The sequence below is a fragment of the Gemmatimonadota bacterium genome, from assembly GCA_009838845.1.
Taxonomy (GTDB): Bacteria; Latescibacterota; UBA2968; order UBA2968; family UBA2968; genus VXRD01.
Map to the genome: position 1 here is coordinate 42235 of VXRD01000170.1, position 57671 is coordinate 99905.

Here is a 57671-nt window from a genome sequence, read left to right on the forward strand (position 1 = left end):
CACAACAATGGGGATGGGACCTTTACAGATGTGACCGCTTCCACCGCCGTTGTCGAACAGGTCGGAAAGGGGCATGGTGTGACCCTTGCAGATTATGATAGTGACGGTGATTTGGATATTTACGTCCCTGTTGGGGGGGCGTTCATAGGGGATCAATGGGTGAATCGCTTATACCGCAACGAAGGGAATTCCAACACCTGGCTGGTGGTTAAAACGGTTGGAACTCGGAGCAACCGGGATGGAATCGGGGCAGCGGTGACCGTGCGTGTGGGGTCACTATTATTGTACGCGGAGGTCAGCGGGGGATGCGGCTTCGGATCTACGAATAGCCTTCCGCTGGAGTTCGGGTTGGGGTCCAACAAGCGCGTGGACCTTCTGGAGATTCGATGGCCGAGCGGTGTGGTTCAACGATTTGAGAATCTCCAGGTAAATCAGGTCCTCACGGTGACGGAAGGAGAGGAATTGTGAATGCCGGCTTAAAAAAATGGAAAAGAGGTTGGATATACGCTGTACTCCTCCTGTTGATCGGGCTTATCATCTACTTCTGGCCGTATCCCGAAAAGGAGAAGGGCATGTCCAGGGGGGAGATAAGGTATCATTTAGGGATGGTTCACTTAAACCAGGGCGACCGCGACAAGGCAATGGAGGTCTTCCAAAAAGCAGTCGAATTGGACTCGGATTCTCCGATGCCCTACTTTGGTTTGGGCCTTGTTCACACATCCCATGGCAAATACGATGAGGCGGTGGAGGCCTTCCGCAAGGTAATCGCTCTGCGACCAGATTTTGTGGAGGCCTACTATAACCTCGGCCGGGTTCTTGCACAGCAGGGCGAGTATACGGAGGCAATTCGAGCCTATGAAAAGGTGGTCGCGATCAACCCGGATCTGACCCAGGTATATTACAATCTGGGGGAAATCTACATGGAAGGAAAGGAGTATGCCCGGGCCATAGCGAAATACAAGAAGGCGATACAGCGCGATCCCGACTATCGAGATGCCCACTACGCGCTGGGAAACGCGTATTCAAAACAGCGCAAGTATCCGGAGGCCATTCAGGCGTACGAACGGACTCTGAAGATCGATCCGGAACACGCGAAGTCCCACTACGGTTTGGGTATGGCCTACATGAGACAGGGAAAAACCGACGAGGGAGAGCGGGAGTTGGAGATATTCAAACGGCTGTATGCGTATCTGGAAGAGATAGAACAGGCGGAAGCCGTCCTTCGACAAAGTCCCAATGATCCTTCTGTTTACGTTGAGTTGGGAGTGATTCACGCGCGCTACGAAAGGTTTGAGCGGGCTGCCAGGGCGTTTCAACGGGCGATTGCGCTGGACTCAGTTTCGGTAGATGCACATCACAATTTGGGGTTGGTCTATGCACAGCAAGGCATGTATCGGGAGGCCGAAACGGCATTTCAACGGGCGATTGCGCTGGACTCAGTTTCGGTAGATGCACATCACAATCTGGGCCTGGTCTATGCACAGCAGGACAAATATCGGGAGGCTGAAACGGCATTTCAGAAGGCGATCGGGCTGGACGCCAAGTTTGCGCCAGCGCATGTTGAGTTGGGTGCGGTACATCAGCAACAGGGTGTGCTGGATAAGGCGATGGCCGAATATCAACGGGCGATTGCGCTGGATCCCCATCTTTTGAAGGCCCATAACAACCTCGGGGTCATCTACGCAGCGCAAGGGCGATTACTGGAAGCAGTGGCGGCCTGGAAGGCGGCGCTTGCGATCGATCCGACCGATCCCGAAACGAAAAGAAATTTGGAAGAGGCAGAAGAGATCGCACGCAAAGCGCCCTAAAGGTGGCGTTACGGATGTGTTGGGACCTGCAAGGTGGATAGAAAGGATCGTTCAGGATGTTCTGGTTTCACTCAGCACGAGTGTGGACAACCCGTTTCATGATTCTCGTCGCGTTATTTGGCCTGACCTGTGGTCCAAAACGGGATCCAGGCGATGCACAGGGCGTTCGATTTGTGGATATCACGGTTCAGGCGGAAGTCGAATTCCGCCACGTCCACGGAGGGAGTGGGCAAAAGTATTTCGTGGAGACGATGGGAGCAGGCTGCGCCTTTTTTGACTGCGATGGCGATGGTGACCTGGACCTGTATGCTGTCAACGGTGCCCCACTTCCGGAGTTTGTAGGAAATGAGATGCCGACGAACAGGCTTTATCGGAACAATGGGGATGGAACATTCACCGATGTGACGGAGCGCGCCGCCGTGGGCGACACGGGATACGGAACGGGATGCACCACCGGCGACTATGACAACGACGGAGATCTGGACCTCTATGTGACCAACTACGGTTCCAACATCCTCTATCGAAACAACGGGGATGGGACGTTCACCGACGTGACGGAGCGCGCCGCCGTGGGCGACAGCCACTGGGGATCTGGGTGCTCGTTTCTGGACTACGATAACGACGGGGATCTGGACCTCTACGTGGCCAACTACCTCGATTACGCTCTGGACGATCCGCGAATTGATCTGATCCCCTATATCGTCGATTATCAGGGCACCGGTGCCTCGGATCTGAAGACATATCCCCATCCGCACAACTTCAATGGTGCGCCCGACCGACTCTATCGGAACAACGGGGATGGGACATTCACCGATGTAGCCGATGCAGCCGGTGTAGCCAATACCGAAGGGAAAAGCCTGGGCGTAGTCGTCACAGACTACGACGACGATGGAGATCCCGATCTGTATGTGGCTAACGATATGGTCGGGAATTTCCTCTATCGGAACAACGGAGACGGGACATTCACCGATGTGGGATTGATCTCCGGGGTCGGTTACAACGAGAACGGCCAGGAGGAGGGAGGCATGGGCGTGGATGCTGGCGATTACGACAACGACGGGTGGATGGATCTGATTGTGACCAATTTCCAGCATGAGACTTATACCCTCTACCGCAACAACGGGGATGGGACATTCACCGATGTGTCGTTTGCCTCCGGTACGGGCAGAGTCACCCGGCCTTACCTCGGATGGGGGGTCGGTTTTTTCGACTATAACAACGACGGGTACAGCGATCTTTTCGCGGCCAACGGTCACGTGCAGGACAACATCGAAAAGCTGGACGGATCAACCTCTTATCCACAGCGCAATCTCCTTTTTCACAATAACGGGGATGGGACGTTCGCCGACACTTCCCTGAAGTCCGGAGATGGGATGCGCCTTGTGAAAGCCAGTCGTGGAACGGCGTTCGGGGATTATGACAACGACGGAGATGTCGATCTGTTTGTCCTCAACTCCAACGAGCGGGCGGACCTGCTGCGCAACGACGGGGGAAATCAGAACAACTATCTGACAGTCCGAACTGTGGGGACGGTGAGCAACCGGGATGGAATTGGTGCCAGGGTGAGGGTAGTCTCTGGAAGGCTGAGACAGGTGAAGGAGGTGCGGAGCGGATCCAGCTATCTCTCTCAGAACGATCTCCGGGTTCACTTCGGGTTGGGCAGTCGTTCAACAGTGGATACCCTGATGATTCGGTGGCCCAGCGGAACGGTGCAGGTGCTGACGGATATACCCGCCAATCGAGTTTGGACAGTGACTGAACAGACGGGCCCATAAGGGATAAAAAGATGAAAATTACCGATATCAAGCCGATGGCGATTAAAATTCCCCGGGAAGATACCTTTGGCGGAAAGGGAGTGGAAGAAGAGCAGGCGAAGGAGCGGACCTACGATGTGCAGCCGGGATGGCGCGGACTCTATTCCCGCCAGACCGAGACGACGCTGGTCAAAGTGGAGACCGACAGTGGCATTGTGGGATGGGGAGAGGGACAGGCACCAATCGGCCCGGAGGTGACGGCGATGGTAATCGACAAGGTGCTAAGGCCGATTCTGATCGGAAGAGACCCGGCCGAGTGGGGAGTATTGAAACACGAGATGTATCACGCGATGAACCTGAGGGGACACTACTCCGGGTTTATGGTACACGGCCTTGCGGCAGTAGATTCCGCCCTGTGGGATATCCAGGGGCAGAAGCTGGGTGCGCCGGTAGTAGAACTTCTCGGCGGGGCTTTTCGAGATCGAGTACCGGTTTATGTTTCGGGGGTGCGGGGAAACTCAATTGAGGAAATGGCAGAGACGGCACGCGGGCATATATCGGAGGGTTTCCGGGCGCTCAAGATGTTTTTGGGCTTCGGAATTGAAAGAGATTTAAAACACGTCGAGGGAATTCGAGATGCTGTGGGGCCAAATGTCCGGCTGATGGTGGATGCACTGTGGAATTATGACACACCGACGGCCCTGCAATTGGGACGGCACCTGGAGCGGCTGGGGGTGTTCTGGTTTGAAACGCCGACCAGCCCGGAGGATATCGAGGGCCACGCGGAGATTGCCCGGGAACTGGATATGTTCGTTGCGGCCGGAGAGACCGAGACAACGCGGTACCAATTTCTCAACTGGTTTCAGGCGCGGGGGCTGGATATCGCACAGCCCGATGTGGGGCGTTGCGGAATTACGGAAACCAGGAAAATTGCCGATCTGGCCGAAACATTCAATATCCCCATTGCGCTGCATGCAGGGATCTGTCTGCCGCCCAGTATCGCGGCTTCAATCCATGTGGCATTGGCCATTCCGAATTTGATTTTCCAGGAGTATCAACCGCTGATGCTCGGTCTTTCCAACCAGTTTTTGAAACGACCCATCGTGTGTGAGGAGGGCCATTTCCGCCTGCCTGAGGGGTCGGGGCTGGGAATTGAGATGGACGAAGATGCCCTATCTCAATATGTGGTTTATCCGTGACAGGTAATATCCGTTGAGATCGTCAATCAATGAGCGATCAATAGCCGGACTTAAACGAGGTGGCGGGTATGATTTTTTCTCAGGACGACGCAACTGGTCAGGTGACGCTTTCACCAGAGGGTCCCTTTGTCACCGGCTCATATGTGACCTTGACGTTAACGTTTACAACAGGCGAGGACGGCCTGGCTGAAGGTGCGCGGTTGCGTGTTGGGATGCCCAATACCGGGTGGGAGCCTGTCGTGGTGCCCCAACTCCGATACTGGGACGAACTGGTGCGGGGAAAAGATCGAAAGTACGCACCCTTTTATGCGGTCAACACGACAGCAGAGATAGTCACCCAGGGAGACGCTGTGCTGCACCTGGAGACGATGGAGCGTATGCTGATTCCCGATGAAGACCCTGCAGAGGCTTATTGGCGATGGTGGATCACGGCGACGGTAGAGGATGGGCCTCTGGCCGGAGGAGACCAGATAGTGTTGACTTACGGTGACCCTCGATTTGTGAGACGCGGTGTAAGGGTTCAGACCTTTCCGGAAGACGAACTGACGATTTCGGTATATGTGGACTCGGGCGATGGGAATTGGATGCGCCCCAAAGGCGCGCCGGTTGAACTGGACGTGGTGTCAGGCGCTCCTGCACGGGCCAATGTAGTAGTCCCGTCTGTGATTACGGGACCCGTCCCTCCGGTGCGGATTGCTCTGACAGACGCCTGTCACTGCCGTCCGAACGACGATCCGCCCAGGTCCCTGATCCTGCGCGACGAGCGCTGGCGCCGGGTGGGCAATGTCCGATTCTCCGGATTGCAGCCGGTTAAAGTGGAACTGGAAAATTCGGGAGCCATTTTTGAGAGGGTGACGCTGACCGATTCGGGGGGAGAACAGATCTGGGGGACTTCCAATCCGTGCATTCACTCGGATGAGGACAATTTGCAGCTTTTCTGGGGGGACCTGCACGCCCAGAGTGAATATCACGTGATGCACTCGCAAAAAAAGGACGCCCGCCAACCCGGCTGGTCCAAGGGCATTTCCTGCGGCACGCCGGACGATGTGTATCAGTACGCCCGGGATGTATCGCTGCTCGATTTTGTGTCCATTACTGATCAGGGCGCGATTACAGGCGTGGGCTGGGAGCTTCTCCAGCAGAAGGCCATTGAGTATTATCGACCGGGAGAATTTGTAACGTTCAAGTCCTATGAGGCTGGCTCTCCAGTGGGCCATCGGAATGTGTATTTTCGGGACGTTGCGGTTGAGCCGCCTCAGGATGCCGGGACGTTCAGCTATATGCCCGATTTTCTGTACGAGTACTATCGAGGACGCAGGGATGTAATGTTGATCCCGCATCACGTCAAGACGTGGACAGATTGGTCACTTCACGATCCGGACCTGGAACCTTTAATGGAGATCTATTCGTGCTGGGGACAATCTGAAAATCCCTCAATGGACCGGTGGGACAAGGGGGTGACGCCGGGGGCTGGGGCATGGGAAGCACTGAGACGGGGTTACCGACTGGGTATGATCGCCAGCAGCGACAACCATGTGGGCATGCCGGGACGGAGCTATCAGCACGACCGACAGGCCCATACGCCTTTTCCAGGAGGACTTGCAGCGGTCTGGGCGCCAGAGCTGACACGGGAGACGCTCTTCGATGCGCTCAAAAGCCGTCGCTGTTACGGCACTACGGGTGCTCGCATTATCCTGGACTTCACACTCAACGATCAGCCTATGGGGAGCATTTTGGAGGTCGAGAGAGGCGAGGTGCCGAGAGAAATCTATGCCTATATTCGGGGCACAGACGCAATCGATCGCGTTGAGGTCGTGCAGAACGGAAAGGTCGTTGAGACTGGAACGCCTCCCCACCGGGATAGACAGGATATCTATCGTTTGCAGTGGCGGGACACCACGGCGCTTGAGGCGAATACCCATTACTACATCCGCGTAATCCAGACCGATGGCGAGATGGGCTGGTCGTCTCCGATCTGGGTGGATCGGGTATAGAGAAGTCGCCCTGGCACCGCATCCGATGTCTCCTCCACACAAACAGTGATTGCCTACCATGTAAAGATTGTGCATAATAACAAAGTAAACGACCTCAAACACATATCCTTTGAACTGCACAAATACCATGCGCGCTGTACGCAAACTAAAACCCGGTCCTGGACACATCGCCTTATGCAACACACCAGAACCGGATATCGAACATCCCGACGACATCAAAATCGCCGTTCAGAGCGGCGGACTCTGCGGCACCGATCTCCACATCCGCCACGGCGGTTATGGCTCTCGCCCACCTGTCACGCTTTGCCATGAACTCTCAGGTGAAGTCGTCAAAGTCGGCACCAATGTCACCCGCATCAAAACAGGTGACCGCGTCACGATCCTTCCCACGGCAAATGGCGCATGTGGGCACTGTCGCCATTGTCGGGCCAGCGAATTTTTCTTTTGTCCCCAGCGCAAATCCGTTGGCAGCATGCGCGACGGCGGATTTGCCGAATACTGCGTCATCCCCCAAAACCTCGCCTTCCCGCTTCCCGAATCCGTCTCCTATGACACCGCCGCGCTTGTTGAACCCCTCGCCTGCTGCATCAAAGCCGTTCTTTTTTACACAAAAATCGTACCCGGCGACCTGGTACTCATTTCTGGTCCCGGTCCCATTGGCCTGATGTGTGCCGACCTCGCCAGACTTGCAGGTGGGCGCGTTATTGTCTGCGGAACAGACCGCGACGCCCATCGCCTCGCTATGGCTAAAGGCGCAGAACACACCGTAGATGTCACGCGCGAAAATATATCCGAATGTGTCCGCTCGCTCAACAGCGACGGTGCCGATATTGTCATCGAATGTGCTGGTGCTGCCGCCTCCATCGATCAATGCCTCGACGCCGTGCGTCCCCTCGGCACATTCACACAGGTGGCACTGGTCGAACACCCCGTTGAAGTGAATTGGGGCAAAATCATCTACAAACAGCTCTCCATAAACAGTTCTATTGCCCAGAACTGGCCCAGTTGGCAACGCGCCCTCGAAATGGTCATCGCCAAAACAATAGATCCCTCGGCATACATATCCCACAGGCTGCCACTCGAAAATTGGGAACAAGCATTTGATGGCGCAGAGCGACAGGAGGGATTAAAATACGTCCTGTACCCTTAACCCACCGGCACAGTCACCAGGATGTGTTCAATCCAATCGTCGCTGTCATTGATCAACTGGTGATACGTATAAGGCGGTAAATGTACGGCATCGCCCGGCTCCACGGGATAAATCTCGTCATCGATCTTCATCTTGCCATGGCCGCGCGTAAAATAATAAATCTGTTCTTTGTCATCGTGCATGTGGTAATCGCCCGCCTTGCGGCTCTGCATCATGTGCAGGGTAAATCCCGATGCTGCCAACATCGGTGCTTCTTCCTCGCTCAAACCAGCAGACCCCTTCTGCCTGAAAATCGACCAGATCAACGCCGTTTCATGGCCCACTGTGGGCGTGGCATCTTGCCAATTGCGAATCACCATCTGTCTTTCCTCCATTTTAAGTGTTGATGTTCAACGCCGCATCGATCTCTGCCTGATATTCATACAACTCGCCGCTTTCGATCTCTGCGGCCGTCACAGTGCGACCTGCGCGAGCAGACTCGCAAATCGCATAAATTGCCGCAACATCCTTCATTCCCTCAAGGCCATCGACCTCAATCGGGTCATCATTCAGGACAGCACAGGCGAGTTCGTATTGTTCATAAGCGATCAATTTCCAATCCACTGCCTGATCGCCCACACTGTTTTTGGTGGGGAAAAAATGATCTAAGAGAGGATGCAATTCAAAATCGTCAACAGCACTCAGAATCGCATTCTGGTCTCTCACCTCCCCATCTCCCGACTGCCATATCGCCTGACTCCCGCGACTTCCGTAGCTCTGCAAACACCCTTTATCGCCCAAAATCAACTGACTGCGGCATGCGCCGTGCCCCCCAATGCCCACAATAAAACTCACCATCACGCCGCTTTCCATCTTCATCATCGCCATCGCCGTATCTTCTGCCGTAGCGGGAACTTCGTCGGGCATCGCGCGAAAACGCTGCTGATAAAATTCATACCGATCGCCAATGGACTGTTGTTTTTTGCGCACCGGCTCCACCAGACGCGTATCGCCATATACCTCAACCACATTACCGAGTTGATACCGAATCAGATCCGCATAGTGTACCCCCATATCGATCAACGGTCCCCCGCGGTCTTTTAAATGCCGCCAGGGCGTGATAAAAATTTCATTGCCGCCGCGCAAGGCGTGGAGCGTCGCCATATAAGGCGTTCCGATTCGCCCGGTATCCAGCAAATGGCGCGTCAGCCGCGCCGAAGGATCGCGCCGATAATTTTCAGCAACCGACAGTTTTCGCCCGTTGCGCTCCGCCGCCTCATTCATAGCATGGCATGCTTTTACAGAAATAGCCATAGGTTTTTCAACCAGCACGTGCAACCCCAGATCCAATGCCTCACACACCACCGTGTGATGCACCGACGGATCGGTGACCACATCGACAGCCATCAAATCGGGAATCGCTTGCGCCATCTCTTCTATAGACGTAAATACGGGAGGTTTTGAACCGAGCAACTGCTCGGCCTCTCTCGCAGCCATTTCTGCATTGTCTCGATTGAGGTCGCACAAAGCGCACAATTCAATATTATTAAACGGCGTCTTCGCCAGTTCGCGCAACCCATACAAATGGCGCGTCCCCATACCGCCACAACCGATCAGGGCGAGTTTGAGTTTGTCCATATCTTCTCCTTTGAATCGTGTAAAAAAGCAGGTGCAAGGTGCAAAGTCTGAAGAGCAAAGTCAAATACTCCCTCAGCCCCTCTGCCTTAAGCAATATGTAAAATTTTTATCCTTCTAAAAAATGCCCTCTTGCATTTTGAAACAAAATTGGGTAACTCTATCACTAATATAAAAAAGTAATGGGAGATTTCTGGCTATACGCTATTCAACCCGCAATCGCGGAGTGCATTATGGTTATCGCAAAAAACATTGTCAAAACCTTCAAATTATCGCGGCAGCAAAAACGCGAAATGGGAGATGGTTTTGAGGGCAATACCATTGACGCAGTGTGCGACATCAGCTTCACCTGTCAGCCAGGTCGCGTCTTCGCGCTATTGGGTCCCAATGGCGCAGGAAAAACCACTGCATTGCGCATGATTGCCACCATGCTCAAACCCACTTCGGGCAGCATATCTGTCGCGGAATACGACACTGTAACACAAAGTCAAGCCGTACGCGAAAATCTCGGCTTTCTCACCGGCAACACGGGTTTGTACGATCGCCTGACACCCAATGAAATGGTGCGCTACTTTGCCGACCTGCACGGCATGAACAGCGCCGATTACAACACGCGGCGCGACCACCTCTTTGCCCTCCTCGACATGGAAGCCTTTGCAAACCGCCGCATTGGCAAACTCTCCACGGGCATGAAACAAAAAGTCTCCATTGTACGCACGATCATACACGACCCCGATGTCATTGTATTCGACGAACCCACCGATGGTCTCGATGTCGTCACCTCGCGCAATATCGTACACCTCATCCGCGACTGCCGGGACGCGGGAAAAACCGTCATCTTTTCCACGCACCGCATGGGTGAAGTCAGCCTGCTCAGCGACGACCTCGCCATCATTCACAAAGGCCAATTGCAGTTTAACGGCACCTTAGAAGACTTTCAAAACCAGATGCAAACCCCCACGCTGGAAGACGAATTTATTCGCATCGTTGAAAACGAATAGACGAACCCAGCCCAACCACCCAAAACCTCTGGATTGCGGCTAACACCATGCCGCAATGACACCTACCGTTCGTCACGCCTGCAGGCCTTAAGCAGGCGTCCAGTGGATTTAGGCACGAAACTTATTTGACCGACCAATAAGAGGTCCCCATGAAAACAATCCTCACCATCTTCAAAAAAGAATTTAAGGACATCACGCGCGACCGGCGTTCGATGATGATGATGTTCATCATACCAATGCTGTTATTCCCGCTGTTATTCACAATTGCGGCTGTCTTTACTGCTCGTCAGACCCAAAAAGTCAGGACCAAAACACTTGAAGTTGCTCTGATCACCAATGGCAATGCAGAGGCATTCCGCGAAACCCTGCTCAAGCGCGACGACCTGAAGATTCGAGAAGACATCACAGAAGACATAATCCCTCAGCTCATCCGATCAGACAGCATAGATGCAGCCATTCGCGTTGACGAGCAATTCGATGCCCAAATCACCGACTTACAACGCGGTCAAATCCATCTCTATTTCAAATCCTCCAGAGATATGGACGCATCCCGCAATCGCCTGACAAGTCTAATTCGAGACTACGAAAACCAGATCGTCAATGATCGATTTCAACGGCTTGCCCTCGACCGCACAATTGTGGATCCCGTGCAGGTCAGACGCCACGACATTGCTTCTCAACGGGAAAGAATCGGAAAAAGCGTGGGTGGTTTTTTGCCTTATATTTTTGTCTTAATGTGTTTTATGGGCTGTATGTATCCAGCCCTGGACCTGGGCGCAGGCGAAAAAGAACGCGCCACCCTCGAAACACTGCTCGTTGCTCCCGTCAGCAAAATTCAGATCTTGCTGGGCAAATGTGGCGTGATTGTCCTATCGGGATTTGCGTCAATCGCCAACAGTTTTATCGGTTTTTTTATCGCTGTTATGTTACAACGAGAAATTGTCGCAAGAATCCTCGACGCGCTACAGGGCATGTTCGAAATATCGTCCATCCTCCTGGTACTTTCTCTGTGCCTGCCCTTAACCATCTTTTTTGCCGCCGCCTTAATGTCCGTCTCCATCTTTGCCAAATCTTTCAAAGAAGCGCAGAGCATTATGGCGCCCCTCAACATCATCATTATTATTCCCGTGTTTATCGGCCTCTTACCGGGCATTGAACTCAATGCCATCACATCGCTCATACCGGTCTTAAATGTCTCGCTTGCATCAAAAGAAATTTTTGCAGGAACCATCAAACTGCCCCTATTGTTCGAAGTCTATGCCTCGCTCATCGCCCTTGCGGCTCTCAGCCTTTACGGTTGCGCCAGATGGTTTGAACGCGAAAGTACGATCTTTCGGGAGACTTAAATGGAACATCTCATAGGTGTCGCCATCTTTACACTTATCCTGATCCTTGTCATCGGCTATGCAATTTACGCACTTGTGAAAGGTGGTCGCAAAGGTGCAGGCGGATCGGCTACCACAATGCTCGGCGCAACAGACCTCATGCTCAACGAGGACAAAAAACGCGCAGCACAAGAAGTTGTACAGCAACGCGCTGGAGAAATCCGACATATTTCAGAGGATGATCGTGGTGAGGTTTCAAAGGATGAGACTGAGCGATAAGCTCTATTCTTCACATGCAAAACTTTAGGGAACAATGCATGGATACTTTTACAATTTATCTGGACACAGAAGACCCTCGACAGACAAAATTATTTGCCGTTCTCAGTATTGTAGTCGTAATCAATAGTATGTACCAGGGCTGGCGAACACTATCGCACGCGCACAATACCTTTGATTGGGTAGCAGGCACGATGCTACTGCTCGGCGGCATTGCATTGAGTATCATTTTAGGCATTGCCTCATACGCCCCAGAAAAATTTGGACGACCGCGTGTGGTATTCAGCAATGAGGGACTGGATATTAAAACAAAACGACGCGGACACGCTAAAAAAATATCCTGGGATGAAATCCAGACGATGCACCTCAAAATCAACGGCGTGGAAATCATTCCGAAAGCCCAACCCACACATCCCATTGAAATTCCAGCGGGCACATGTTCATACACGCAATTTCAGCAAATTAAAAAGAACCTGAAAGAGTACTCTGCCGAATATCACGTAGAGTCAAATTTCTGAGTGTCCGCCAAAAGGGCCAAAAAAGTAAAAGCCGACGTTTATGTGTCGGCTTTTGTGTTTTATGATGAGATTGATAAGCGGGCTACACAGGGACTGATTCCTTTGCTTGAACAGAGAGTTTCAAGCCAAGTTGCCTCAGGATGGAAATCAGGCTGGTAAACTGCGGATTGCCCTTCTCTGATAACATGCGATACATAGATTCACGGTTCAACTGTGCATCCTCAGCGAGCCGAGTCATACCATAAGCTTCTGCAACATTTCGGAGTGCCAATAGAAATAACTCATTCATATCTTCTTCCAGAGCCGCGTTCAAATATTCTGCGGCTTCTATAGGGTCTTGAAGTGCTTTAAGCAGTTCCGGCTTATATGGTCTCGATGTCTTGCTCATAACTCTCGCCTCCTGAAATCGGTCCAGAAGTTTTTAGCCAGCTCGATTGGCTGAAGGGGACTCGGCCTTCAGCAGTGATATATTCCTCAATCTGTCGGGGGATTGCTTCCTGCATATACTGAATGTAGCTTAAAAGCGACATTCTTGCAAGTGTCTTCTTGTAGATTCACCAGTGCGTCTTTTACTTTTGCCCACCGCTGTATATCTACTTATATTGACCAAAACGATCCGCCCAAAATTTGACCTACTTCTGAGAGATCACCTATGCGTCTATCTACATACCTGCTATCTGTACTCTTGAGTATATCTCCACTCGTCTTTGCCCAGCAGAAAAAGCCGCTGGATCACGATGTGTACGACATATGGAATCGCACGCATGCCAGCAATATTTCCGACAACGGACAATGGGCTTTTCTCTCTATCGGCCCGGACGAAAAAGACACCGAACTCCGCATCGCAAGCCTCACAGGTGACCGCTCCTATGCGATACCGCGCGGAGAAGCCATTCGATTCACCAGAGATTCGCGTTATATCGTCACCCTCATCAAAGCCTTCAAAGACTCGGTACAACAGGCAAAACGCGACAAGAAAAAACCCGAAGAATCGCCCAAAGACTCACTTGGCATCATCACCCTCGCCACGGGAGATATCTTTAAAGCCACCCGCGTCAAATCCTTCAAACTACCCAAAGAAAACGGAGGATGGGTCGCTTATTTGCTGGAAAAAGAAATCGCCAAAAAAGACAGTACTGTGAAAAAAAAGAAAAAAGCACACCAAACAGAAAAAAATGAAGAACAAACATCCAAACCCGAAAAACAGCCCGAGCAAAAGCCAGGACCTGAAGAAGCCAAAAAAGAAGAACCGAAAGATCCCAAAAAGAAAAAACGCAAAAAAGCCGAAGGCACCACACTCGTTCTCCGCAACCTCCAGACCAGTGCTGAAACGCGATATAACCACGTAATCTCCTACGCCTTCACAGAAAGCGGTTCGTATCTCATTTTTGCCGCCGCCAACAAAGACAGCACAGCCGATGGCATCTACGCCATTCGCACCAGCACGGGCGACACCACAGCCATACTCACGGGCGCGGGCGATTACAAAAAAATCACCACCGACGAATCCAGTCTCCATCTCGCATTTATTGCCAACCGCGACAGCTTTAACGCAGAGCAACAGGAATACGCCCTCTATTACTGGCCCGTTGGCTCGCGCAATAAGGCAAAAGAAATCGCCCGATCTGGAACGAAGGGCATACCCCCAAACTGGTGGGTCAGCGAACACGCCAACCTCTCCTTTTCCAAAAATGGCAAGCGCCTCTTTTTTGGCACCGCCTCCAGACCAGAAGTGGAAGCAGAGGACGACACGCCCGACGACGAAAAAGTCGCAGTCGATATCTGGAACTGGAAAGACCCCTATCTCCAACCCATGCAACTCAAAGATGCCAAAGAGGAACGCGAACGCACATATCGCGCCGTCTTTCACCTCAACAATGGCAAAATCGTTCAACTCGCCACAGAAACCATTCCCAATATTCGTCTGGGAAGCGAGGGCAATGCCGATGTCGCGATAGGCTATTCGATTCTCCCCTATCGACAACTCATTTCGTGGGATTCGCCGGCTTATTACGACAGCTATTTGATCGACATAAAAACCGGTGAAGCAATGCGCGTACTCACCAAAATGCAGACGCGTCCCACCCTTTCACCCGAGTCCAAATACATCTACTGGTGGGATCGCATCCACAAAAACTGGTATGTTCAGCATGTCAAAAATATGATCCGCGTCAGAGTCAGCAAAAATATCCCCCATCCCATTCACAACGAATTGCACGACTGGCCGTATCCACCCAGCGCACATGGCAATGCCGGGTGGACAAAAGGCGACAAAGAATTTCTCATTTACGACCGCTACGACATCTGGCTCACCGATCCCAACGGGCGCAAAGCACCCGTCAATATCACTGAAGGAATTGGACGCGAGACCGAAACGCGCTTTCGATATGTACGCCTCGACCCCGAAGAACGGGCACGCGATCCCAAAGCCGATTTGCTCTTATCGGGTTTCAATCTCAAAACCAAAGCCATGGGCTACTATCGGGATCGCATCGAAAGCACGGACAAACCCGCTGAACTCATCGCGCGCAACAAACGGTTTTCCAACCTCCAAAAAGCCAAAGACACCGACGTATTCCTCTTCAGACAATCCTCTTTTGAAGAATATCCCGACCTGTGGACCTCTGACCTCAATTTTCAGAATGCGCGAAAAATAAGCGAAGTCAATCCGCAACAAAAAGACTACCTGTGGGGCACTGCCGAACTCGTCGAATGGGTATCACTCGACGGCAAACCCCTGCAGGGCATTCTCTACAAACCCGAAAATTTCGATCCCGCCCAGAAATATCCCATGCTGGTCTATTTCTATGAAAAAATGTCCCATCAACTACACGCCCACCGGGCGCCAAGAGCCTCTGGCGGCTCCATAAATTTCCCATTTTACGTCAGCCGCGGATATCTGATCTTTATCCCGGACATCCCCTACAAAGTCGGCTTCCCCGGAGAAAGTGCCGTCAACGCCGTTGTCTCTGGCGTGACGCACCTCATAAATCGGGGATTTGTCGCTCCCGACCGAATTGGCGTACAGGGCCACAGTTGGGGCGGCTATCAAATCGCCTATATGATCACCCGAACCAATATATTTCGGGCAGCCGAAGCCGGCGCACCCGTCTCAAATATGATCAGTGCATACGGCGGCATTCGCTGGGCTTCGGGACTGAGTCGCATGATGCAATACGAAAAAAGCCAGAGTCGCATCGGCGGTTCGCTCTGGGAAGCACCCACGCGATTTATCGAAAACTCCCCCATCTTCTGGGCAGACAAAATTCAAACGCCATTGCTCATCTTGCACAACGACGACGACGGCGCAGTACCCTGGTATCAGGGCATTGAACTCTTTGTCGCCCTGCGCCGCCTGGGCAAACCCGCATGGCTCGTCAATTACAACGGAGAAGCCCACGGCATTCGCAAACACCACAACCGCAAAGACTGGAGCATCCGTCTGCAACAATTCTTTGACCACTATCTCAAAGACGCCCCCGCACCTGTATGGATGAGCGCGGGCATTCCCGCCGTGCAAAAAGGAAAAACACTCGGATTGGAATTAGAAAAGGAACAACCGTGAGTCTGGAATTACAAAATCGAGTTGCACTCATAACAGGTGCTGCGCGGGGCATTGGAGCAGCCATCGCACAACACCTATCGGATGCGGGTGCTAAAATCGCCATTACTGATCTGGATGGCGATGGTGCGAAAAAAACCGCAAAAACGCTCAAAACGCCTGCAATAGGTCTATCAGCCGATGCATCCGATGAAACCGCCATGCACGCGGCAACAGATCGAATTATTACAGAACTCGGCTCACTCGACATCCTCGTCAACAACGCGGGCATTGGAGGACCGGATACAAACGCGGCCAGAGCATCGCTGGAAATCCCACTGACGGAATTATCCGTTGACGATTGGGACGCGCATCTACACACCAATCTCCGGACCGCCTTTGTCTCCGCCAGAGCAGCCATTCCACATCTCGGCCGCGGATCCAGCATCATCAACATCGCATCTATCGCCGCGCTAATGCCCAGCGTTTCCATGCCCGCTTACGGTGCGGCCAAAGCCGGAGTCATTCATTTGACCAGAACTTTAGCCAGCCAACTTGCAGGGCGTGGGATTAGAGTCAACGCAATATGCCCCGGCTACCTATGGACGCGCGCCTGGGAAATGATCGCATCTCAAATCAAAAACAACAACCCGGCATACAAGGGATTTACCGCAAGAGAAATTTTTGAAGATGTGATACGCAACAGCGTGCCCTTAGGAACCGAACAAACCCCCGAAGATGTGGGTCACATGGTCGTCTTTTTGGCGAGCGACAAAGGGAAAAATATCACCGGACAAGCACTGACCATCGATGGTGGCGCCACGTTAGGGGGTCGAAAACAGCGGTCAGATTCTCCGTGAGAATCAATCGAAACATCCACATTCACAAGGAGTTGAGAACATGAACCTCGAAGAACTTTATACCCAGATTGACACGGCCAACCGCATGGCCGATGCTGCCACGGCATTTTTAGCATCTCTACGTCCCGATCAGGCGGCGACTGCGCAACTGGGCTTTGGCGATGAAAACGCACGACAGGACTGGCACTACATCCCGCGCGACCGATTGGGCCTCGCGCTCAAAGACATGGAAGCGCATCAGCGAGACAAAGCATTTGCTCTGCTCGATACCGGACTGAGCGAACAGGCGCGCACCAAAGCCAGAACAATCATCAACCTGGAACCCATACTCGCCGAAGTAGAAGGTCCCAGACGCCGATTCCCGCGCGATCCAGATCTCTACAACCTCGTAGTCTTTGGCACGCCCAATGGTGAAACCACCTGGAGCTGGCGTTTTGAAGGCCATCACGTCTCGGTCAATTACACCATTGTCAACGGCACACTCGTCGCGCCTACGCCCGTCTTCTTCGGCTCCAATCCCGCACAGGTTCGACACGGTGAACACGAGGGATTGCGCGCCCTCAAAGAAGAAGAAGACCTCGCCCGCGACTTACTCGCCTCTCTGGACAGCGACCAAAAAAGAGTGGCAATCATCAGTGACGAAGCACCCGCCGACATCCTCACCCGCAATGTCCCCCAGGTAAATGAAGAAGTCCAAATTGAGGGTCTGCAACTCAAGGACATGACCGCATCACAACGCGAGGTTGTCACTGCACTCATCGATGTATATATCACCCGCTTGCCCAACAGAATAGCAGCAGCCCAGCGTGCGAACCTCACCTCACTCGATACAGCCGCATTCGCCTGGGCTGGCGGCACAAATCGCGGCGAAGGCCACTACTATCGCGTACTCGGATCCACCTTCCTCGCCGAATACGACTGCACCCAGGACGAGGCCAATCACATCCACGCTGTCTGGCGCGACCTGACCAATGACTTTGGCAGTGATATACTCAAGCAACACTATCGGGACAGTCATTGAGAGCATCAGTAGTCAGGAGACTTTATGCAAGCAGTTGTGCTGTTAGCCGGCAAGGGAACGCGGATGGCGATGGATTATGAGGGACCGAAGCACTTATTGCCGATAGCGGGAAAGCCCGTCGTGGAGCACGCACTGGATCGATTGCCGTGCGAGGTACGCGAACTCGTATTCATTGTAGGAGGACCGCACGAGGAGGCGATTCGCCAGCACTTTTCTGATGGCATGTATGGGGGGCGGCGCATTGTATTTCTCGTTCAGGAAGAGCCATTGGGTATCGCCCATGCATTTCGGGTCGCTGCACCTGTAATCACCGGGCGGTGGCTGGGCATGGTTGGCGATGATATTTTTGGACCGCGTGGCCTTCAGAAACTCGTCCAACAGCAGGACCTTTCTCTCATTAGCTCGCGAGTGACGCATCCTCAACATTTTGGAGTTCTGGTGACAGATGACAACGGATACCTCCTTCGGTCAGTCGAAAAGCCCCAAACGTTTATTTCAGATTTGGTTTGGAACGGCGCGATGGTCATGGACAGAGATTTCTTTGACGCGGAAATCGCACCATCCGCACGCGGCGAATACGAAACGCCCGATGTATGGATGAAACTGATTGCATCTGGCCGAAAAATTAAAGTGATCGAAGCTGATTTTTGGCTGCCAATTAACGATAAGCAACAACTTGAAGAAGCCGAAAAATTACTCGGCGGTTGGGAATCAGACAACCCGGGGAAATAGCATGGCCAATGAGCCAAACAAAATCATCTATTCGATGGTGCGCGTGAGCAAATACATCGACAAAAAGCCCCTCATCGAAAACATTTCTCTTTCCTATTTCTACGGCGCAAAAATCGGTGTACTCGGCCTGAATGGCGCGGGCAAAAGCACGCTGTTGCGTATCCTTGCTGGTGTAGATGAAAAATTCAACGGCGAAACCCATCTCGCCCCCGGCCACACCATTGGGTATTTGGAACAAGAACCCCGCCTTGAACCGGGCAAAACCGTGCGCGAAATTGTCGAACAGGGCGTACAGGAGCACGTTGACCTCATGAACGAATACAATGCGCTCAGTGCCAAATTTGCCGACCCCATGTCCGACGAGGAAATGAATCGGCTAATCGAACAGCAGGGCGAACTTCAGGAAAAAATCGACGCAGAGAACATTTGGGACCTCGATGCGCGTATCGAACAGGCGATGGATGCTCTGCGTTGTCCACCGGGAGATGCGCGTGTCGATCACCTATCGGGTGGCGAATGCCGCCGTGTGGCACTTTGCCGACTGCTCCTTTCCAAACCAGATATACTCTTGCTCGACGAACCGACCAACCACCTCGACGCCGAAACCGTTGGCTGGCTCGAACAGCATTTACATCGTTATGCGGGCACCGTCATAGCCGTCACACACGACCGTTATTTCCTCGACAATGTCGCCGGATGGATACTCGAACTCGACCGAGGCAAAGGCATACCCTACAAAGGCAACTACTCTTCGTGGCTCGACCAAAAAGAAAAACGGCTGGCGAGTGAAGCAAATCGGGAAAGCCAGCGTCTGAAAACCCTTGCGCGCGAGCGCGAATGGATCAACATGAACCCACGCGGGCGACACGCAAAATCCAGAGCGAGGATTACCGCATATAATCAGTTGCTCGATCAGAGTGTGGAAAAAGAACGCGACCTCGAAATTTATATTCCGCCCGGTCCGCGCCTCGGCGATATTGTCATCGAAGCCCAGGGCGTTTCCAAAGGATATGGCGATACACTCCTCTTTGAAAATCTCTCCTTTTCCCTGCCGCCCGGCGGCATTGTCGGCGTTATCGGACCCAATGGTGCGGGAAAAACCACCCTCTTTCGCCTCATTACCGGCGAAGAACAGCCCGATGCGGGAACATTCCGCATCGGCGAAACAGTTAGCCTCGCCTATGTGGAACAAACACGCGATGTCCTCGCCCCCAATCACAATGTGTGGCAGGCCATCTCAGACGGAGAAGACCTCATTACTCTGGGCAATCGAGACATCAACTCGCGTGCCTATCTCGCGCGCTTCAACTTTACAGGAGCAGATCAGCAAAAACCCGTTGGTCAACTCTCTGGCGGCGAACGCAACCGCGTTCACCTTGCGCGCATCCTCAAAGAAGGTGCCAATGTCATATTGCTGGACGAACCGACAAATGACCTCGACGTAAACACAATGCGCGCCCTGGAAGACGCCCTTGAAAATTTTGGCGGATGCGCTGTGATCATCTCACACGACCGCTGGTTCCTCGACCGTATTGCCACGCATATCCTGGCCTTTGAAGGGAATAGCGAAGTCATCTACTTTGACGGAAATTATTCGCAGTACGAAGCAGACCGCAAACGCCGCTTCGGCGCCGACGCCGACCAACCCCATCGGATTAAATATCGAAAATTTACGCGATAGAAGGGACATCAGCCATGCAACGCATATATAAAACTACCCCACAGGGCGAACTCGCCATTCACATCTTTGAACCCGACACTAACGAACAGACAGCCGCTATTGTATTCTTCTTTGGCGGTGGCTGGACGGGGGGCAATCCGCAACAGTTTTTTCCGCACTGCCAGTATCTCGCAAAACGCGGAATGCTCGCTACATCGGCTGAATACCGCATCAAAAGCAAACACAACACCTCGCCTTATGAATGTGTAGAAGACGGCAAATCAGCGGTTCGCTGGCTGAGGACACATGCCGATGAACTCAACATTGCCCCCAACCGCATCGCTTCGGGTGGTGGATCAGCCGGAGGTCACGTCGGCGCGTGTACCGGTACTGTTCCTGGCCAGGATGCGCCCGATGAGGATATGGCGATATCTTCCCTGCCCAATGCCATGGTACTCTTTAACCCCGTCGTCGATGTCGCTGGCCTAAAACGCCTCGCCGAACGTTTTCCCAGAGACCCGCGGGAAATCTCGCCTTTTCAACACGTCTGTTCCAACCTGCCGCCCACCATAATTTTTCACGGCACGGATGACACAACCGTCCCTTATGAACAGGCTCAACGCTTCACAAAAGCCATGCACAAAGCGGGCAACACCTGTGAACTCTGCGCGTACGAAGGCAAAGGACACGGATTTTTCAACTATGGCCGCGACGATGGCTCAGCCTATGAACAAACCGTCGCGCAAATGGACGATTTTCTCGTGCAATTGGGATATCTGGATCCAAAATGACCTGCGACTACGACATCATCGTGATAGGCACTGGCCCCGGCGGAGAAGGCGCGGCGATGAAATCCACCAAGGAAGGCAAGCGCGTTGCCGTCATCGACAATTTCAAAAATGTGGGCGGCAACAGCACGCACAGAGCCACAATACCGAGCAAAGCACTGCGCCACTATGTCCAACAACTCATCGATACCAATACACATAGCACAACGAGTTTTCCCGAATTGCTCGACCGGGCCGCCGACCTCATCGAGGATCAGGTTGACCTTCGCACGGGCTATTACGAACGCAATGATGTCGATATTATCCTGGGGCGCGCATCTTTTGTCGATGAACACACCGTCGAAGTCGCATTGCTCAACGGAGGAATCGAACGCTACACAGCCCAGGGATTTATCATCGCCACGGGATCTCGTCCCTATCAACCGCCCGACATCGACTTTTCCCATCCGCGGATTCGCGATAGCGACTCCATCCTGGACCTCACAGAAACACCGCGCATCATCACCATCTATGGCGCGGGGGTAATCGGCTGCGAATACGCATCCATATTTCGCGGCCTGCGCATAAAAGTCAATCTCATCAACAGCCGCAGCCAATTGCTCTCCTATCTCGACGACGAAATCATCGACGCCCTCAGTTATCATCTCAGCCAAAACGGAGTGCGTATTCGCCACAACGAAGAATACGACCGCGTTGAAGCCAATGACAGAGAAGCGCGCGTATTTCTGAAATCCAACAAACAAATTGTCAGCGATATTCTCCTCTGGGCGGAAGGCCGTACGGGAAACTCGGACAACATGGGATTGGAAAATATCGGAATCGAGACAGATGAACGCGGCTCCATTCTCATCAACGACGCGTACCAGACACTCGCCCAACCCCACATTTATGCCGTTGGCGATGTCGTCGGTTTTCCCAGTCTGGCGAGTGCGGCTTACGATCAGGGCCGGTTTGCCGCCACCCATCTCATCTTTGGCGAATGCGAACAACACCTCGTAGAAGACATCCCCACGGGGATTTACACCATTCCCGAAATCAGTTCTATCGGATTTACCGAAAAAGAACTAACAGCTCAAAAAGTTCCCTACGAAGTGGGCCACGCCTACTTCCGCCATATCGCGCGGGCACAGGTAACGGGAAGGCTCACCGGCATGCTCAAAATTATCTTTCATCGCGAAACCCTTGAAATTTTGGGCATTCACTGTTTCGGCTCTCAGGCATCTGAAATCATCCACATTGGGCAAGCCATTATGGCGCAAGAAGGTGAAGCCAATACACTCATGTACTTTATCAACACCACCTTCAACTATCCCACAATGGCCGAAGCCTATCGCGTTGCCGCGCTCAACGGGCTTAACAGAGTAAAATAAAAGTGCGTATTTGCACAACTTGCCCTATATTTACGCCAACATTCATTTTGCCCCTCGCGGGGCGTACCTGTAACCTTTTTTTTGGAGACTCTCATGGCCGACCAGTTGCCACTCGATCAGATTCAGGTTGATCAACAAAACCTCTATCGGGAAGAATCCATCACCGATTTGCGCGTTGCCACAATTCGACGCCTGATCCCCATCAATGCCGATGGCACAGACGACATCAGCCGTCCCACCCAATACATCGGCTCCACACAGATCATCTCTCAAATGGGGCCTTTGCCAATCTCTGCCCCCATTGAAGCGGCTTCGCTTCAAGAAGCAATAGAAAAATTTCCCCAGGCCATCAAAGATGCCGTTGATCAAATGGTTGAAGAAGCCAAAGAATACCGCCGCCAGGAATCTTCTCGCATCGTCGTCCCCGGCACAATGCCCGGTGGTGCGCCCGGACAGGGAGGCATTCCAGGAGCGGGCGGTCCACCAAGCGGTGGCATCATCTCGAGTTGATCCAATAGCCATATAACAAAAGCCGCGAGTGCATCTTTTCGCGGCTAAAAAACAAACGCCGTGCAAATTTTTCTGCACGGCGTTTTGGCGTATTTGGCACTTATCTACTCACTCGATAAGTAACCCGAGGAGAAGATGAGACCATCATAGCGGATGAACCAGATGTTTAAGAAATCGTCTTCGGCAGTGTACCGAAGAGGGTACGGAAATTTGACCCATTGCCCTTTCTCGGTGGCTTTGGCGATTTCCTTGCCAAATTCGTAGCCCGTTGGCGATCTCCCAGCCTTGACGTCAGACCCTATGAGGTGTGGCAAGATAGGATACGTGAGCATGAGGTCGTTTTCATCAACCAGGGTTAGGAACCACTGCCCATCGATGCTCTCCCGGCTATTGTAGTACGTCGCAGTCGCATCGCGGCCCTCTCGTTTGTAGTATTCTATCGCCCTTTCCACGTACGCGATTGTGTGAGCCTCCATATCTTCGGGATTCTTGTAATATCCGGAGACGAAGATGAGACCGTCGTAGCGAATGGCGTACGCGGCTTTGGGGGCTTCTTGCAAGGTAAGCGGATGCGGCCAAGGGTAATCGATCCAGTGGCCTTCTTCGGTGGCTTTGACGATTTCCTTGCCCAACTCGTAGCCGTTGGAGCCGACCACGTCTTTGATATCTGTGCCGATGAGCTCGGAGAAGATGGGATGGACGATGTAGAGGTCATTTTCGTCAATCACAAAGAGATACCATTGATACTCAAAGCTGCCCACGCTGTTGTAGAAAGTGATCATGGATTCGCGGCCATCGCGCTGATAACGGGCTATCGCCTTGTTCACGTATGCCACCGTGTAATCTTCGGGACCTTGATAGTACCAAGCGGGCCGCTCGGTCTGATCATCCGGGTTGTAGTATCCAGAGGCGAAGATGAGACCGTCGTAGCGAATAACCCAGGCGGCTTTCGGTTCTTCCCGATATGTGACGGGATTCGGCCAGAGATATTGCACCCAGTGGCCTTCTTCGGTGGCTTTGGCGATTTCCTTGCCCAACTCGTAGCCGTTGGAGCCGACCACGTCTTTGATGTCCGTGCCTTTGAGGTGGGGAAAAATTGGATGTGCGATGTAGAGGTCGTTTTCGTCAATCAGGAAGAGGTAGAACTGTTTGTCAATGCTTGGCAGTGAGTTGTAATACGCAACTGTTGCGTCTCTGCCTTCGCGATTGTAATAAGATATTGCCTCTTGCACGTATTCCTGTGCAATGGTAGCGAGTTCATCGGGTAAAACCACATGTGCAGTTGTAAAGACGAGACCATCGTGCAAAATTGCGAGATACCATCCCAGTTCTAACCGACCGGTGAGGATATTGTATCTATCCTCCTTAAACCAATAGCCATCTTCGGTCGCTCGCGCTATGTGCTGTCCAAAAGAGGTACGGGGGTGGGTAGCCCAATTAGACCCTACGCCCCCGGACCATGTAGCTAACGCCAGGATGGTGTGGTCGCCTTGGGCCATGACAAGCAGCACGAGATCGCCCTCAATGCTTTCCTTGCTATCGTAGTAGGCGAGCGTGGCTTCCCGCCCGTCGCGCTGGTAGCGGGCTATAGCCGCTTCCAAAAAGGCCCTCGTTCGTGCCGCAGCCGCTTCATCCGCGGGGGTCGTTTCCAGTGGCTCAGAAGACGTGATGCGTGCCCTCTCGCCGATGGGCAAGTCGAGTCTGACCTCGTAGCCGGCATTCAGCGGAATGCTCGACCAATGCCCGATCTCGCTGCCATCTTGCAGGGCGCGGGCTTGATAATACCCGCTGTCTGAGGTAATTTCTATCCGCGCCTGTCCCTCGTCGCTGGTGGTCGCAGACCATTCATACTCGGCCACACGCCCGGCAACAGAACGCGAAAGCTCGACCACCACACCGCTTACGGGCGCATCGTCTTGCTGCACGGTGGCAAGAACCACAAAGGCGTGCCCGGCGGCAGCCAATTTGCTCAAGGGCCTTGTGACCGGTTCGCCAGTATCTGTAATCTGAGATTGGGTGACGCGCTCGCCACCACAGTGCCACAATGCAGCGGCGATGAGTGCAATTGCAAATATACGGCTCAACATAAACGACTCTCCTAAATAAAGCGGCGTTGGCCGCGATAAGTAAGTGGATTTTTGATTTATGAAACCCCTAATATAATCCTAAAAAATTTTTCAGCAAAAATATACGTCATGTGAGACTTTCAATAGACAGGCGGACGTTTCAGGGCTATATTTGTGTCCGAGACACAACAGCACAACACCAAAGCCGCTTTTGTGCGGCTTTTTGGATAAAAAGGACAAACGCGATGATTGAAAAAACCATTGAAGTTGCAACTTCAGACGGTATAATGCCCGCCTATGTCTTTCATCCAGAAGGCGAAGGACCGCATCCCCCTGTCATCTTCTACTTTGACATATTTGGCATTCGCGACGAATTGAAAAACATGTGCCGTCGTTTTGCTCGCGCGGGATATTACACCGTACTCCCCTCCCTATTTTATCGCATGGGCAACCCGTCTTACAACCCCGAAAAATTCATGATCGGCGGTCTCAATCTCGAAAAAACGGATCCCCTGCACCCGATGAACCTCAACACCAGCACGACCAATGCCATGGTCATCGACGACACGGGCGCACTGCTTCGCCACCTCGACAATGAAGAACCTCAAGCCAATGCCCAACGGGTCGGCACTATCGGCACCTGTATGGGCGGCCGCCACGCCCTCTTTGCTGCAGCAACGTATCCCGATCACGTTTTGGCCTTTGCCTCCATTCACGGCGGCAAACTCGTCACCGATGCACTGGACTCACCCCATCTCGCCATACCCAAACTCAGAGCCGAAGGCTACTTTGGCTGGGCAGACCAGGATGCCGGCGCAACCGAAGAACACTTACAACTCTACAAAACCGAACTCACCCGCTGTGACGTCCCACATCGCATTGACTTTATGCACGGCGCGCTACACGGCTATTTCTTTCCCCAGCGTTTAACGCACTACCACGAAGACGCCGCCGAAAAATCCTGGAATGCAGTTCTCGACTTATTCGCCCGCACCCTCAAAAGTAAAAAATAAAAAACCCGGTGAGATCACCGGGTTTTTTATTGGGGAATATTGCGATTTACCACAGATGCACATATACGGCGGGGCGCACCTTTTGGCCCGCTGTGCCAGCAGACAATAGAGAATCTGCATAAGCCGCGTCATTCACCATACGCTCTCGGCTACCCCCCTTTAGAAAAAGATGCAAATGCCGATTGGGTTCAGCAACCAGATCATTTACTGTCTTGCGAAACTCGCCCGGTCCCAAACTGCGTGTTGCAGACCGCCCATCTTCCGAAAACGCCAGACCTCTGGAAGTATATAAAATCACCACATCCCCTGGTTCGGGATCGTGGTGATAGACGCGCCACACGGGCTGTGACACATTCAAAATCATAATCCCCAAGCACAGCATCAACATCATAATGCCCAGGAACAACTCTTTGCTCACGTCGTGCGCTTCGGCCTCGCCCACCGCGCGCTGTAAAAAACGTCGTCTCACCCTCTTTTCTCCCCTTCGCGCATATCCAACCATTTGCGTTCCAGATCAGACATGCGGTTCAGCAACATATCATAGCCCTTTCGAAGCGGCAAATAGGCCAGCAAGGCAACGAGCGTTGTCTGAAACGCCAGCACCAATCCACCTGCCATATCGCGCAACACCTTAAACGTCTCGGTCGCCTCATCCAGTCGGGTCAGTTCTTCGGCCATCAGCAAAATACCGCACACAGTCCCCAAATACCCATAAAACGGAACGCGACTCAAAGCGCGTTGCCCGGACAACAACCGCTCGCCAAACACAGCGAGTAACTCATCTACTGCCTCGTCATCGCGCGCTTTTAAGTCCGCATAATTCTCGTGGCTCTGGCGAAATTTATCCACCTGCTCATGGCGCAATGCGGTCAAATTACCTGTATCCGCACCTTCTGCACCCAACCGTCGCCAAAAATGAATAAATGTGACCAGATGCGCTGCCGAACTGCCCAAAACGAGCACATAAGCCGAACGCCCCGTCCACTCGACCCAACTCGCGGCTGCTGGCGCAAAAAAATAAAAATAAATACCAATACTCGCCACACCAGCGCCGCTCAATCCACCTATTATCGCACCAGGCCAATTGGACTCGGGCAGACCAAATTGTTTTTCGTAACCACAAATAGCACTTAAGCGTTGCATCAAAATCAATGCACCTGCTATAGCACACACAACCCAAAAAAGAACCAATGACAACGATTCAGACCAGTGTAATCCGTACATCACTCGTGTTCTCCCATTAACGATTGCCAGCGTATAGCCACATACAACACATAAATTCCCACGATCAGCGTGGGCAACAACAATCCCAATCGCGTGGCCTGATTCGACTGTCCACCCCCACCACCGCGTCTCATCCCCTGCGGCTGCACCTGTGCATTGACGCCCTCATCTTTTGTTTCACTTTTTATCCCACCGCGTTCATCAGGAGGGCGATACGCCTGCTCGCGACTACCGCGGTCACTCGCGGTGGAAACCGCATCACCCGTAGTCGCAGTTACAGCACCTTCTCCTTTTAACGCGCGGCGGTCTGGATAAATCAACTGCTGCTGCACCGCCGGTAACTTCTCCGACCAGGACCGAACATTTTCTGCCACTGGTGTCGACACCTTTTCGGTCAAAGGCGCGGCTTTTCCCAGTGTCAGCGATGGAGAACGGGCGCGTTCCCGATTGTAAAGTGGCACACTCAGGTTGCCCTCACGCGCTAAATCTGCTCTTAATTTTTTTCGTCGAGCCTGCAAAATAGCGAGTTGTTGGGCAAAGGTGTGATAATCCATCGCCTGTTGCCGCACAGCCTTAGATATGGCGGGTGCGCTTTCTGCAAGCGCGCGATCAATCGCACCCTGGTCAAATGTGATAGCCATATCTACAAACCCAAACATTCGCATGCCCCAAATCGGTTGCGCGCCGGGAATATCTGGCATCGGATGGGCATAAGTAATTTCCGTTGCCCGTCCTCCTGAAGTCTCCCATGCCCCATTGGAAACCACAATGGGGTACAACCTTCCAACACCATCTTTCAAATACAAACCACCCATAAAACCACTCTCTACCCTATCCGTATCCCAACACCTCACGCGCAGGCGATTTTGTCCTTGAAAATACAAATCTGGAACGGTCACTTCCACGGGTGTCAACCGGGTCTCACCCACGGGAAAATCATTGAGCCAAACCCGCGCTTCGTCATCCGCCCAAAAAATCATCACAGCCGTCATTCCCTCGGGCAGCACGCGATCGGGACGCGCCTCGGGCAGCTTCTTCAACACCTCGGCATCTGCCACCTGCATCATCCGCACGAGACTATCTACGGCGGCGGACACATCGTTGTATTCCCGTCGGACTGCCGACACATCCCTCTCCATCGCCTCCGCATAACTGCTTGCAAACAGCAATAGAATCACGAGGTTCACCAAACGCATTTTCTCAAAAATCCGCAAAAGATCCGTCATCTTCATGCCAGAACATCCCGCGCAGGCGATAAGATTCATCGCGCAAAGCCTCGAGTGCATCATCGTCCATATCCACACCCAAACCCGGCTCAGTTGGCAATTCAATAAAACCATCTCGAAAAATTAGAGGCGTCTTAAACAAGTCTTCTCCACGGTTATGACCGCCCTCGCAAATCAACAAATTTGGAATCGTTGCCATTACATGCACCGACGCTGCCACCCCCACAGGCCCGGCCGCATTGTGAGGCGCAATCGCCATATTGTGAATCTCTGCCATCCCCGCGATCTTTTTCAATTCTAACATACCCCCACAATGGCGAATATCCGGTTGCAAAATCGCGCACATCTCTCGCTCGATGAGTTCGCGAAATCCCCAGCGCGTCAAATGCCGTTCGCCCGTGGCAATGGGCACAGTTGTACCCCGGGACAGCGCCAATAACGCCTCGTTATTTTCCGGATGACACGGCTCTTCTGCGAACAGTAGGTGCAGCGGCTCCAACTCCTTCACCAGAATCGCGGCCATCGTCGGACTCAACCGCCGGTGCAAATCCACTGCAATATCGACCGAATAGCCCACCGCTTCGCGCACCGCAGCAACGCGCGAAACCATAAAATCTATTTTTTCTGGCGTATCGACAAATCTCACAGGACTCGGCGAAGTCCCCATCTTCACAGCGCGAAAGCCCTCTGCCACCTTCTGGCTTGCAGCCTCCGCACATTCCTCTGGCGTCGTCCCGCCCGTCCCTGTGTACACGCGAATGCGATCGCGAACTTTCCCACCCAAAAGTTTCCAGACCGGCAGCCCCACCATTTTGCCAAACACATCCCACATCGCCATCTCAATCCCACTCAGCGCACCGACCAACACCGGCATACTCCGGCTATAACTCGAGCGATACATCGCCTGCCAGTGATCTTCGATATTCAACGGATCTTTGCCCACCAGGTACTCGGCCATATCCTCTACAGCCTGTGCCACCACGCGCCAATGCTCGTAATTCATCGGCTCGCCATATCCCACCAATCCCTCATCCGTAAACATCTTCAAAATCATCGCCCGACCCCGAATGGGAATCGTCTCAAACCCCGTAATTTTCATGACAAAACCTTTTGGAACCACAGATAAACGCCGATAGACACAGATGGTTACATCTTTATCCTTCCGAAAATGAGTGATCATTATCCAACGTTGTACCCTCTTTATCGGTGTTCATCTGTGTTCATCTGTGGTTGCTTTGTGCCTTTTGAATAATCTCTGCAATCTCCCCCGCAAACCGGATCTGACTGTCATCCTCTGGCGCATATCCCACAACGCGCCTTGCATTGTCGATATTCCAGAACCGGTGCGTATTCCCACTAATGCCAAAAAACACCTGAAACGGCACCCCATTTTCATCTTCAATATTCTCTGTCTCAATACTCTTAATCACCAGTTGAGATAAATCCCGCGCACTCAAATACGCGCCCAATTCGCGGTGCAACTGCTTCAAATTATCGGCCGACTGCCCTTCCATAATGGTGTCTCGGGGCGCGCCAATGCGGATGTGGACACTCTCCAGCCGCTTGCCGTTGGTCGCATTGCCCGTTGCAAACACAAAGGCCAGATGTTCGTACGACGACTTTGCCCAACCATAAAAATTATCAGACAGAGGCAGCATATCAGTCGTGGCAAAATCCAATCGGTCAGCCCAGATCAACCGCTCGTAAAAATCGCATGCGTGATTTGAACTCATCACAACAATGCGTTTCACACCCTCTTCGACACACGTCTGGTACACATTGTGGCACATCCGAATATTATCGGATTCCTTCCAATAATCCGTGTGCTGCCAATCTACAGTCCCCTTAAACCCGCTGTGTACCACGGCATCGGCACCTCGAAAATGGGCGCGATACGCATCCCGATCCGGATTTTCCAAATCCACAACTTGCACGCCTTCAACTTCATCGCCCTCGCGGTTGGTCGCCTTCACATCCAACAATGTCAGATCGTACCTCTCGCGCAATGCCGGCAACATCCGCCCCGCCACATAGCCCGATGCACCTGTTAGAACAACCTTTTTCTTCGCCATATCGCGTTCCTTTATGCAGCCTGATAAACAACCTGCCCCCGCACCACCGTTGCCACCACATCCAATTTCTCCTGTCCATCTTCCCAGCGGAACAAAGACAAACTCGCCTCTTTACCGACATCCACAGACCCCACGCGGTCTTCTATCCCCAACAAACGCGCCGGATTAATCGACGTCATTTCAATAGCATCGGACAGCGAAGCGTCTGTAAACCGCACGGCATTGGGAATACCACTATCCAGAAATAAACCCGCCCCTGCCAGATAAGGCGTTCCCGCCAGCGAAATTTTGCCATTGGCGTGCAATTCGCTCTGTCCCAACCCGCTCTCGCTGCCGTAAATACCCGGCGACAGACCAGCGATAGATGCCACATCGCTCACCAGACACAGGCGTTCTTTGCCTTTTGCGCGATAAAAACTCTTCAACACCGCAGGCGGCAGGTGAAACCCATCGGGAATAATCCCTGCCCACAACGCATCTGCCGCGAGTTGTTCCCATATATAATTGGGATGACGCGGCAACTCGGCATGCGCGCCATTGCCCAGATGGGTTGACATTTGGGCACCGGCGGCAACCGCCTCCTGGATGCGCTCGGGACTCGCGCCCGAATGACCAATTGAAACAATAACACCCGTTGCAGCCACCTTCTCAATAAATTCCAATGCGCCGTCTCGCTCGGGCGCAAGCGTAAAAATCGCAATGCGCCCACCAGCCGCTTCTTGATACCGCTGAAATTCATCCCAATCTGGATCGCGCACATGCGCCAGGGGATGCGCTCCGCGCGGACCATCTTCAGACGCGATATAAGGTCCCTCAACGTGAAACCCGACAAAAGACGCACGCGCGACTTCTGATTCCTCACACGCCTTTGCCAACAGCGCTAGACCGTGAACCGCATCTTCCTCAGATGAAGTCGTCACCGTGGGACACCACAAACCCGTGCCCGTCCTGTGCATCCACGCCGCTGTCTCCACAATTTTCTCTACCGTCAAATCTTTGGCTTTATAGTTGATCCCCCCCACGCCATTGACCTGCACATCAAAAATCGCCGGCGCGATCCACACATCATCTCCACCAATCGCATCTCCCGCCTCCCTGCGATGAATAGCTGCGATCTTCTCGCCATCTGTTTGCACGGTTACGACCTGCGACGTATCAACCAGTTTGCCCCTAAAATTCATAGTCTTATCTCCTTTCTGAGCGCTAAACTACGCGATTTTCTGTACTTAATCAATAATGAATCCATCTGCCTACAATTCATTTGTCCATTATCCCCTGTCCCATTATCTTGCATACACACCCAAAAATAAACGACTAATATGACCCGTTCTCAAACCATCGGCCTCATCCTCGGCCCCGCGCTGGCACTGTTTATTTTTTTCTTCCCAAGTGACCTCGGCATATCTGCCCGCATGGCGCTCGCTTTCACCGCGCTCACCGTTATTTTCTGGACCTTTGAACCCATTCCTATTTCCTACACCGCCATCTTCATCCTCACAGTCTTTCCGCTTCTCGAAATCCTCTCTTTTGAAACCACTTTTCAGGGCTTCTCCGGCAAAGCCGTCTGGCTCGTCTTTGCCGGAATGGCATTGAGTCTGGGCATTACTGAAACCCCCTTGGGGGCGCGAATGGCCCAAAGCGTCCTCGGTCGCCTGAGTGGATATCGGCAACTCGTCTTTGGCCTGCACATCCTGGGCCTCACAATGGCACTGCTGATCCCCTCTGGCGTCGTGCGCATCCTCATCTTGATGCCAATGGTCGTCTCTCTGCTCAAAACCCTCGGCGAAGCCCCCAACTCAAAAGTCAGCGCTGCTCTCGTCCTCTCGCTGACCTGCGCCACGTATTACAGCGGCACGGGCATCCTGACGGCTGGCGTGCCCAACCTGGTCATTCTCGGCGTTCTGGAATCGCGCGATATCACAATCTACTGGAGCGAATGGGCCTATTATCTCTTTCCCATCATCGGCCTCCTGCGCGTTGGCCTGCTCTACGGCCTTATCCGCTTGCTATTTCGCCCCTCGAGGGAACCCGATTTCTCGGGCCATTCCGCTATCGCCGCTGTTCCCACACACATGACCGGTTCCGAAAAAAAAGTACTCGGCATTCTCATCGCAGGTGTTCTCCTGTGGACGACCGATATTATACACGGCATTCACCCGGTCTATATCGGCCTGAGCCTCGTCCTCCTCTGCTATTTGCCCGGCTGGGGTCCCTTGCCCTTTGACACCATCAAAAAAGTCAATTTTCCCCTTCTCATATTCATTTCCGCGGTTTTTGCCATCGGTCACGCCCTCGAACAATCTGGCCTCAACCGAGCCCTCGCGTCCGTATTCATACACCATCTCCAAACAGTCGAAACCCCCATTGCCCAACTCGCCATCATAGCTTATCTGGCTGTACCATTTGATTTTTTAATGGACACCGCTGCGGTTGGCGGCGTGCTCGCCCCCTTTCTGCTCGACCTCGGGCCTCAACTCGGCCTGTCGCCCCTCCCCATCGCCCTCAGTCTGGCAATCGGCACAGGCGTGGTTTTCATTCCCTATCAGGGCGCGCCATTTATTGTCGCGTACAGCTTTCGCTATGCTCGAATGGGTCAATTCATACTCGTGATGTCGCTGATTTCTCTGGTAACGCTCATCGCGCTGCTTCCACTGACCCTGTTATACTGGCGTATAATTGGATTTATTTGATTCTATCCCATCGCCGTACAACCCCTTCTATGCTTGACAAATACGCCCACACACACTTTAATATTTCCAATGCTATCACCCGATTTTTCACTCAGGAGTACAAAAATGACCCAAACCATTGACGGAGAACGCGCCCTTGCCTGGGGTGCGGTAGAAGCGGGCGTCGGCGTTGTAACCGGGTATCCCGGTTCACCCGGCACAAACACATTTAACGCCATGGCCGAAATGGCCAAAGATCACGGGCACCACGCCGAGTGGTGTATCAATGAACGCATTGCCCTGGATATGGCAGCCGGTGCATCACAGGGCGGCAAGCGCGCGCTCGTATGTCTCAAAAGCGTGGGCATGAACGTCGCGCTCGATACCCTGATGGTGCTCAACATGACCGGTGTACACGCCGGACTCGTCATTGTCATGGGCGATGACCCCGGCGCATGGGGATCGCAAAACGAGCAAGATACGCGCACCCTTGGTCCCCTGGCCGAACTTCCAATGCTCGAACCCGCCACGCCAGGGGAAGGCCGCGACATGATAAAATGGGCTTTTGAATACTCGGAAAGCCTGCAATCCATCGTGATATTGCGACTGACCAGAAGTTATAGCGTCAGCACGCAAGCCCTTTCCGACTTTCGCCCCGCAGCGCAACACCCCACCCGCGAACCCGACCGCGAGCCAATGAGCTGGATATCGGCACTTCGCACAACCGAAGGCAACCACACAGAATTACACGAAAAAATTGCGCGCGCCACCGCACAATTTAGCGACCTGCCCTTCAATAGCATAAATGGCAATGGAAAGAAAGGCATCATCGCTTGCGGCATGGTACACACCAAACTCCTCGACGCGCTCGATGGAGCAGACACATCTAACCTCTCCATCCTCAAACTCAGTGCCCTGTACCCCCTTCCGCAAAAACTCATCGCGGACTTTCTCGCAAAGTGCAGCGAAGTACTCGTCGTTGAAGAAGTTGATCCATACATCGAAGACGCCATCAAAGCCATTGGTTACGACGCCGGTTTTACCCCGCCAATCCTGGGCAAACGCACGGGACATCTCACCAGCGTGGGCGAACTCTTCCGCTGGCAAATACAAAACGCACTCGACAACTATCTCCCTGGTTTCTCGCCAACCACGCGCTACACCGAAGAAAATTGGGAAAGCGAAAAACCCTTTCGCAAAAACCACTGCGCTGGCTGCCCCTTCACAGAAATCCTTACTGCACTGCGCGAAGAAGCCAATGCCCTCGGTCAAAACCCCTTTATATCTGCCGATCCGGGATGCGTGGTAATGGCCGCTCCCATGCTCGACACCAAACTTTCGATGGGATCCGCCATTGGCGTAGCCTGTGGCTTGAGCAAAACGGATATTACCGAACGCACCATTGCGATATGTGGCGACTCCGCCTTTTATCACGGCGGCATCAATGCCCTCGTCCATGCGCGCGCCACAGGTGCGACACCCATTGTTATGGTACTCGACAATGGCGGCTCGCTCACCACCGGCGGACAAACCACGCCCGACCAGGGCGTTCAAATAAATGGCGAAGCCGGACCGCAAGTCACCATGCGCGACCTCGCTCTTGCATGCGGAGCGTCGCGAGTCCGCGAAGTCCATGAGCAAGACACCGACGACTATATGCGTAGCGTCTTTCGAGACGCCCTGCAAGATCCCACCCTCAACCTCCTCATCGTGCGAAAGCCATGCCATGAAGTGTAATTAAACGCCATTAATACCAACTCAAATGCCCCTGTTTCTGCGAATGAAACAGGGGCATTTTGTTTGCACTATTTTGATGGTACAATCTAAAGATTCAGAAGTTTAGCCGCCGTGCGGTATTTGATATCTTCGAGCGCCTCTTCATCGACGGGCAGAATAGCGAGTTTGACAAGAGCTGGACCAGCATAGGATATGGGCAAGTGCGTGCCAAAAAGAATATGATTCGCACCGCCTTCCTCAATCAAATATCCCAGATCCTTCATCGCATTGGTATTTTTGTGCAGACCATAATGAATTTCGGCCAGTGAAAGATCGACGTACCAGTTCAAATCGCGCAGGTCCTCTCGCACCCAGAGCGGTGACCGCGCGAGCGGACGGGCATTCGGTATAATAATCGCGGCATCGGGCACAGACGCGATCAGATTGGCGAGTTGTGCCAGGTCAACACTCTGGCCCGGATCCATCCAGTGATGCTGCCGAACATCTTCGAGTCTGTGCGGAATAAAAACCGGGAGATTGCACTGAGCGCATGCCTGAACGACGCTTCGGCTCTCAGCACCATCGGCCTGATAGTTGTGATATTGCGGAAAAAGGCGAATCCCCTTCATACCGAAATCAATACAGGCTGTCAGATCATCTTCCCAATGCGGCGACAGAGGATTAATTGTACCAACTGGAATAAGGCGATCATGCGGTTCAACATCGCGGGCGAGCCGCTCATTCGCCGATTGTGGATGCCTGTGAAATGCGGCTTCAATATAAGAGACAACAGCTTTGTCAATACCCGACCGGTCGAGGCGTGTGATAAGCGCATCGGGCGTATTGTCTCGCAAAGAACGAAAAGGCCATATGCCGAGCCAGGCATTTACATCTATGAGCATTTTTTGTTTTCTTTCTTTAACTGGTACGAGGTTCTGTGGGCGTAGCTCCCTGTTGCGCAAGAATGCGCTCGGCATTGGTCCAAAAAATGTGTTCGCGTTCGTCCTCTGTAAGATCTGCATCGAGAACTTTGCCCACCGAGCCAGCCATCGTGCCATCGGTGCCAAAAAGCACGCGCTCGACACCGAGTTCTGAAACCGCGTATTCGACCTGTCCATCGTCCAGGTTGCTACCCGACACATCGACATAAACATTGGGAGACGCCTGGCGCATTTCGCGCACAGTGTGTTCCCAATCGCCTCCACCCCCGATATGGGCGTGAATGAGAATCGCATCGGGATATTTTTCACTGGCTTCGCTAAAATGAATACCGTGTGAAATGAGCGGCTGGCTTGCGCGGTGTTCGGGAACGGGATATCCCGCATGCTGAAGAATGGGTACGCGGCGTTCGCTCGCCAATTCGAGAACAGGGTGCAAAACCGGATCGTCGATGCGGTACTGATTGTAGAGCTTAATGCCAATCATGCCCGCATTGAGACAGCGCTCGGCTTCGTCTATAGCACCTTGAAAATGACCGGGAATGAGAAAACACCAGCCGCGAATGCGTTTGGGATGGCGCGCCATCGCGCTCAAAATAGTATCGTTGTGAGGAGGCACATCCCTAACAGGTGCCAGAATGCCCTGTTGGATAACGGAGGAACACCAGTATTCGGTAATGCCGAGCATGTCGCCCGAAGCGACGAGATGATCAGCGGACTGCTCCCACCCATCCATAAGCCAGACATGGCAGTGCATGTCAATTTTGGGACGGCGAATGCCAGATTCGATATCTAAGGTCATGATTAGCTTTACCCGTTATTGTAGATTTGCGATGGGCAATTTACTCAGTTCTGAATGATTGGTCAAGACAACAAGCAACACGATCTAAAAATAGTGCGCCCAGACCTTTTTTACCCCTGCGATCGTCTGATCGATATCCTCGTCCGTATAGCGTTCATTCACGGGAAGGCGCAGACAAGTGGCTTGCAGGGTATCGACATTGGGACAGTCATCGGGATTGTACACAGTATTTTGCCAGAATATCGGAATATCGTCCGTTAAAGGATAGTACTTGCGTTTCTGGATAACTTCCGTGCGTAAAATATTTTTCACTGCGGACATGCTCGTATTGATGGAAATGCCCTCGGCGCGAAAAATATTGACGAGTTCATCTCGCGTTGGCGTGCTGCCCGTATAGCGAATGGCAAGCGGCCACCACGAAGGATGGACATTATCGGCAATTTTCGGAAAATCGAGATGGGGTAGATCGCCGAGTTCGGCATAGTATCGCCGAACAATCTGGTCGCGACGTGCAACGAGGTACTCGAGCTTGTGGAGTTGTGCAATAGCGACAGCGGCTTGCAAGCAGGTCGGGCGCAAATTAGTACCAAAAAAAGGAATGGGTTGCACACCGCGTTCGAGTTTCTGACCCCGCAAATAGGTTTTGTCGCGGAAAAGACGGGCAATTTCAGCGGTCTCATCGTCATTGGTCGTGACAAAACCGCCATCGCCAGTGGAAATCTGCTTGGATTCATTCATGGAAAATCCTGCGGCGTGTCCAATCGCACCAACAAATTGACCGCGATAGGTTGCGCCGTGTGCCTGCGCGCAATCTTCGAGAATTTTGACCCCTGTTTCCTCGCTAATCTCCAGAAACGCATCCATATCACAGGGCATACCGGCCATGTGGACAGTAATAATAACCCTGGTCTTATCCGTAATTTTCTCGCGCACCTTTTGAGGATCGAGCAGGCGGGTTGACAAATCGATATCAGAAAAAATCGGGATAGCGTGCAGTGCAAGAATGGCCGCAGTCGTACCAAAATCCGTCATAGACGTAGTAATAACCTCATCGCCTTCAGACACACCCAGCGCGGCAAGAGCCGTTTGCAGTGCAACCGTGCCTGATGTCACCATAATCGCGTGTTTGACCTCAAATGCGCGACATATTTCAGCTTCAAAATCCGCGACTTTCCCATCTGGTCCCATGAGTTTCCCCGAATCGAGAACCTCGAGCAACAATTCGCGCTCTTCATCGGTATATTTATTCGGTTGATTATACGGAATGGTTTTGGCCTTTTCTCCACCGTTAATTGCGAGTTCATCCATCGTGCATATCTCCTGATTCAGGTACGCCGAGTGAGGCGTGGATCTGGACAAATTTCCACTGATCATCTTCTTTCTCGAGAACACCTGTCAAACGCATAGCCAATTGTTCGCGTTTGCCCTGCCATTTGAGATTCCAGGTCTGACGCGTGTAAAACCATGCAACTGCCTCGCGCTCTTGAACATCGAGATAATCGCATGTAATGGTAAAATCCTCGGTACTATCCACATGGTGACGATAGTACTCGGGTATATTTTCATCACCCTGGATATATTCGTCTTCATCTGTACCTATCTTGACATAATAGGGCGCGCGGGACATAAGACCGATCAACCGCCGGGCGTCTCCCGCAGTAAGCGCGTCAAAATAGGCGTGTACAGTTTTACGTGCATCCATATCCTAAAACGTGCCGGGCCAGGGATACGCATTGGACCCCGCATTGGCATCAATCGGACCTTCGGGCAGGGTATCTTGCCATGCCAGCACCCGATCAGCCATTTCCGCGACGCGCTCTGGCATATATTCTGCGCGATTGTTGAGTTCCATCGGATCTCGCGGAATATTGAAAAGTTCGACGCGGCTGCGGTCGGGATTCAAAAGCAATTTCCAATCGCCTTCGCGGATGGAAAGCATGGGGCTTTTGTGCAAACAATGCCCGGCAATATTGAACCGCCATTCCCACATAAGCGGTTTTTTCCTCATAACACTGCGACCGCGCAGCGCATCGGTCATATCTTCCCCGTCGAGCACCAGACCATCGATATCAATACCAGCCAAATTGCAAAAAGTGGGCAAAAAATCGACCGCGCAAAACGGCGTATCGTTATCAATGCGCCCGGCAGAAACGCCATTGGGCCAGCGAATAATAAAAGGCGTACGCACACCGCCCTCGTAGAGACTGCGCTTGCGACCGCGAAAAGGACCGGAAGAACCGACGCCGCTATGCGTGGCATTGCGAATATGGATATCTTCGGGACCATTGTCCGCAGAAAAAATAACTATGGTATTATCGCTCAAATTCAATTCGTCGAGTTTATCCATCAACCGACCAATGTGGCGGTCTGCATTCGTGACAACCGAATAGTAAATCCGCAACGCGCCCTTGTGTTTGTCTTCCAGGCCATTCGCTGTGAATTGCTTGTAGGGCTCCATCTGTTCTTCAGTCGGATCGAGAATCGCGTGGGTATCGTTGAGCCAGGCCTGAACAAAAAAAGGCTCGTCTTTATTGCGCTCAATAAAACCAATCGTTTCATCAATAATCACCTCCGTAGAGCGGCTGCGACCCTCGCCAGTCTGCAAATCGGTAAAATTGAGCAACGGGCCATTGCCCACATTGATTTTAGACTCGTCAATACCGTAGTCATAAGGAGCCGGTGCGCCTGCGCCGCTACCGAGATGCCACTTGCCAAAGTGCCCCACCGCGTACCCGCTTTGTTGTAACAGACCAGTAACTGTAACCGCATTGGGATCGAGAAAATTGGGCATACCCCGTGCCGCATTCTGCGCGTGCTGTGCAAAATGCCCGTGTATGCCCCAGTGCGCTGGAAAACGCCCGGTCATAACAGCGGCGCGGCTTGGGGAACAAACCCCAGAGCAAACGTAGAACTGAGAAAAAAGAGTCCCCTGTGCGGCAAGGCGATCCAGGTTTGGCGTCCTGGCATGAGGATGTCCATAACAACTCAAATCGCCCCAACCCCAGTCATCGGCGAATACAAAAACAATATTGGGTCGGCTCATAAAAAGCTCCTTTTCACAAAACCAGAAGAACGGCAAGAACAGCGATCCCCACACCGGCAATCGCAGGTCGGGCGAGGCGTTCTTTCCAGTAGAAATGGGCAAAGAGGTTATCCAGCACAACAACACTACATCCCAATGTCGGAAAAAAAAGCGTGCCTGGCAACTTGCTTAATGCGGTCATAATGACGCAAAGCGCCAGGACATTGTAAAGACCGATGAAAACGCCGAGTTTGACCGCAGGTCCTTGTGGTCGGTGTTTTTTCAGGGCAATGACAACACCACCTATCAGTCCAGCGGTTGCTCCGATGAACATCAAGACATGTAAATAGACGGGATCGAGACCATTGTAGTGAACAGATCGCAAACACGTATGGCTTATGCCCTGACAGAAACAAACCGCGATAAGCAAACCAAATGCTTTTATTCCTCTGACTTGCGCGGTTCTGCCCGGATGAGAAGTCATAAGTGCCAGCGCACTGAGCGCGAGAAGCAACCCCACAAACTGCGTTGGGGCCATGGACTCGCCCCAAAGGTAAATGCCCAGCACAATGGGCATGACAATGGACATTCGGAAAGCCGTAACAACAGAACCGATGGGCGCAAGGGTAAGCGCGTGATTCATCAGCAACATGGAACTGATAAAAACCGTACCAGTTCCCAACCCCATGTAAAGGGCAAGACGGGGAAACGTCCACGCATCGGTAACAAAGAGATAAATGGCAATTGCGAGAGCCAAGACGAGGTAGTTGGTGGCGACAACCACTGGCGCGTAACAGCCGCGTCTTTGTCCGAGCTTGAATAGCTGGACAAAACCGAAGTCGAGGATAATAGAAAAAAAGAGCCAGTGCATAAAAGATAATTAGTGATCTCGGCTTTTATTCCTATGACAATATGGATAGGTTAAACGACTTTCGTCCGCAATTTATCCCCGATGGGGTGATGGTGCAAGTTATAATTCAAATAACGCTTGCCTTACCCAGTTCGATTTCAGTATTACTCACCATAGACAAAGAGTATATTGAACTGATTCAGCCAAAAACCTGGTCATTCCCCATCAAGGATGTTGTGCTATGCTTCAAATAGGCCAAGCCGCCGTCGGCATCACACCGCCTTTAGGCACCCATCTGGCCGGAAGCGGCATGGGAGAATACCGCCCTGCTCAAAAAACCCTCGATCCACTTTACGCCAAAGTGATGGTCGCCCAGGCCAAAGACGCGAAGTTGTGTATCATCTCATTAGACACGTTGGCGGTTACTTTGCCCTACACCCGGGCCATTCGAGAAAGCGCTGTCGCGCTGGGCTTTGAACCCCACGCCGTGATGGTGCATTCGTTGCAGAATCACTCGGCACCGAGTTGCGGCGCCCTCATGCTCGACCCGGATTTCCCGCTTGACCTGAGAGCTGATCAGGAGCACATCACCGGTAGTGAAGCCGCTTATACGAAGCAGGCCGTCGCCGGCGCAACCCGCGCGATCCAAGAAGCGAACGATGCGTTAACGCCAGTGCAGGTCGCCATGGGGCATGCCGTTCGCGACGACCTGGCCTTTAATCGGCGTGGCGTGATGCGCGGCGGCAATATCTGCATGCCGTGGCCCTTCACCAGTGACGCCAAACCCCTGGGGCCGACAGACATCGTTTACATGGAAGGCCCTGCCGACCCACAGGTGGGTGTGTGGTGCGCGCAATCGGTCGCGGGTGATATGGCCGCGATGCTGCTGCACTTTACCTGTCATCCGGTCAATGTGTTTGCTCGGGAAAAAAATACCATCTGCGCCGACTGGCCCGGCGCGTGGAGCGCAAAAGTCAAAGACCAAAACAGTCTGATGTGCCCGCCCCTGGTCATCAACGGATGTTGTGGCAACGTCAATCCCTGGCCCGCCTTTACGCCCAACTTCACGCCTGACCACGTGCGCATGGGGAATGAATTGGCGGACACCACACAGGCCGTCATCGAATCGCTGAGCTTTGCAGACGTTGATTCGATCGATTGGCGCTTCGAAAAAATCCCTCTGGCGTATCGCGATATTCCCAACGATCGGCAAGACCAGGTCAACCGCATTCTGGCCGAACACCCAACGCTGAAACTACAAGACAACGGCGAAGTAGATCCCACATGGTTTCATGCCGCATCGACGAAAAGCATCGAGCTTTGCCGAAATCGCGAGCCGCAATTCATGTATGAAATCCAGGTCTTCCGTATCGGCGACATGGCTATCATTTCTCTGCCGGGCGAGCCGTTCGTGGAAGGTCAATTGGAGATTAAGACCAGGTCGCCTGCGAAGCTCACCTTCATCGCTCACATGTCCACGCAATACGTCGGCTACCTTCCCACGCGCGACGCCTGCGCAAGACCGGGGCACGAAACCAACGCCAACTGCACCTACTGGGCCAAGTTTGCGCCGGACTCGTTGGAGCGCATCGTCGAAGCGACGTTGGCAATACTGACGGAATTATTCGAAAATAACTGAGAGGTGATAGATGCCCCTGAGCAACGACTTCATCGAGCAGTTCGCCACACCTGGGGACGACTACCGTCCGCACATCATGTGGTTCTGGAACGCCCCGCTTGAGGAAGGCGAGGTGCGCCGACAAGTACGGGACTTCAGGGACGCAGGCATCCTCAATTTCTACATCCACCCCATGTACGGTTTCCCGGTCGATTACCTGTCCGAGAAAATGTTCGAGGCCATCGGATGGGCTGTCGATGAGGCCAGGAAGCACGGCATGCGCTTCTGGATCTATGACGAATACAACTGGCCCAGCGGCGCCGCAGGCGGGTACCTGATCCGCGACAACCCCGATCGTCGCATGCTCGTGGTGACGAGCGACGAACAGGCATCGGAGCATGGACCCCAGGACGATCACGCTGCATGGCAATGCGTGGACGAATCGGGCAAAGCGACCGTCTTCCACGAGACGCCACAGAATGGGGTGTGCCCTTTTGCGCAGTGGTCGCCCTTCTGCTGGGGGCAAGAGGGCTACGGCGATGTTTCCGACCCGGAGACGGTACGGGCATTCATCGAGCTCACTCATGAAGCCTACCGTAGCCGTTTCCCCGGAGAGCTGGGCAAGACGATTGCCGGCCTCTTTACGGATGAGGTGTCTTACTGCCTGGCCGGCTTCTACGGCGAGTCCGAGCGCCCTCTCCCCTGGACTCATGGCATGCGCGAAACGTTTCTTGAGCGCCATGGCTATGACGTCGCGGCGCACCTCCCGAGCTTGCTGGCAAACGTGGGAGATTACCGGAGAATCAGGTGCGACTACTGGCACTACCTGACCGGCCGCCTGGAGAGCGCCTACTACCGGCAGTGCGCGGAGTGGTGCCGAGAGCATGGGCTAACGCTCACGGGACACCTTTCGGGGGAGGAGCTTTTCCGCCACAACATTCTCTTCTTCGGAGATTTCTACCGGTGCCTCCGCTGGCTCGACATCCCCGGGATCGACGCCATCTTCCCTCGACTGAACCACGAGGCCGACCACTTCATGGTCGCCGCTAAGAGCGGGGGGTCCGCCATCCGCCATCTCGGACGCGACCGACTGCTCTGCGAAACCTACACGGGCAGCGGCTGGGAACTCACGCCCGAGCAGATGAAGATCATCTTCGACAAGCTCGCCCTGGGCGGTGTCAACCTCCTGCAGTACATGGGCGCCTACTACTCAATCGCCGGCATGCGCAAGGTGCTGCCGGGCGGGTATCCACCCTCACACGGCCACCAGAATCCGTTCTGGCCGTTCTATCGGACGTTCGGCGACTATGTCGCGCGTATCTGCCAAACGCTGGCTCTGTCACGGTCCACCGGGAAGGTCGCCGTCCTGCACCCGATCACCACAGCGTTCTGTGAGTGGGCGGGTAGTGCGGAAGACCTGGCCCGGGGAGTCCCGGGGCCGCCCGCCTTCGAGGCGATGCAGCAAGCCTTCCTTGCTGTGACAAACCTGCTCCTGGAACTCGGGGTCGACTACGACTACCTCTTCGAGGACGTCCTGGCTTCTGCGAACGTGGACCGTGGGACCGTTCTGACCGCCGAGGCTGAGTATGAACTGCTGATCTTGCCAAACGTCACTTGCCTGACTCGGAAGACCGCAGAGAAGCTGGCAGGTTTCCTGGAAGCCGGGGGACGCACGGTCTTCGTCAACAGCGTGCCCGGCTGGGCGGAAGGCGATCCCGCGCTCCTCAAACGAGTGACCGATCATCTCTCGGCGCTGCCGGACAACGAGGGGCGTGAAGCGGCCGCCGCACTCCAGGAGGGGACGGGCACACATCTCTGCGGCCGGGATCGCGTGACCTGGATCGTGAGCAACGACCTGCCACCCGACGCCCGGGACCCGCTGAGGAATGTCCTCGATGCCGTCATTCCACGCGAATTCCGAGCCCTGCCTGAGATGCCGTCCTCCGTGCGGGCAAGTCGGCGGGTGTTCGACGGCGAGCCGCTGCTGTTCCTCTACAACCAGGGAACGGAGCGCGTGTCCGTGCCCTTGCCTGCTGACGTCAACACAGTCCTCGATCCCGAAACAGGGGACGCCGGGAGTATCGACGCGAACGTTGACCTGGCTCCGTTCCAGACGCTTATTGCAGCCCGGACCGACGGGCCGGTCTGCGCCAGCCGGGGACCGGAGCAGAGCTGGACACAGGAGCTGGTGTTGGGCGAGGCCGAGTTCTCACTCCTCGAGGCGAATTTACTGGCCATCGCCTGGCAGGTCCGGATGTCCGACGCCGAGGAGTGGCAGGACCTTGACGGACTGCACTTCCCCGCCACATGTGCGGTTCAGCCCGGCGACGAGTATGAGCTCAAGTGGACCTTCCGAATCGAGGAAGGTGCGGAGCCGGTCGAGATCGTGACCGAGGATCTGACCGAAGCGTTTCATCTCGAGCTCAACGAACGTCCGCTCACCGGCTTCGAGCGGGCGCGGATCTGGGATTGGCGCAACCTGCGGGCAGACATCCGTACTCTGGTCGTGCCGGGCGAGAATGTGGTCACGTTCCGGAGCCGCACACCCGGATGGGATGGGCCTCACACGCCGCCACTCACAGCGATCCGTGGCGATTTCTGCGTGGACGACGGGTGCCTGGTCAAGACACGAGGGCGTCTCGGCCCCGGGTCATGGGCTGAGGCGGGCTTTCCAAACTACACAGGCACGGCCCGGTACCGCTGGCGATGTGAGTTGCCGCCACTGGGGGGCCGCGTCTGGGCTCATGCAGAGGAGGTCGCCGCAGTGGCAGCACTGATTGTCAACGGGCATCGTCTCGCACCGCGCCTCTGGCGCCCCTACACGTTCGACATCACGGATCTCGTGTTGCCGGGGCCGAACGAGATTGAGTTAGAGGTCACGAGTTGCGCGACAAACCTATTGGGTTTGAACCAGCCTGAGCTCTTCCTGAAAGGGAAAGCCGCGACGGCCCGACAGGAACGCCAGGCCGCCGGACTGCTGACGCCTGTGTCCATCAGGTGGTGAAGCCGGTCCCGAGAATGAAGGACCGGCTGAACGTTCAGTCCGAGTTTATGCTAACGCCTGAAGAAATGCAAATCTATCAAGATAGCTGAGCCCGAATCAGGAGGCTGAAAATGATATCACCGCCATCATCTCATATCGGCATCGATATCGGCGGAACATTTACCGACATTGCTGTCTTGGGCAGTGACGGTTCGCTCGCTGTCCGGAAGGTCCTTTCCACGCCGGAGGACTACGCCCGGGGTATCATTCAGGGGCTTCGCGGATTGATTGAAGATCGCCGGATTTCAGAGGTTTCCATTGAGAGAATCGCACATGCCACGACTGTTGCCACAAATGCGATCCTGGAAGGCAAGGGAGCCCGGACGGCCCTGATCACGACAAAAGGATTCCGAGACGTTCTCGAGATGCGACGGATTCGGATCCCCGAGCTTTACAACCTTTTTTATAGCCCGCCCAGTCCTCTTGTTCCACGCCGCCTGCGATTCGAATTGGATGAACGAATGGACTCTCGCGGCGGGGTGCGGGAACCTCTCCAGCAGGTGTCCCTGGAAAATGTCCTGAACACCGTGCAGCAGCAGGAGATCGAAGCACTGGCGATCTGTCTGCTCCATTCCTACGCCAACCCGGAGCACGAACTCCGGGCGGTCACCGCGGCCCGGGAGTCGCTTCCCGATGTATTTGTCACCGCCTCCTGCTAGGTCCTTCCTGAAATCCGCGAATATGAGCGTACGAGCACGACAGTGATTAATGCCTACCTCGGGCCGGTCGTGCAGCGATATCTGAATTCCCTGAGCGAACAACTCCAGTCAATGGGCATTCGCGCGCCGCTGGAGGTTCTGCATTCAGGGGGCGGAGTGATGACAGCCGACTCGGCGCAGAAGAAGCCCGCCCACCTGATTGAATCCGGACCCGCGGCCGGGGTGATGGCCGCAGCCTGGATGGCCGGCAAAGCAGGCTACACAAACGTGATTACCCTGGACATGGGCGGCACAACCGCCAAGACCGCCATAGTTGAGAACGGAACCGTTGCCCGGACTTCCGAATATGAAGTCGGTGCCGGTATCAACCTGAGCAGCCGCCTGGTCAAAGGCGCAGGATATGCGCTCAAGCTGCCGGTCATCGATATCGCGGAGATCGGAGCCGGCGGCGGGAGTATCGTTTCGGTTGACCGGCACGGCCGGCTCCGGGTCGGGCCGGAAAGTGCCGGCGCTGACCCCGGGCCCGTCTGCTACGGGCTTGGAGGCGATGAGCCGACCTTCACGGACGCCGCCGTCCTTCTCGGCTATCTCAGTCCCGATGCTCTGCTTTGCGGGAAGATGAAACTGGAGACAGATCAAGCGAGGAGGATATTCGAGGAGAAAGTGGCCAGACCGATGCAACAATGCCTGATGAAGGCCGCCTTTGGGGCTTTTACACTGGCCTGTGCGACCATGATCCGGGCCGTGAAGTCCGTTTCTACGTATCGCGGAAGAGATCCGCGTGAGGCCGCCCTGTTGGCGTTCGGAGGGTGCGGGCCCCTCGTAGCCACAACCCTTGCACAGGCCCTGGGCATGCGAGAGGTGATTATTCCGCCGCATCCCGGCCTGTTCAGTGCCTTCGGGCTGCTTGTGTCCGAACCCGAGCATGAATCCGTCCGAACCTGGTGTCGCAGACTGGAAGAGGTCAGGCCCGAAGACTTGAACCGGCTCTATAGCGAACTCGAGTCGCAGGCGGTGGAGACGCTCGTTGCCGAAGGATATCGCCCCGAACAGATTCGAGTACGGCGGCTTGCCGATTTGCGCTATGTCAACCAGACCACCGAACTGACCGTGCCTGCACCCGGCGTTCCGCTTGGACCCGGGGAACTAACGACATTGGCGGAGGCATTCGAGCAGGAGCACCTCACGACCTACGGCCACCGGGCAAACCATGACCCCATCGAACTGGTCAACCTCAGGATTGTCTCGAGCGTCATTCGGGAGTTCGGAGCGAATGAGCCCCGGGACCTGTTCCGTGCGGATCACCGGGAAGAGAACGTCGTAAAAAACGACTGCAGAAGAACCTTTTTCGGGCCGGCCGGCGATGATCTGAAAACCGTGGTTTGTTCACGGCAATCCCTCTGCGCTGCGCCCACTGGAGGACCTTTGATCATCGAAGAATTGGACTCAACCACCGTCGTGCCGCCAGGTTGGCAGGCATCTTTGGACGGCTTCCAGAACATCATTCTTCGACATGCCTGACCACGGTGTGAGAGAGTGGACATGAACAAGACAGACCCTGTAACTCTTGAAGTCATTCGCAACGCCCTGGAAATGATCGCTGATACAATGGCGCTTGTGCTGATGCGCAGTGCCTATTCATCAGTGGTGCGAGATTCCATGGACTATTCCACCGCGCTGTTTGACGCAAAAGGCAGAATGATCGCCCAGGGTCTCACGACCGCGCTGCATCTCGGCTCGTTTCCCGTGGCCATCGCAGAACTCACCCGGGCATATGAAGACAGAATACATGCGGACGATGTGTTTATTACCAATGACCCTTATGGTGCCGGCGGCATGCATCTGCCGGATATCTATCTCACCCTGCCCATATTTTTTGCTGGCGTACTGGAGGGCTTTGCGGTTGCCCTTGTCCACCATGCAGACGTTGGCGGGATCGCACCCGGGAGCAATACGTCGTTCTCCACCGAGATCTACCAGGAAGGTCTCCGCATTCCACTCGTCAAACTTTACGACCGGGGAACACCCAATGATACGGTATTCAAATTTATTGAAAAAAATGTCAGGGTACCTGTGGAAGTCGCGGGCGATATGCGCGCCCAGCTCGCTGCCTGCCGCCAGGCTGAACAGGCCTATATGCAGCTTCTGGAAAAATATGGATCGGATTCGCTGGGGCATTATCTCAACCAACTTCTCGAACTCGCCGAACGCATGATGCGGGAAGAGATTCAGGCCATCCCAGACGGCAGCTATGAGTTCACGGATTTCATCGACGGTCTGGGCAGCGAACCGGAACCGATCCGGTTTCAGGCGACCATCACGATTGCCGGCGAGGAGGCAGTCGTGGACTGGAGCGGGAGCGCGCCGCAGGTGAAAGGCGGCATTAATGCGCCCTTCCCGATGACTCTCTCAGCATCCTACCTTGCTTTCCGATGTCTGGGAGGGCGTGATATCCCCAACAATGAGGGTTATATGCGGCCCATCCGGGTTCTCGCACCGGAGGGTACGATTATGAACCCCGTCCTGCCTGCCGCCTGCTCAACCCGCGGGATTACGGGCTTTCGGATGCTGGACACCCTTCTGGGCGCGCTGGCCGGAGCCGTTCCGGACCGTGTGCCGGCGGCAGGGGAGGGCGGCGCAACGTTTCCCTCGATTGGCGGTTATCACGAGGGCGAGCCATTTGTCTTTACAGAATCCGTTCTCGGCTGTTCAGGCGGTCGGCCGGATCGCGACGGCGCCGAAGGCGTTCCCAATCCCGGCGCCAATCAATCTAACCAGCCCGTCGAACTCATCGAAGCACGTCACCCCATTGAGATATTGCAGTACGGCCTGGTCATGGATTCCGGCGGACCGGGAAAATACCGGGGCGGGTTGGCGCTCATGAGAGAATACAGGATCCTTGCGGAGGAAGCCGTTTTGAGCATGCGATCAGATCGACGGGCGCATCCGCCGTACGGACTACAGGGCGGCCTTTCCGGGTCTCCAACCTGCAATACTCTCTATTCCGGTCCGAACCAATCACTTCTTCCTGTGCTTCCAAGCGAAGCGATCGTGTTAAGGAAAGGAGAGATCCTGCGCCATCTTCAGGCAGGCGGCGGCGGCTGGGGCACGCCTGTGGAACGGAATCCTCAAATGGTCCTGGAAGATGTACGGAATGATAAGGTCAGCCTCGAGCAGGCCAGGGAAGTTTATGGTGTGGTAATCGACCCCCTAACACTGAGTATGGATGAAGAGGCAACAGCCACGACCCGGCAGAGGATGCTGGCAGCAGGCGAACATGAAAATAGGGCATCGGCGGATCTCTCTGCAGAAGACCTTTCCAGGATACCGAGTCGGGCGGCCCTGGCCGGCAGGGTCAGCTCGAAGGAAATGGCGGACCGCGTCGCCTCGTTCCATGTCGTGGGAAGCGAAGTCCTGTCGCTCAAGGGTTCGCCCGCCTGGCCGCCGCCGGAACATGTCCTGGCCGCCGCCGAACAGGCCATAGGCGAGAATGCAATGGCCCCTTCCAACGGCTTCCCCGAACTTCGGAAAGCCATCGCGGCAAGATGGGAAACCGATGACGGGATCCGACCGGACTCGGATACGGAGATCCTGATCACGCACGGCGCCATGCATGCCATGAGCATCGCGTTTCTGGCGCTGCTCGCGCCGGGCGACGAGGTTCTGATGTTCAGTCCGGGATTTCAATTTGGCGGACCGCTTCACCTCGCCGGCGCCGTCGCGGTCTGCGTGCCGACTCACCAGGAACAGAACTGGCGCTGGGACCTCGAGGCCATGGAAGCGGCCTGTTCGTCAAGGACCCGCATGGTGATCCTGAATTCGCCCGGAAATCCGACAGGATATGTGGCGTCAAAGAGAGATCTCGAGGCGGCCGCGGAGCTGGCCCTCAGGCACAATCTCTTGATTCTCTCTGACGAGTGCTACGACAAGATGGTCTATGACGGGCGAAAGCACTTGAGGGCGGCCTCCATTCCAGAGATCCGGGACCGGCTGCTGACATTGTGCAGTTTTACCAAGAGCTATGCGATGCAGCCGTGGCGGTTGGGGTATATTGTCGGGCCCCCGGACCTGATATCTGCTTGCCGGAAGGTGCTTGAGTGGAATGTGCTCACCTGCAGCCATATCGCCCAGCGGGCAGCGCAGGCGGCATTGGAGGGACCGCAGGACTGGGTGCACGAGATTGCCAGGCGGTACCAGCAGTACCGTGACCTGATGATAGAGGGCCTGGACCGGGCACCGGGGATTTCCTTTGCCGTCCCGGCAGGAGCGCCATTTCTATTTCTGAACATACGCGGACTCGGCCTTCCCAGCGCGGAATTTGCCGAAGCGCTGCTTTCAGAATACGGCGTCGCTGTCGAGCCCGGCGGACCGTACGGGTCCGGAGACCATGTAAGGCTCATGTTCGGCGGTACCGAAAAGACCATACAGGAGGCAGCAAACCGATTCCGGAAGATAGTGGGCAACCTTGCGTTGTCCGGTCAGTAGTGCTTCTCGAAGATAGTGTCCAGCGCCATCGTTAGCACTGTATGCAGCGAGAATCGTTCGTGCAGAATTTCTCATTGATCAGCCGACAGATTCTTTTGTTTTAGAAGGAGACGCTATGACTACATCCGACCGACCCAATGTCCTCCGGGCCGGCGGTGCGCTGATTGACATAACGCCGAACGCAGGCACACACTTGGGCGGCACGTGGGGCGTGTTACGCGATGCGCGCACGGTGGCGGAACCGCTATACACCCGGGCTCTCGTGCTGGAATCCCGCACACGGAAACTCTGTATCGTCCAACCAGACCTGGAAATCGCCACGCTTCCGTGGACGCAGAAGATTCGCCAGAGCATTGAGCGCCGCTGTGGAATCGCGCCCGACGACATCATGGTACATCTTCCGCAATCCCATTCCACGCCGCCCCTCGGCAACTTTGTCATCGACGAGGCGCTGCCCAACATTCCGCCTGAACTAGAGTACCTCCGCGGCTCCCAATCTGAGTACTGCGAGTACGCCGTCGGCAAAATCCTTTCGTGCGTTGAAGCCGCGGACAAAGCCTTGCATCCGGTCCAACTCGGCGCGGGCCGGGCGGTCCGTGATGATCTGGCCTTTAATCGGAGGGGAGTAACTCGCGACGGGGGCATAGTGATGCCGGGACAGTTCTCCAGGGCGTCCAGGCCGCTGGGCCCCACGGACATCGCCTTCCTCGAAGGTCCGACGGACCCCGAGGTGGGGATGGTGTGTCTGCGCAATGAGAAAATGAAGATGAGCGCTATGCTCCTTCACTTCACGTGCCATCCGGTCAATGTGTTCGCCACGCAGCACTACACCGTCTCGCCGGACTGGCCGGGCGTTTGGTGCGCCGGGATGCAGGAGGAATGCGGTGAAACGTGCGTTCCCCTGGTGCTCAACGGTTGCTGCGGCAACATAAACCCGTGGCCCGCATTCCACGCCGATTTCGTCCCGGACCACCGGCGCATGGGGCGCGCGCTGGCCGAGACCTCACGGCACATCCTCAGTGCACTCACCTTCGAAGAAGAGGCCACGCTGGACGCACGAGTGAAGCTCGTCCCGCTCCCCTTGAAGAAGGCCGATTCCGCCGACCGCGCAGCCGCCGAGAAGCTCCTTGCCGAGCACCCCGAGCCACGCTGGGATGAAGATAGTACGCCTCGCCGCGTGAACGCCGATTGGATGGATGCGGCCATGCTGATGAGCGTGGAGCTTGAGCGCGAGCGCTCCCCAGAGCTCGCCTATGAGATTCAAGTCATGCGCATCGGCGACATCGCCCTCGTCGGACTCCCCGGCGAGCCCTTCGTCGAAGGCCAACTGGAGATCAAAGTCCGGTCGCCCTTCCCCTATACTTTCGTCGCCCACAACACAACCGACTTCGCCGGCTACATCGCCCCGCGCCACAGTTACCCGCGGGGCGGGCATGAGATTCGTAACAAGCCGGCGAAGTGGGCAAAGGTGGAGCCGGGGTGTCTGGAGAAGATCGTGGAGGAGGCGGTGAGGTTGCTGGACGAGATTGGGACCTAAAGGATTGTGCGGGTTTATGATTGCGGGGGCATGCCGGACCCCGATTGGGTCTTTACACGACGGTCCCGAGGAGGATTTGCCATTGAATGTCGCTCATCTGGTAGCTAGAGCGGGGACCACTTTCAGCGAAAAGCCCGCGATCGCAATTGGTAAGAATGCGTACTGCTCCTACGGAGACCTCTACAGTCGCGTATCGACCATGGCAGGTCGATTCCTCGATCAACTCCATCTCAAACCCGGGGACCGCATCGCACTCGCCATGCAGAACTGTGCGGAATTCCTCGAAGTGATGTACGCTGCCTGGCATGCCGGGCTGTGTACAGTCCCGATCAACGCCAGGCTGCATGCGCGTGAGTTTCAGTATATCCTCGAGAACTCAGGCGCCCGCTGCTGTTTTGTCACCGCTGACTTGCTTGAGACGATTGATTCGCTTCGCGATCTGATACCTTCGCTCGAGTATGTGGGCTGTGTATCCTCATCCGATTACAAATCCCTGCGACAGGGCAAATCGGTTCGGATGGCAGAACGTTCGTCCGACGATCCCGCCTGGATATTCTACACGAGTGGTACGACGGGTCGCCCCAAGGGAGCTGTGTTGAGTCATCGCAACTTGATGGCGTTGACACTGAATTACTTTGTCGATGTCGATGCGGTCTCATCAGAAGATTGCATCCTGCATGCAGCTCCCCTCTCCCACGGCTCGGGTCTGTACAACCTCTCCCACGTCGCTGTTGCGGCAAAACAGGTCATCCCGGCGAGTGGCCGGTTCAATCCTGATGAAGTTTTCGACCTGATTGTCTCCCACGAAGGGATGACGATTTTCGCAGCGCCGACAATGGTGAAACGACTGGTCGATCATCCCACCAGCCGTAGCGCCAATACGTCAAACTTAAAAACGATCGTGTACGGCGGTGCGCCGATGTATGTAGCCGATCTGAAGCAGGCCATAAATCTATTTGGCAACAAGCTGGTTCAGATCTACGGTTTAGGCGAAAGCCCGATGACGATTACGGCGTTGTCGAAAGGGCTGCATGCCGAGAAAGATCATGCTCGGTTTGAAGAACGGCTTCAATCGGTGGGGGTCCCTCAGTCGGTGGTCGAAGTCAGGGTGGTCGATTCGAATGACCGGGTGCTCCCTCCTGGCGAAATAGGCGAAGTGATTGTCAGGGGTGATGTTGTCATGTGTGGATACTGGGAAAATCCGGAAGCAACCGAAACGACCATGCGAAACGGCTGGCTGCATACGGGCGACATGGGTACGTTCGACGAGGACGGGTTTTTGACGTTGAAGGATCGCTCAAAGGATCTCATTATCAGTGGAGGCTCCAACATCTATCCCCGGGAGGTGGAGGAGGTCCTGCTGATGCATGGAGCCGTCCAGGAGGTATCGGTGATCGGCCGGCCACATCCAGAATGGGGGGAGGAGGTTGTTGCTTTTGTTGTGGCGGGGGATGGCCGTGAAAAGATGGAGGACGAGCTGGATGTGCTCTGTCTCGATCATATCGCTCGCTTCAAGCGCCCCAGGGCCTATTTCTTTGTGGATAGTTTGCCCAAAAACAACTACGGAAAGATCCTGAAAACTGAGTTGCGACAGTGGCTGGATAAAGAAGACCTTGCAGGGTAATGAGGTGAAAAATTCCAGAATTCGAGCCTTCTCTGGGTGTCACGATGCCCTGCAGAGAACCATGAAACCTGGTGAGAGACGGAGAAAGCAGCGAAGTTGCAGGGAGGAAAGACCATAGCTGCTGACGCCCATGGCCATCAGGTGGTGATAGGAACATGATGTGCGAGAACATTGCTGACGGCGGTGCAGCTCAGGTCGTCGATCTCAGATCGGACTTTGTTGCCCGACCAACTCCGGCCATGGTTGAAGCCATGCTGCGTGCTGCGAGGCAACCCTGCGGCTTCGGGCTGCGCGAAGACACGATCGTTGCCGACCTTGAAAATCGCGCGGCGGAGGTCATTGGAAAGGACGACGCTCTTTTTGTGCCGACTTGCACGATGGCCAACCAAATTGCGCTACATATTCATTGCAGGCCCGGTGAGTTGTTCGTAACGGAAGCCTACGCCCACGTGGTGACGTCGGAGTCTGCCGCCACCGCCGCGCTGTCCGGTGCCATGCCGAAGATGCTCCCGGCCCAGGCCGGTGCGCTTGACCTCGACGCTTTGCGTGATTCCCTCCGACACAGCGATGCACAGCACCCGCGCCCCGCCGCAGTCGCCCAGGAAAACACGCACGTGCGTTCTGGAGGTCGTGTCGTGCCCACGGCACACATGACAGCTATTTACGACATCGCCAGCAGTCAGGAGGTACCGGTGCACCTTGACGGCGCGCGGATCTTCAATGCAGCCGTCGCCTCAGGAATCCCGGCGCGTGACATCGCCATGACATGCGATACCGTTTCCTTCAATCTCAACAAAGGACTTGGTGCGCCACTCGGCGCGATCCTTGCCGGACCCGATGGGTTCATCGCCGAGGCAGTGCGCATCAGACAAATGTTCGGCGGCGGTTGGCGACCGGCCGGCATTGTTGCCGCGGCAGGTATCGTTGCGCTCGAGACGATGATCGAACGACTGCACATAGATCACACCACTGCGCGACAACTGGCAAATGGTCTGTCTTCCCAGCCAACTCTTAGTATTGACAAGTCCCAGGTGGAGTCTAACATCGTGCTCGCACGTCCAGACACAATGCGCCCCGAAACCCTTGCCGCCGCGCTTGAACGTGAGGGCGTGCTGGTTTTACCGTTCGGCGATGACGTGCGTCTTGTGACCCATCACGAAATCACTGAGAACGCCGTTGAGATCACACTGAAGGCGTTTCACTCAGTTCTCAGTGGAGCATCCCATGGCCCATAGGCTTGGCGTCGATATCGGCGGCACCTTTACTGACTTCGCACTGGTCGATAACGACTCCGGCGAACTCTCAACACACAAGCAATTGACCACACCGTCCGATCCATCGCTCAGCGTTCTGACCGGAATTGCAGCACTACTCAGCCGAACCGGCGTCGATATCTCCGACGTCACCGTCCTGTCACACGGCACGACGCTCGTCACGAATGCCGTCATCGAACGCCGCGGCGCGACGACCGGCATGTTGGTCACCAGGGGCTTCCGCGATGTCCTGGATATCGCCATGGAGCGTCGCTACGATTTGTTCGACCTGCGACTGGGTTTTGCAGAGCCAGTCGTCCCGCGGGATCTGCGCGCCGAGCTTTCGGAACGCATCCTATTTGATGGGCAGGTTGAGACACCCTTGAATGAAAAAGAGGTTCAAGCGGCCGTCGCACACCTGGTTTCTGCGCATGGGATAGAGGCTCTGGCCATCTGTTTCTTGCATGCCTATGCCAATCCGGATCACGAAAACCAGGCCCGAGACACTGTCGCGAAGGCATTTCCCGACCTGCATGTTAGCACCTCGTCCGACGTACTGCCCTTCATGCGGGAATATGAACGCTGGTCGACAACCACGATCAACGCGTATGTGCGCCCGCTGACCGATCGCTATCTCGAACGCCTGGAGACCGGACTGTCCACCATGGGATTTGATGGTCGTTTTCTGGTGATGACATCGTCTGGCGGCATGGTCACGCCTGAAATCGCGCGGCGCTATCCGGTGCGGCTTATCGAGTCGGGGCCGGCCGCCGGCGCCCTCATGGCGGCCAATTTGGGACAGCGAATTGGCGAACCCAATCTACTGGCATTTGACATGGGCGGGACGACGGCAAAGGGCGCCCTAATCCGCAATGGCCGCCCCCTGCGCCGCTACGAGTTCGAGGTGGCGCGAGAGCATGACTTCAAGCAAGGCAGCGGTCTCCCACTCCGTATCCCAGTGATCGACATGATTGAGATTGGTGCCGGTGGCGGGTCGATCGCCAATGTCGACGAACGCAATCTTTTGGCCGTTGGACCCAAGAGCGCCGGCGCGGAGCCCGGTCCAGCCTGTTATAGCCAGGGCGGCGACAACGCAACGTTGACGGATGCCAACCTGACCCTCGGCTATCTGGTTCCAGAGGCATTTCTTGGTGGGAATATGATCCTGGACAGCGAAGCCGCACATCATGCAATTGACCGGAATGTCACCGAACCACTTCGGGTCGACACGATCCGAGCTGCCTGGGGTGTTCATGAGGTCATCAACGAGGACGTCGCGCGGGCATTCCGCACCCATGCTGCGGAAATCGGCTTCGACTACCGCCGCTGCACAATGATCGCGTTTGGCGGATCCGGCCCGGCACACGCCATTCGTATTGCTCGAAAGCTGCGAATCCCAAAGGTGGTTTTCCCCGTCGGTGCTGGCGTGATGTCGGCGATTGGACTCTTGATGACTCCGATTTCCTATGCAACCTTGCGCTCTGGGCGGGTCAATCTCGAAGAATTGGATGCAGATGGCCTCGACGCCGGATTCAATCTGGTTGAACGCCAGGCACGTTGCCTCCTTGCAGAGGCCGGCATTGACGACGCGCAGATTCAAATTGACAGGCGGCTTGACATGCGGTATTGCGGCCAGGGCCACGAGGTTGAAGTGCCGCTTCCGCCGGGCATTGACCGCAATGGCATCGCCGATCTCTTTCGCGAAACCTATGTCAAGATTTTTGCCGCCACGCCAATCGATACCGGAATTGAGATCGTCAATTGGAAAGTGGAGGCGAGCGGACCTGAGCCGGAATTCGCAGATCGCTATCGCCCATTCAGCGGCGCTCTGACCTCACAAGAACAGGTTGGTGAGGCCGGTATCTTCTGCGACGACGCAACGGGACTTGCCAATTGTCCTGTCTACGATCGTTACGCCCTGGACCAGGGGCAGCGCATAACGGGTCCTGCCCTCGTCCAGGAGAATGAGGCAACAACCGTCCTGAGCGTTGGCGACACGATCGAAGTTGATGACATGGGCAACTTGATTGCGACATTGGCCGGAGAGACGTCATGACCCAGTACGATCCCGTCAGTCTCAAGATCTTATGGGACCGCCTGGTCTCGATTGCCGACGAACTCGTCCTGTCGCTCGTCCGCACATCGTTCTCCATGAATGTTCGAGAGGGCTACGACCTGTCATGTATGATCTTTGACGCCAGGGCACACCTCGTGGCGCAGGGCAGCTACTCGGTGCCGTCCTTCACCGGAACGGCACCACAGACCATCGCTCACATGCTGCGTGCGTTTCCGGCCAACACGTTGAAACCCGGCGATGTCATCGCCACCAACGATCCATGGATGGGCACCGGTCACTTATTCGACATCAATGTCATGCGTCCGGTATTTCTTGGCGATCGCCTGACAGGGTTCACCATGAGTGTCACGCATCTGCCGGATATCGGCGGCAAAGGCATGGCGTCTGACTGCACGGAGGTGTACCACGAGGGCCTGCGCCTTCCCGTGTGCAAGCTAAGCGACGGTGGTCAGCTAAATGAACTCCTCCTCGATATCGTTCGCACCAACGTCCGCGTTCCGGAACAGACGGTTGGCGATTTGATGGCGAACGTCGCTTGTAACGAAGTCGGCGGGCGGGCCTTGCTGGAGTTCATGGACGAGTACGGTCTCGATGAGATCGAAACACTCTCCGACGCCATCAACGATCACGCCGAGGCCGCAATGTGCGAACACATC

The 57671-nt window shown here is 54.6% G+C and carries 42 protein-coding genes and 4 pseudogenes (2 of these 46 only partly in view); 30 read left to right on the plus strand and 16 right to left on the minus strand.

The genetic code is table 11. From position 1 onward, the window contains the following. The 6 genes and pseudogenes from F4Y39_24135 to F4Y39_24160 form a co-directional block, all read left to right on the plus strand. A pseudogene (locus F4Y39_24135) lies at positions 1-468 on the plus strand (tetratricopeptide repeat protein); it begins 1563 nt to the left of the window's first position. Further along, positions 465-1808: a tetratricopeptide repeat protein gene (locus F4Y39_24140; protein ID MYC16828.1), complete on the plus strand. Its 1344-nt coding sequence runs from the start codon at positions 465-467 to the stop codon at positions 1806-1808. Before F4Y39_24135 ends, F4Y39_24140 begins: the two are co-directional and overlap by 4 nt. A gap of 251 nt (positions 1809-2059) precedes the next feature. After that, complete coding sequence (locus F4Y39_24145; protein ID MYC16829.1) at positions 2060-3583, plus strand: CRTAC1 family protein; 1524 nt, start codon at positions 2060-2062, stop codon at positions 3581-3583. An 11-nt stretch (positions 3584-3594) separates the two neighbouring features. Beyond that, positions 3595-4761 (plus strand): mandelate racemase/muconate lactonizing enzyme family protein, encoded by a 1167-nt coding sequence (locus F4Y39_24150; protein MYC16830.1) that lies wholly within the window; start codon positions 3595-3597, stop codon positions 4759-4761. Between the two features lie 68 nt (positions 4762-4829). Next, positions 4830-6755 (plus strand): DUF3604 domain-containing protein, encoded by a 1926-nt coding sequence (locus F4Y39_24155; protein MYC16831.1) that lies wholly within the window; start codon positions 4830-4832, stop codon positions 6753-6755. 127 nt (positions 6756-6882) lie between these two features. Then, positions 6883-7905, plus strand: coding sequence for an alcohol dehydrogenase catalytic domain-containing protein (locus F4Y39_24160; GenBank protein ID MYC16832.1), 1023 nt, complete (start codon positions 6883-6885; stop codon positions 7903-7905). Here F4Y39_24160 and F4Y39_24165 read toward each other — a convergent pair. Both F4Y39_24165 and F4Y39_24170 read right to left on the minus strand, forming a co-directional pair. Then, positions 7902-8279, minus strand: a complete 378-nt coding sequence (locus F4Y39_24165; protein MYC16833.1) for a cupin domain-containing protein — start codon at positions 8277-8279, stop codon at positions 7902-7904. The genes F4Y39_24160 and F4Y39_24165 overlap by 4 nt on opposite strands. 1 nt (position 8280) lies before the next feature. After that, on the minus strand, positions 8281-9522 hold the full coding sequence (locus F4Y39_24170) for a Gfo/Idh/MocA family oxidoreductase (GenBank protein ID MYC16834.1): 1242 nt from the start codon (positions 9520-9522) through the stop codon (positions 8281-8283). Positions 9523-9752: 230 nt separating this feature from the next. Here F4Y39_24170 and F4Y39_24175 point away from each other — a divergent pair, with 230 nt between their 5' ends. From F4Y39_24175 to F4Y39_24190, 4 genes are all read left to right on the plus strand, one after another. Beyond that, the gene (locus F4Y39_24175; GenBank protein ID MYC16835.1) at positions 9753-10520 is read left to right on the plus strand and encodes an ATP-binding cassette domain-containing protein; all 768 of its coding nucleotides are present in this window, start codon (positions 9753-9755) and stop codon (positions 10518-10520) included. Between the two features lie 149 nt (positions 10521-10669). Further along, positions 10670-11866 carry an ABC transporter permease gene (locus tag F4Y39_24180; protein ID MYC16836.1) on the plus strand — a complete coding sequence of 399 codons (1197 nt, stop codon included), beginning with the start codon at positions 10670-10672 and terminating at the stop codon, positions 11864-11866. Next, positions 11867-12124, plus strand: a complete 258-nt coding sequence (locus tag F4Y39_24185) for a hypothetical protein (GenBank protein ID MYC16837.1) — start codon at positions 11867-11869, stop codon at positions 12122-12124. Between the two features lie 38 nt (positions 12125-12162). Next, positions 12163-12639, plus strand: coding sequence for a hypothetical protein (locus F4Y39_24190; GenBank protein ID MYC16838.1), 477 nt, complete (start codon positions 12163-12165; stop codon positions 12637-12639). Between the two features lie 82 nt (positions 12640-12721). Here the strand turns inward: F4Y39_24190 and F4Y39_24195 are convergent, their stop codons facing one another. Beyond that, complete coding sequence (locus F4Y39_24195) at positions 12722-13027, minus strand: putative addiction module antidote protein (GenBank protein MYC16839.1); 306 nt, start codon at positions 13025-13027, stop codon at positions 12722-12724. Positions 13028-13291: 264 nt separating this feature from the next. On the opposite strand from F4Y39_24195, the gene F4Y39_24200 reads away from it, so the two are divergent. From F4Y39_24200 to F4Y39_24235, 8 genes and pseudogenes are all read left to right on the plus strand, one after another. Further along, the gene (locus tag F4Y39_24200; protein MYC16840.1) at positions 13292-16204 is read left to right on the plus strand and encodes a S9 family peptidase; all 2913 of its coding nucleotides are present in this window, start codon (positions 13292-13294) and stop codon (positions 16202-16204) included. Next, positions 16129-17040 (plus strand): SDR family oxidoreductase, encoded by a 912-nt coding sequence (locus F4Y39_24205; GenBank protein ID MYC16841.1) that lies wholly within the window; start codon positions 16129-16131, stop codon positions 17038-17040. The genes F4Y39_24200 and F4Y39_24205 overlap by 76 nt, the downstream gene beginning before the upstream one ends. A 40-nt stretch (positions 17041-17080) precedes the next feature. Next, positions 17081-18061 carry a DUF3500 domain-containing protein gene (locus F4Y39_24210; GenBank protein ID MYC16842.1) on the plus strand — a complete coding sequence of 327 codons (981 nt, stop codon included), beginning with the start codon at positions 17081-17083 and terminating at the stop codon, positions 18059-18061. A 24-nt stretch (positions 18062-18085) separates the two neighbouring features. Then, on the plus strand, positions 18086-18793 hold the full coding sequence (locus F4Y39_24215) for an NTP transferase domain-containing protein (protein MYC16843.1): 708 nt from the start codon (positions 18086-18088) through the stop codon (positions 18791-18793). 1 nt (position 18794) lies between these two features. Then, the gene (ettA, locus tag F4Y39_24220; protein MYC16844.1) at positions 18795-20474 is read left to right on the plus strand and encodes an energy-dependent translational throttle protein EttA; all 1680 of its coding nucleotides are present in this window, start codon (positions 18795-18797) and stop codon (positions 20472-20474) included. Positions 20475-20488: 14 nt separating this feature from the next. After that, on the plus strand, positions 20489-21244 hold the full coding sequence (locus F4Y39_24225) for an alpha/beta hydrolase (protein MYC16845.1): 756 nt from the start codon (positions 20489-20491) through the stop codon (positions 21242-21244). Next, on the plus strand, positions 21241-22611 hold the full coding sequence (locus F4Y39_24230) for a Si-specific NAD(P)(+) transhydrogenase (protein MYC16846.1): 1371 nt from the start codon (positions 21241-21243) through the stop codon (positions 22609-22611). Before F4Y39_24225 ends, F4Y39_24230 begins: the two co-directional genes overlap by 4 nt. A 93-nt stretch (positions 22612-22704) precedes the next feature. Next, positions 22705-23040 (plus strand): annotated as a pseudogene (locus F4Y39_24235) (hypothetical protein). A gap of 185 nt (positions 23041-23225) precedes the next feature. Here F4Y39_24235 and F4Y39_24240 read toward each other — a convergent pair. Beyond that, positions 23226-25208, minus strand: a complete 1983-nt coding sequence (locus tag F4Y39_24240; GenBank protein ID MYC16847.1) for a hypothetical protein — start codon at positions 25206-25208, stop codon at positions 23226-23228. Positions 25209-25432: 224 nt separating this feature from the next. On the opposite strand from F4Y39_24240, the gene F4Y39_24245 reads away from it, so the two are divergent. Further along, positions 25433-26200 (plus strand): dienelactone hydrolase family protein, encoded by a 768-nt coding sequence (locus F4Y39_24245; GenBank protein ID MYC16848.1) that lies wholly within the window; start codon positions 25433-25435, stop codon positions 26198-26200. 46 nt (positions 26201-26246) lie between these two features. On the opposite strand, the gene F4Y39_24250 is transcribed toward F4Y39_24245, so the two are convergent. The 6 genes from F4Y39_24250 to F4Y39_24275 form a co-directional block, all read right to left on the minus strand. Then, the gene (locus F4Y39_24250) at positions 26247-26669 is read right to left on the minus strand and encodes a hypothetical protein (GenBank protein MYC16849.1); all 423 of its coding nucleotides are present in this window, start codon (positions 26667-26669) and stop codon (positions 26247-26249) included. Further along, complete coding sequence (locus tag F4Y39_24255; protein MYC16850.1) at positions 26666-27427, minus strand: hypothetical protein; 762 nt, start codon at positions 27425-27427, stop codon at positions 26666-26668. The genes F4Y39_24250 and F4Y39_24255 overlap by 4 nt, the downstream gene beginning before the upstream one ends. Further along, positions 27424-28656 (minus strand): hypothetical protein, encoded by a 1233-nt coding sequence (locus F4Y39_24260; protein MYC16851.1) that lies wholly within the window; start codon positions 28654-28656, stop codon positions 27424-27426. Before F4Y39_24260 ends, F4Y39_24255 begins: the two co-directional genes overlap by 4 nt. Beyond that, a complete protein-coding gene (gene dgoD, locus F4Y39_24265) occupies positions 28625-29749 on the minus strand; it encodes a galactonate dehydratase (GenBank protein ID MYC16852.1) in 1125 nt (374 codons plus the stop codon). The genes F4Y39_24260 and dgoD overlap by 32 nt, the downstream gene beginning before the upstream one ends. A gap of 121 nt (positions 29750-29870) precedes the next feature. Further along, positions 29871-30722, minus strand: a complete 852-nt coding sequence (locus tag F4Y39_24270; protein ID MYC16853.1) for an NAD(P)-dependent oxidoreductase — start codon at positions 30720-30722, stop codon at positions 29871-29873. 11 nt (positions 30723-30733) lie between these two features. After that, a complete protein-coding gene (locus F4Y39_24275) occupies positions 30734-31903 on the minus strand; it encodes an amidohydrolase family protein (protein ID MYC16854.1) in 1170 nt (389 codons plus the stop codon). Positions 31904-32041: 138 nt separating this feature from the next. Here F4Y39_24275 and F4Y39_24280 point away from each other — a divergent pair, with 138 nt between their 5' ends. Then, positions 32042-33412, plus strand: a complete 1371-nt coding sequence (locus F4Y39_24280) for a hypothetical protein (protein ID MYC16855.1) — start codon at positions 32042-32044, stop codon at positions 33410-33412. A 69-nt stretch (positions 33413-33481) separates the two neighbouring features. Continuing rightward, positions 33482-35128 carry a hypothetical protein gene (locus F4Y39_24285; protein ID MYC16856.1) on the plus strand — a complete coding sequence of 549 codons (1647 nt, stop codon included), beginning with the start codon at positions 33482-33484 and terminating at the stop codon, positions 35126-35128. 86 nt (positions 35129-35214) lie between these two features. On the opposite strand, the gene F4Y39_24290 is transcribed toward F4Y39_24285, so the two are convergent. The 6 genes from F4Y39_24290 to F4Y39_24315 all read right to left on the minus strand — a co-directional run bounded on the left by F4Y39_24290 (position 35215) and on the right by F4Y39_24315 (position 40740). Continuing rightward, positions 35215-36165, minus strand: a complete 951-nt coding sequence (locus F4Y39_24290; protein ID MYC16857.1) for an amidohydrolase family protein — start codon at positions 36163-36165, stop codon at positions 35215-35217. Further along, a complete protein-coding gene (locus F4Y39_24295) occupies positions 36026-36847 on the minus strand; it encodes an amidohydrolase (GenBank protein ID MYC16858.1) in 822 nt (273 codons plus the stop codon). The genes F4Y39_24290 and F4Y39_24295 overlap by 140 nt, the downstream gene beginning before the upstream one ends. An 84-nt stretch (positions 36848-36931) precedes the next feature. Then, positions 36932-38221, minus strand: a complete 1290-nt coding sequence (locus F4Y39_24300) for a DegT/DnrJ/EryC1/StrS family aminotransferase (GenBank protein MYC16859.1) — start codon at positions 38219-38221, stop codon at positions 36932-36934. Beyond that, entirely contained in the window at positions 38148-38549 is a 402-nt protein-coding gene (locus F4Y39_24305) for a nuclear transport factor 2 family protein (protein MYC16860.1), read from the minus strand. Before F4Y39_24305 ends, F4Y39_24300 begins: the two co-directional genes overlap by 74 nt. Positions 38550-38552: 3 nt before the next feature. Beyond that, positions 38553-39890, minus strand: a complete 1338-nt coding sequence (locus F4Y39_24310) for a sulfatase-like hydrolase/transferase (GenBank protein MYC16861.1) — start codon at positions 39888-39890, stop codon at positions 38553-38555. Between the two features lie 13 nt (positions 39891-39903). Continuing rightward, positions 39904-40740, minus strand: a complete 837-nt coding sequence (locus tag F4Y39_24315) for a hypothetical protein (GenBank protein MYC16862.1) — start codon at positions 40738-40740, stop codon at positions 39904-39906. Between the two features lie 220 nt (positions 40741-40960). Here F4Y39_24315 and F4Y39_24320 point away from each other — a divergent pair, with 220 nt between their 5' ends. The 9 genes and pseudogenes from F4Y39_24320 to F4Y39_24360 all read left to right on the plus strand — a co-directional run. Next, entirely contained in the window at positions 40961-42358 is a 1398-nt protein-coding gene (locus F4Y39_24320; GenBank protein ID MYC16863.1) for a hypothetical protein, read from the plus strand. A gap of 10 nt (positions 42359-42368) precedes the next feature. Further along, a complete protein-coding gene (locus F4Y39_24325) occupies positions 42369-45341 on the plus strand; it encodes a hypothetical protein (GenBank protein MYC16864.1) in 2973 nt (990 codons plus the stop codon). Positions 45342-45451: 110 nt separating this feature from the next. Further along, positions 45452-47560, plus strand: a pseudogene (locus F4Y39_24330) (hydantoinase/oxoprolinase family protein). 21 nt (positions 47561-47581) lie between these two features. Beyond that, positions 47582-49303, plus strand: a pseudogene (locus F4Y39_24335) (hydantoinase B/oxoprolinase family protein). A gap of 1336 nt (positions 49304-50639) precedes the next feature. Continuing rightward, positions 50640-52061 (plus strand): hypothetical protein, encoded by a 1422-nt coding sequence (locus tag F4Y39_24340; GenBank protein MYC16865.1) that lies wholly within the window; start codon positions 50640-50642, stop codon positions 52059-52061. 82 nt (positions 52062-52143) lie between these two features. Continuing rightward, complete coding sequence (locus F4Y39_24345; protein ID MYC16866.1) at positions 52144-53685, plus strand: long-chain fatty acid--CoA ligase; 1542 nt, start codon at positions 52144-52146, stop codon at positions 53683-53685. A 155-nt stretch (positions 53686-53840) separates the two neighbouring features. Beyond that, positions 53841-54920 (plus strand): hypothetical protein, encoded by a 1080-nt coding sequence (locus tag F4Y39_24350; GenBank protein ID MYC16867.1) that lies wholly within the window; start codon positions 53841-53843, stop codon positions 54918-54920. Next, entirely contained in the window at positions 54910-56994 is a 2085-nt protein-coding gene (locus F4Y39_24355; GenBank protein ID MYC16868.1) for a hydantoinase/oxoprolinase family protein, read from the plus strand. The genes F4Y39_24350 and F4Y39_24355 overlap by 11 nt, the downstream gene beginning before the upstream one ends. After that, a protein-coding gene (locus F4Y39_24360; GenBank protein MYC16869.1) for a hydantoinase B/oxoprolinase family protein crosses the window boundary here: on the plus strand, positions 56991-57671 show its 5' portion. Its footprint extends 876 nt past the window's final position; the window shows 681 of its 1557 coding nt (coding positions 1-681); its start codon is at positions 56991-56993; its stop codon lies off the right edge, out of view. Before F4Y39_24355 ends, F4Y39_24360 begins: the two co-directional genes overlap by 4 nt.

Coding starts and splice junctions, on each gene's coding strand:
- F4Y39_24145 (MYC16829.1), top strand. CDS start 2,060: ATGGGAGCAGGCTGCGCCTTTTTTGACTGCGATGGCGATGGTGACCTG.
- F4Y39_24150 (MYC16830.1), top strand. CDS start 3,595: ATGAAAATTACCGATATCAAGCCGATGGCGATTAAAATTCCCCGGGAA.
- F4Y39_24155 (MYC16831.1), top strand. CDS start 4,830: ATGATTTTTTCTCAGGACGACGCAACTGGTCAGGTGACGCTTTCACCA.
- F4Y39_24160 (MYC16832.1), top strand. CDS start 6,883: ATGCGCGCTGTACGCAAACTAAAACCCGGTCCTGGACACATCGCCTTA.
- F4Y39_24165 (MYC16833.1), bottom strand. CDS start 8,279: ATGGAGGAAAGACAGATGGTGATTCGCAATTGGCAAGATGCCACGCCC.
- F4Y39_24170 (MYC16834.1), bottom strand. CDS start 9,522: ATGGACAAACTCAAACTCGCCCTGATCGGTTGTGGCGGTATGGGGACG.
- F4Y39_24175 (MYC16835.1), top strand. CDS start 9,753: ATGGTTATCGCAAAAAACATTGTCAAAACCTTCAAATTATCGCGGCAG.
- F4Y39_24180 (MYC16836.1), top strand. CDS start 10,670: ATGAAAACAATCCTCACCATCTTCAAAAAAGAATTTAAGGACATCACG.
- F4Y39_24185 (MYC16837.1), top strand. CDS start 11,867: ATGGAACATCTCATAGGTGTCGCCATCTTTACACTTATCCTGATCCTT.
- F4Y39_24190 (MYC16838.1), top strand. CDS start 12,163: ATGGATACTTTTACAATTTATCTGGACACAGAAGACCCTCGACAGACA.
- F4Y39_24195 (MYC16839.1), bottom strand. CDS start 13,027: ATGAGCAAGACATCGAGACCATATAAGCCGGAACTGCTTAAAGCACTT.
- F4Y39_24200 (MYC16840.1), top strand. CDS start 13,292: ATGCGTCTATCTACATACCTGCTATCTGTACTCTTGAGTATATCTCCA.
- F4Y39_24205 (MYC16841.1), top strand. CDS start 16,129: ATGGATGAGCGCGGGCATTCCCGCCGTGCAAAAAGGAAAAACACTCGG.
- F4Y39_24210 (MYC16842.1), top strand. CDS start 17,081: ATGAACCTCGAAGAACTTTATACCCAGATTGACACGGCCAACCGCATG.
- F4Y39_24215 (MYC16843.1), top strand. CDS start 18,086: ATGCAAGCAGTTGTGCTGTTAGCCGGCAAGGGAACGCGGATGGCGATG.
- ettA (MYC16844.1), top strand. CDS start 18,795: ATGGCCAATGAGCCAAACAAAATCATCTATTCGATGGTGCGCGTGAGC.
- F4Y39_24225 (MYC16845.1), top strand. CDS start 20,489: ATGCAACGCATATATAAAACTACCCCACAGGGCGAACTCGCCATTCAC.
- F4Y39_24230 (MYC16846.1), top strand. CDS start 21,241: ATGACCTGCGACTACGACATCATCGTGATAGGCACTGGCCCCGGCGGA.
- F4Y39_24240 (MYC16847.1), bottom strand. CDS start 25,208: ATGTTGAGCCGTATATTTGCAATTGCACTCATCGCCGCTGCATTGTGG.
- F4Y39_24245 (MYC16848.1), top strand. CDS start 25,433: ATGATTGAAAAAACCATTGAAGTTGCAACTTCAGACGGTATAATGCCC.
- F4Y39_24260 (MYC16851.1), bottom strand. CDS start 28,656: ATGAAGATGACGGATCTTTTGCGGATTTTTGAGAAAATGCGTTTGGTG.
- dgoD (MYC16852.1), bottom strand. CDS start 29,749: ATGAAAATTACGGGGTTTGAGACGATTCCCATTCGGGGTCGGGCGATG.
- F4Y39_24270 (MYC16853.1), bottom strand. CDS start 30,722: ATGGCGAAGAAAAAGGTTGTTCTAACAGGTGCATCGGGCTATGTGGCG.
- F4Y39_24275 (MYC16854.1), bottom strand. CDS start 31,903: ATGAATTTTAGGGGCAAACTGGTTGATACGTCGCAGGTCGTAACCGTG.
- F4Y39_24280 (MYC16855.1), top strand. CDS start 32,042: ATGACCCGTTCTCAAACCATCGGCCTCATCCTCGGCCCCGCGCTGGCA.
- F4Y39_24285 (MYC16856.1), top strand. CDS start 33,482: ATGCTATCACCCGATTTTTCACTCAGGAGTACAAAAATGACCCAAACC.
- F4Y39_24290 (MYC16857.1), bottom strand. CDS start 36,165: ATGGCACGATGGCTGGCTCGGTGGGCAAAGTTCTCGATGCAGATCTTA.
- F4Y39_24295 (MYC16858.1), bottom strand. CDS start 36,847: ATGACCTTAGATATCGAATCTGGCATTCGCCGTCCCAAAATTGACATG.
- F4Y39_24300 (MYC16859.1), bottom strand. CDS start 38,221: ATGATCAGTGGAAATTTGTCCAGATCCACGCCTCACTCGGCGTACCTG.
- F4Y39_24305 (MYC16860.1), bottom strand. CDS start 38,549: ATGGATGCACGTAAAACTGTACACGCCTATTTTGACGCGCTTACTGCG.
- F4Y39_24310 (MYC16861.1), bottom strand. CDS start 39,890: ATGAGCCGACCCAATATTGTTTTTGTATTCGCCGATGACTGGGGTTGG.
- F4Y39_24315 (MYC16862.1), bottom strand. CDS start 40,740: ATGCACTGGCTCTTTTTTTCTATTATCCTCGACTTCGGTTTTGTCCAG.
- F4Y39_24320 (MYC16863.1), top strand. CDS start 40,961: ATGCTTCAAATAGGCCAAGCCGCCGTCGGCATCACACCGCCTTTAGGC.
- F4Y39_24325 (MYC16864.1), top strand. CDS start 42,369: ATGCCCCTGAGCAACGACTTCATCGAGCAGTTCGCCACACCTGGGGAC.
- F4Y39_24340 (MYC16865.1), top strand. CDS start 50,640: ATGACTACATCCGACCGACCCAATGTCCTCCGGGCCGGCGGTGCGCTG.
- F4Y39_24350 (MYC16867.1), top strand. CDS start 53,841: ATGATGTGCGAGAACATTGCTGACGGCGGTGCAGCTCAGGTCGTCGAT.
- F4Y39_24355 (MYC16868.1), top strand. CDS start 54,910: ATGGCCCATAGGCTTGGCGTCGATATCGGCGGCACCTTTACTGACTTC.